This window comes from Flavihumibacter stibioxidans, assembly GCF_014332695.1.
In the GTDB taxonomy this organism is placed as follows: domain Bacteria; phylum Bacteroidota; class Bacteroidia; order Chitinophagales; family Chitinophagaceae; genus Flavihumibacter; species Flavihumibacter stibioxidans.
This window is the reverse complement of sequence record NZ_MBUA01000012.1, coordinates 807585-865255: the sequence shown is the minus strand read 5'-3', so window position 1 is coordinate 865255 and position 57671 is coordinate 807585. Positions and strand designations below refer to the sequence as shown.

Annotated in this window: 45 protein-coding genes and 1 riboswitch (1 of these 46 only partly in view); of the genes, 28 read left to right on the top strand and 17 right to left on the bottom strand. The window is 49.5% G+C overall.

Annotated features, from left to right (window positions below; translation table 11 throughout):
* The 4 genes from BC349_RS10805 to BC349_RS10790 all read left to right on the top strand — a co-directional run.
* A protein-coding gene (locus BC349_RS10805) for an L-ribulose-5-phosphate 4-epimerase (RefSeq protein WP_187256733.1) crosses the window boundary here: on the top strand, positions 1-348 show its end. It extends 348 nt beyond the left edge of the window; 348 of the gene's 696 nt are visible here — the last part of the coding sequence; its start codon lies beyond the left edge, outside the window; the stop codon is at positions 346-348.
* Between the two features lie 105 nt (positions 349-453).
* Entirely contained in the window at positions 454-1953 is a 1500-nt protein-coding gene (araA, locus tag BC349_RS10800) for an L-arabinose isomerase (protein WP_187256732.1), read from the top strand.
* Positions 1954-1977: 24 nt separating this feature from the next.
* Positions 1978-3663 (top strand): sodium:solute symporter family transporter, encoded by a 1686-nt coding sequence (locus tag BC349_RS10795; protein ID WP_187256731.1) that lies wholly within the window; start codon positions 1978-1980, stop codon positions 3661-3663.
* A 15-nt stretch (positions 3664-3678) separates the two neighbouring features.
* Positions 3679-4368, top strand: coding sequence for an NUDIX hydrolase (locus tag BC349_RS10790; protein ID WP_187256730.1), 690 nt, complete (start codon positions 3679-3681; stop codon positions 4366-4368).
* A gap of 40 nt (positions 4369-4408) precedes the next feature.
* Here BC349_RS10790 and BC349_RS10785 read toward each other — a convergent pair whose 3' ends face one another.
* Together BC349_RS10785 and BC349_RS10780 are read right to left on the bottom strand one after the other, a co-directional pair.
* Positions 4409-5233, bottom strand: coding sequence for an ion transporter (locus BC349_RS10785; protein ID WP_187256729.1), 825 nt, complete (start codon positions 5231-5233; stop codon positions 4409-4411).
* Positions 5234-5273: 40 nt separating this feature from the next.
* Complete coding sequence (locus BC349_RS10780) at positions 5274-5873, bottom strand: peptidylprolyl isomerase (RefSeq protein ID WP_187256728.1); 600 nt, start codon at positions 5871-5873, stop codon at positions 5274-5276.
* 125 nt (positions 5874-5998) lie between these two features.
* Here BC349_RS10780 and BC349_RS10775 point away from each other — a divergent pair, with 125 nt between their 5' ends.
* The 9 genes from BC349_RS10775 (at position 5999) to BC349_RS10735 (ending at position 22152) form a co-directional block, all read left to right on the top strand.
* Positions 5999-6469 carry a (2Fe-2S)-binding protein gene (locus BC349_RS10775; RefSeq protein ID WP_187256727.1) on the top strand — a complete coding sequence of 157 codons (471 nt, stop codon included), beginning with the start codon at positions 5999-6001 and terminating at the stop codon, positions 6467-6469.
* Between the two features lie 47 nt (positions 6470-6516).
* Entirely contained in the window at positions 6517-8685 is a 2169-nt protein-coding gene (locus tag BC349_RS10770) for a xanthine dehydrogenase family protein molybdopterin-binding subunit (protein WP_187256726.1), read from the top strand.
* A 35-nt stretch (positions 8686-8720) separates the two neighbouring features.
* Entirely contained in the window at positions 8721-9290 is a 570-nt protein-coding gene (locus BC349_RS10765; protein WP_187256725.1) for a helix-turn-helix domain-containing protein, read from the top strand.
* Positions 9291-9474: 184 nt separating this feature from the next.
* The gene (locus BC349_RS10760; protein ID WP_246456889.1) at positions 9475-12684 is read left to right on the top strand and encodes a SusC/RagA family TonB-linked outer membrane protein; all 3210 of its coding nucleotides are present in this window, start codon (positions 9475-9477) and stop codon (positions 12682-12684) included.
* Between the two features lie 27 nt (positions 12685-12711).
* Positions 12712-14274 (top strand): SusD/RagB family nutrient-binding outer membrane lipoprotein, encoded by a 1563-nt coding sequence (locus BC349_RS10755; RefSeq protein WP_187256724.1) that lies wholly within the window; start codon positions 12712-12714, stop codon positions 14272-14274.
* A gap of 79 nt (positions 14275-14353) precedes the next feature.
* A complete protein-coding gene (locus BC349_RS10750) occupies positions 14354-17065 on the top strand; it encodes a bifunctional YncE family protein/alkaline phosphatase family protein (protein WP_222840144.1) in 2712 nt (903 codons plus the stop codon).
* A 2-nt stretch (positions 17066-17067) separates the two neighbouring features.
* Positions 17068-19545: a bifunctional YncE family protein/alkaline phosphatase family protein gene (locus BC349_RS10745; protein ID WP_187256723.1), complete on the top strand. Its 2478-nt coding sequence runs from the start codon at positions 17068-17070 to the stop codon at positions 19543-19545.
* Positions 19545-21563: a TonB-dependent receptor plug domain-containing protein gene (locus tag BC349_RS10740; RefSeq protein ID WP_187256722.1), complete on the top strand. Its 2019-nt coding sequence runs from the start codon at positions 19545-19547 to the stop codon at positions 21561-21563. The genes BC349_RS10745 and BC349_RS10740 overlap by 1 nt, the downstream gene beginning before the upstream one ends.
* A 10-nt stretch (positions 21564-21573) precedes the next feature.
* Positions 21574-22152, top strand: coding sequence for a phosphonate degradation HD-domain oxygenase (locus BC349_RS10735; protein WP_187256721.1), 579 nt, complete (start codon positions 21574-21576; stop codon positions 22150-22152).
* Here BC349_RS10735 and BC349_RS10730 read toward each other — a convergent pair.
* From BC349_RS10730 to BC349_RS10720, 3 genes are read right to left on the bottom strand one after another with little or no spacing between them, the layout of a single operon-like run.
* A complete protein-coding gene (locus BC349_RS10730) occupies positions 22149-22865 on the bottom strand; it encodes an HAD-IA family hydrolase (RefSeq protein ID WP_222840143.1) in 717 nt (238 codons plus the stop codon). The genes BC349_RS10735 and BC349_RS10730 overlap by 4 nt on opposite strands.
* Positions 22865-24022 (bottom strand): TIGR03364 family FAD-dependent oxidoreductase, encoded by a 1158-nt coding sequence (locus BC349_RS10725; RefSeq protein WP_187256720.1) that lies wholly within the window; start codon positions 24020-24022, stop codon positions 22865-22867. Before BC349_RS10725 ends, BC349_RS10730 begins: the two co-directional genes overlap by 1 nt.
* On the bottom strand, positions 24012-25316 hold the full coding sequence (locus BC349_RS10720; protein ID WP_187256719.1) for a DUF5690 family protein: 1305 nt from the start codon (positions 25314-25316) through the stop codon (positions 24012-24014). The genes BC349_RS10725 and BC349_RS10720 overlap by 11 nt, the downstream gene beginning before the upstream one ends.
* 154 nt (positions 25317-25470) lie before the next feature.
* Positions 25471-25611, top strand: a riboswitch (cobalamin riboswitch).
* 213 nt (positions 25612-25824) lie between these two features.
* Here BC349_RS10720 and BC349_RS10715 point away from each other — a divergent pair.
* The 4 genes from BC349_RS10715 to BC349_RS10700 are packed head-to-tail and all read left to right on the top strand — an operon-like array spanning position 25825 to position 32223.
* Positions 25825-26805 carry a ribonucleoside-diphosphate reductase small subunit gene (locus tag BC349_RS10715; protein ID WP_246456888.1) on the top strand — a complete coding sequence of 327 codons (981 nt, stop codon included), beginning with the start codon at positions 25825-25827 and terminating at the stop codon, positions 26803-26805.
* A 25-nt stretch (positions 26806-26830) separates the two neighbouring features.
* The gene (locus BC349_RS10710) at positions 26831-29173 is read left to right on the top strand and encodes a ribonucleoside-diphosphate reductase subunit alpha (RefSeq protein ID WP_187256718.1); all 2343 of its coding nucleotides are present in this window, start codon (positions 26831-26833) and stop codon (positions 29171-29173) included.
* Between the two features lie 54 nt (positions 29174-29227).
* Entirely contained in the window at positions 29228-30247 is a 1020-nt protein-coding gene (locus BC349_RS10705; RefSeq protein ID WP_187256717.1) for a glycoside hydrolase family 43 protein, read from the top strand.
* Entirely contained in the window at positions 30244-32223 is a 1980-nt protein-coding gene (locus tag BC349_RS10700) for an NPCBM/NEW2 domain-containing protein (protein WP_187256716.1), read from the top strand. The genes BC349_RS10705 and BC349_RS10700 overlap by 4 nt, the downstream gene beginning before the upstream one ends.
* A gap of 93 nt (positions 32224-32316) precedes the next feature.
* On the opposite strand, the gene BC349_RS10695 is transcribed toward BC349_RS10700, so the two are convergent.
* A complete protein-coding gene (locus BC349_RS10695; RefSeq protein WP_187256715.1) occupies positions 32317-33639 on the bottom strand; it encodes a DEAD/DEAH box helicase in 1323 nt (440 codons plus the stop codon).
* A gap of 28 nt (positions 33640-33667) precedes the next feature.
* Between BC349_RS10695 and BC349_RS10690 the strand changes: the two genes are divergently transcribed.
* The 3 genes from BC349_RS10690 to BC349_RS10680 are packed head-to-tail and all read left to right on the top strand — an operon-like array spanning position 33668 to position 35079.
* Entirely contained in the window at positions 33668-34180 is a 513-nt protein-coding gene (locus tag BC349_RS10690; protein ID WP_246456887.1) for a hypothetical protein, read from the top strand.
* A gap of 17 nt (positions 34181-34197) precedes the next feature.
* Positions 34198-34677 (top strand): hypothetical protein, encoded by a 480-nt coding sequence (locus BC349_RS10685; RefSeq protein ID WP_187256714.1) that lies wholly within the window; start codon positions 34198-34200, stop codon positions 34675-34677.
* A 15-nt stretch (positions 34678-34692) separates the two neighbouring features.
* The gene (locus BC349_RS10680; protein ID WP_187256713.1) at positions 34693-35079 is read left to right on the top strand and encodes an SRPBCC domain-containing protein; all 387 of its coding nucleotides are present in this window, start codon (positions 34693-34695) and stop codon (positions 35077-35079) included.
* A 1-nt stretch (position 35080) separates the two neighbouring features.
* On the opposite strand, the gene BC349_RS10675 is transcribed toward BC349_RS10680, so the two are convergent.
* The 5 genes from BC349_RS10675 to BC349_RS10655 all read right to left on the bottom strand — a co-directional run bounded on the left by BC349_RS10675 (position 35081) and on the right by BC349_RS10655 (position 42238).
* Positions 35081-35977, bottom strand: coding sequence for an aldo/keto reductase (locus BC349_RS10675; RefSeq protein WP_187256712.1), 897 nt, complete (start codon positions 35975-35977; stop codon positions 35081-35083).
* Positions 35978-36006: 29 nt separating this feature from the next.
* Entirely contained in the window at positions 36007-36504 is a 498-nt protein-coding gene (locus tag BC349_RS10670; protein WP_187256711.1) for a DinB family protein, read from the bottom strand.
* A 53-nt stretch (positions 36505-36557) separates the two neighbouring features.
* Complete coding sequence (locus tag BC349_RS10665; protein WP_187256710.1) at positions 36558-37961, bottom strand: RtcB family protein; 1404 nt, start codon at positions 37959-37961, stop codon at positions 36558-36560.
* 3 nt (positions 37962-37964) lie between these two features.
* Entirely contained in the window at positions 37965-39092 is a 1128-nt protein-coding gene (locus BC349_RS10660) for an AAA family ATPase (RefSeq protein ID WP_222840141.1), read from the bottom strand.
* A gap of 263 nt (positions 39093-39355) precedes the next feature.
* Positions 39356-42238, bottom strand: a complete 2883-nt coding sequence (locus BC349_RS10655; RefSeq protein WP_187256709.1) for a S8/S53 family peptidase — start codon at positions 42236-42238, stop codon at positions 39356-39358.
* A gap of 124 nt (positions 42239-42362) precedes the next feature.
* Here BC349_RS10655 and BC349_RS10650 point away from each other — a divergent pair, with 124 nt between their 5' ends.
* Positions 42363-43160: a M57 family metalloprotease gene (locus BC349_RS10650; protein ID WP_187256708.1), complete on the top strand. Its 798-nt coding sequence runs from the start codon at positions 42363-42365 to the stop codon at positions 43158-43160.
* Positions 43161-43216: 56 nt separating this feature from the next.
* On the opposite strand, the gene BC349_RS10645 is transcribed toward BC349_RS10650, so the two are convergent.
* Entirely contained in the window at positions 43217-44173 is a 957-nt protein-coding gene (locus tag BC349_RS10645; protein WP_187256707.1) for a glycoside hydrolase family 5 protein, read from the bottom strand.
* 148 nt (positions 44174-44321) lie between these two features.
* Between BC349_RS10645 and BC349_RS10640 the strand changes: the two genes are divergently transcribed.
* Positions 44322-44774, top strand: coding sequence for a DoxX family protein (locus tag BC349_RS10640; RefSeq protein WP_187256706.1), 453 nt, complete (start codon positions 44322-44324; stop codon positions 44772-44774).
* 64 nt (positions 44775-44838) lie between these two features.
* The gene (locus BC349_RS10635; protein WP_187256705.1) at positions 44839-45450 is read left to right on the top strand and encodes a Crp/Fnr family transcriptional regulator; all 612 of its coding nucleotides are present in this window, start codon (positions 44839-44841) and stop codon (positions 45448-45450) included.
* Positions 45451-45455: 5 nt separating this feature from the next.
* Here the strand turns inward: BC349_RS10635 and BC349_RS10630 are convergent, their stop codons facing one another.
* On the bottom strand, positions 45456-46760 hold the full coding sequence (locus BC349_RS10630) for an O-acetylhomoserine aminocarboxypropyltransferase/cysteine synthase family protein (protein WP_187256704.1): 1305 nt from the start codon (positions 46758-46760) through the stop codon (positions 45456-45458).
* A gap of 183 nt (positions 46761-46943) precedes the next feature.
* Here BC349_RS10630 and BC349_RS10625 point away from each other — a divergent pair, with 183 nt between their 5' ends.
* From BC349_RS10625 to BC349_RS10615, 3 genes are read left to right on the top strand one after another with little or no spacing between them, the layout of a single operon-like run.
* Entirely contained in the window at positions 46944-47780 is an 837-nt protein-coding gene (locus BC349_RS10625) for an adenine nucleotide alpha hydrolase family protein (protein ID WP_187256703.1), read from the top strand.
* A 22-nt stretch (positions 47781-47802) separates the two neighbouring features.
* On the top strand, positions 47803-48651 hold the full coding sequence (locus BC349_RS10620; protein ID WP_187256702.1) for a universal stress protein: 849 nt from the start codon (positions 47803-47805) through the stop codon (positions 48649-48651).
* Position 48652: 1 nt separating this feature from the next.
* Positions 48653-49501, top strand: coding sequence for a universal stress protein (locus BC349_RS10615; RefSeq protein WP_187256701.1), 849 nt, complete (start codon positions 48653-48655; stop codon positions 49499-49501).
* A 21-nt stretch (positions 49502-49522) separates the two neighbouring features.
* Here the strand turns inward: BC349_RS10615 and BC349_RS10610 are convergent, their stop codons facing one another.
* From BC349_RS10610 to BC349_RS10595, 4 genes are all read right to left on the bottom strand, one after another.
* Positions 49523-49945: a hypothetical protein gene (locus BC349_RS10610; RefSeq protein ID WP_187256700.1), complete on the bottom strand. Its 423-nt coding sequence runs from the start codon at positions 49943-49945 to the stop codon at positions 49523-49525.
* A gap of 15 nt (positions 49946-49960) precedes the next feature.
* Positions 49961-50545 carry a hypothetical protein gene (locus tag BC349_RS10605; protein WP_187256699.1) on the bottom strand — a complete coding sequence of 195 codons (585 nt, stop codon included), beginning with the start codon at positions 50543-50545 and terminating at the stop codon, positions 49961-49963.
* A gap of 93 nt (positions 50546-50638) precedes the next feature.
* Positions 50639-51973: an RNA-binding protein gene (locus BC349_RS10600; RefSeq protein WP_187256698.1), complete on the bottom strand. Its 1335-nt coding sequence runs from the start codon at positions 51971-51973 to the stop codon at positions 50639-50641.
* A gap of 42 nt (positions 51974-52015) precedes the next feature.
* Positions 52016-52618 carry a YceI family protein gene (locus BC349_RS10595; RefSeq protein WP_187256697.1) on the bottom strand — a complete coding sequence of 201 codons (603 nt, stop codon included), beginning with the start codon at positions 52616-52618 and terminating at the stop codon, positions 52016-52018.
* A 166-nt stretch (positions 52619-52784) separates the two neighbouring features.
* Here BC349_RS10595 and BC349_RS10590 point away from each other — a divergent pair, with 166 nt between their 5' ends.
* Both BC349_RS10590 and BC349_RS10585 read left to right on the top strand, forming a co-directional pair.
* Positions 52785-55580 carry a formylglycine-generating enzyme family protein gene (locus tag BC349_RS10590; protein ID WP_222840140.1) on the top strand — a complete coding sequence of 932 codons (2796 nt, stop codon included), beginning with the start codon at positions 52785-52787 and terminating at the stop codon, positions 55578-55580.
* A 36-nt stretch (positions 55581-55616) separates the two neighbouring features.
* On the top strand, positions 55617-57575 hold the full coding sequence (locus BC349_RS10585) for a glycoside hydrolase family 127 protein (protein WP_187256695.1): 1959 nt from the start codon (positions 55617-55619) through the stop codon (positions 57573-57575).
* Positions 57576-57671 lie beyond the last annotated feature (96 nt).

Sequence of the window (57671 nt, the reverse complement as noted above, 5' to 3'; positions counted from 1 at the left end):
ACCCATGCTGACCACAACACGGTGGATATTCCCTGTGCGCCACCAATGGCTGATGCCATGATTGAAGGTGATTACGAGCATGAAACCGGTTTCCAGATCATGAATTGTTTTACTGAACGTGGTCTTGATTACAGGGAAGTGGAAATGGTGCTGGTTGGCAATCACGCACCTTTTACCTGGGGAAAGAATGCTGCCAAAGCCGTGTACAACAGTGCCGTCCTGGAAACGGTGGCACAGATGGCCATGTACACCGAGCAGATCAATCCGGCAGCACCGCGCCTGAAAGAAGCGTTGATTAAAAAACACTGGGAGCGGAAGCATGGACCCGAAGCGTATTATGGTCAATAGTGAATGGGGAATAGTGAATGGGGAATAGTGAATGGTGAATGGTGAATGGGGAATGGGGTGGCTGAAACAACAACCGGCAATCAACCAAAATAATAAACATCTTTTATGAATACATTAAAATCTTTCGAGGTATGGTTCCTCACAGGAACGCAACATCTTTACGGCGAAGAGACCCTGCAACAGGTAGCCGAACATTCGCAGCAGATAGCAATGGCACTGAATAATTCTGCACAGATTCCTGTGACGGTCGTATTCAAGCCCATCCTGAAAACTCCCGATGAAATATACGCGCTCTGCCAGGAAGTGAATAATGCCAAAAACTGCATCGGTGTGATTGCATGGATGCATACCTTTTCCCCCGCCAAAATGTGGATCCGGGGATTGAAAATTTTGCAGAAGCCTTTACTGCACCTGCATACGCAGTTCAACCGCGATATCCCCTGGAACAGTATCGACATGGATTTCATGAACCTGAACCAGAGCGCCCATGGAGACCGTGAATTCGGTTTCATGATGACCCGCATGCGTATGCGCAGGAAGGTGGTGGTTGGATACTGGGAAGATCCTGCTGTTCAGCAGCGCATCAATGTTTGGGCAAGGGCCGCGGCCGGCTGGGCCGACTGGCAGGGCGCTAAATTTGCCCGGTTCGGCGATAACATGCGCCAGGTGGCCGTTACAGAAGGCGACAAGGTCGAAGCCGAGATGAAATTCGGATATTCCGTTAATACTTATGGAATCGGCGATCTCGTAAAAGTGATCAATGAAGTGACCGATGCGGAGGTGGAAAAACTTTGCACAGAATACGAAGACAGCTACAAGCTGAGCGGTTCACTGGCCAGGGGAGGGAACCAACGTTCATCCTTAACCGATGCGGCCCGTATCGAGATCGGTATGCGTTATTTCCTGCAACAGGGCGGATTCAAGGGGTTCACGGATACTTTTGAAGACCTGCATGGAATGGTTCAGCTTCCGGGCATTGCCACGCAGCGCCTGATGGCCGAGGGTTATGGATTTGGTGGCGAGGGCGACTGGAAAACCTCGGCACTGGTTCGCGCCATGAAGGTCATGGGTACAGGCCTGAAGGGCGGTAACTCTTTCATGGAAGACTATACCTATCATTTCGACCCGTCCAACCAGATGGTACTTGGATCACATATGCTCGAGATTTGCCCTTCCATTTCACACGGCAAACCCGCCTGCGAAGTGCATCCCCTGGGCATTGGCGGAAAAGCAGATCCTGTAAGACTGGTCTTTAATGTGGATGGCGGTCCCGCACTGAATGCCTCCATTATTGATATGGGCAACCGTTTCAGGCTGCTGGTGAATGAAGTGGAGGCCGTTACCCCGGTGCATGATCTCCCCAAACTGCCCGTGGCAAGGGTATTGTGGAAACCTTATCCCGATATGCAAACCGGCTGCGCAGCCTGGATCCTGGCCGGTGGTGCACACCATACGGGATACAGCCAGAACCTGACCGCGGAACACATGGAAGACTTCGCCGACATGTCACAGATCGAATATGTTTTGATAGGAAAACAAACAAATCTGTACCAGTTCAGGAATGAATTGCGCTGGAGTGACGTATATTACCAAATCAATTCCTAATCAAAACGAACATACCTGCTTGTCATGAACAACCAACTCTCCTTAGCAGATATACTTGTATTCCTTGCGTATATCGTAATTGTAGGCTCTTATGGCTACTGGATCTATAGCAGAAAGAAAAAAGCCGTAACGGATACCAAGGACTTTTTCCTGGCAGAGGGGTCGCTGACCTGGTGGGCCATCGGTGCATCGCTCATTGCTTCCAATATTTCCGCGGAGCAATTCATCGGAATGAGTGGTAATGGTTTCTTTGTCGGAATCGCCGTAGCTGCCTATGAGTGGATCGCTGCACTGGCGCTGATCATCATCGCCGTGTGGTTTATTCCCATCTACCTGAAGAACAAGATATATACGATGCCGCAGTTTTTGAAAACGAGGTACAATGAAACCGTTGCGTTGATCATGGCGATCTTCTGGTTGTTCCTCTATGTTTTCGTAAACCTGACCTCTATCCTCTATCTCGGCGCTATCGCAATTGATGGATTGCTGGGCGGGCAATACCTGCATGTAGTAATGGTGGCGCTGGCCCTGGCCGCGGTATTCATCACGCTCGGTGGCATGAAGGTGATCGGATATACGGATGTGATCCAGGTGGCTGTCCTGATCATCGGCGGATTGGCAACCACTTATATGGCCCTGACCATCGTGAGTGAAAAATTCGGTCTGGGATCCGATGCCATCGCAGGTTTCAAGATGCTGATAAAAGATGCTCCTGACCATTTCAAAATGATACTCGATAAACCAACGGCCGAATCTCCCCAGGAACATATTGATAAATACCTGATCCTGCCGGGGATACTGATGTATGCGGCGGGACAGTGGATCGTGAACCTGAACTATTGGGGTTGTAACCAGTATATCACACAACGCGCGCTGGGAGCGGATCTGCAAACTGCCCGTACCGGTATTCTTTTTGCCGGTTTACTTAAGCTGATGATGCCCGTTATAGTGATGTTACCCGGTATCGCGGCATATGTGCTGTATAAGAATGGCCATCTCCCCCAGTTACAGGGTGGAATGGACGGAGCCTATTCCGCCATCCTGAGCTTCCTGCCCTCCGGCCTGAAAGGCTTGTCCGTAGCTGCTTTGACAGCGGCCATTGTGGCCTCGCTGGCAGGAAAGGCAAATAGTATCTCCACCATCTATACGCTGGATATCTACAAGAAATATATCAAGAAAGATGCAGATGAAACCAAGATGGTATGGACCGGCCGGTTGACGGTAATCTTTTCCATGGTGATTGCGCTGATCTTTACCTGGGAAGACCTGCTGGGCATCGGTGGTGAGGGCGGATTTACCTTTATCCAGAAATATACAGGATTTATCAGTCCGGGTGTTTTTGCCGTTTTCGTACTCGGTATGTTCTGGAAACGCACCACTGGCGCGGCTGCGGTGGCAGGTATCCTGCTGGGCTTCATCTTCTCCGTATTCTTTAACGAGATGGCTCCTGCCATGATGGGGAATGAAACCTTTTTCTACACTGCCTACCCGAACGGGAAGGGTGGATATGAGATTCCTTTCCTTATCTGTATGGGACTGAGCTTTATGTTCACCACTATTATCATGGTGCTGATGAGTATGGCCGGACCAAAAGTGAACCCGAAAGCGTTTATTCATGAGAAGGGAATGTTTAATATAAAACCCATCACTGTGGTGCAGATTGTAATAACCCTGCTAATCCTGATGGCTTTGTATATTAAATTCTGGTAATTTTGCGCTTCAATTATGGGAAGAATAGAATATAAACAGTACGACAGGTTCCTGCTCGCAGTGGATTGTATCATTTTCGGATTCGATGGTACCGGTTTGAAAGCCTTGTTGATCAAGCGTGGGCTCGAACCGGAAATCGGCAAATGGTCACTCATGGGAGGCTTTGCAAAAAAAGAAGAAAGTGTGGATGATGCGGCTGCCAGGATCCTGTTGAACCTAACCGGGTTGGACAAAATCTACATGGAGCAGCTGCATTGTTTTGGCGATGTGGGGCGTGATCCCGGTGGTCGTGTGGTTTCTATAACCTATTTTGCCCTGATTAAAATTGATGAATCGGATGGTCACAAACTTGAGTCACATAATGCCAAATGGTTCGACCTGAGGAAACTGCCTTCGCTGGTATTCGACCATAAGCAGATGGTGAAACTGGCCAAGGAGCGCCTGCAGCAGAAAGTGTCCAATCACCCTATTGGTTTTGAGTTGCTGCCGAATAAGTTTACGTTGCAGCAACTGCAGGCATTATATGAGGCCATTTTTGAAACCAGTTTTGACAAGCGCAATTTCACCCGCAAGATATTGTCCCTCGGCATCCTGCAGCGACTGGAAGAAAAGGAGAAAGAGTCCTCCAAGAAAGGCGCCTTCTATTATGTCTTCGACAAGAAAAAATACAAACAACTCGAAAGCGAGGGTATTAAGCTGATTTAACCTAACGCGTCTGACGTGCGTCTGACGTACGTCAGACGCGTTACAATTCGGAACCGCAGTATTTACAGAACCTGGCATCGGGGTCATGGCCATAGGCGGCGCAGTTGGGACAAGCCTGTGAGTGCTTGTCTTCCTTTTTGAATGTTTTTGACATTTCTACCGTAACGATACCTGTGGGTACAGCCAGAATCGCATAACCCAGCAACATAATGAGGGAGGCAACTATTTTACCTGCCGGTGTGATGGGCGAGATATCACCATATCCTACCGTTGTGATGGTAACAATTGCCCAGTAAATACTTTGCGGGATGCTGCTGAACTTATCATTTACCCTGCCTTCCACTACATACACCAACGCACCCAGAACCACACTAAGCAGCAATACAAAAGCCAGGAAGATGCCGATCCGGCGGGCACTGGCTTTCATCGCCTGAACAATGGCATTGCCTTCACGCACGAACTGACTCAGCTTCAGGATGCGGAAAATCCGCATGAGCCGCAATACCCGGATCACCAGCAGGAAATGGGATGCCGGGAAAATCAGGCTGATATAGGTGGGTAAAATGGCCAGCAGGTCCACCATCCCATAGAAGCTGGTGATATATTTCACCGGTCGCCTGACCGCTATGATCCGCAGGAGGTATTCGATTGAAAACAAAATGGTAATGATCCATTCCACCTTGTTTAAGGAAGGCCCATAGCGGTCATTCACAGATGGAATGCTTTGCAACATTACAAGCGCCAGGCTGATGAGGATAAAAACCAGGAGTGCCAGATCAAAATTTTTTCCAGCGCGCGTATCCGCTTCAAAGATGATGGTAAAGAGTTTCTTTTTCCAGTTGCGCTGTTCCTGCTGGCTGTTCATACCGTTAATTTACAAATAAAGCTGACTAAGGCCCGGGATATCAGTTGCGTTCGATATTGATAATGGTTATGGGTGGCTCGAAGTACTGGTCATTTTCCGGTTTGCGGTAAATTTTTCTCACCACATCCATACCCCGGATCACTTTACCGAAAGCCGCATAACCCTGTCCGTCTGGATTGTTAGGGCCGCCGAAATCCAGTCCCGGCTGATCATCTACGCAGATAAAGAATTCGGAACTGGCAGTTCCAGGTGCCTCGCGTGCGAAGGATATGGTGCCTGCCTGGTGAGTGAGCCCGGTTTGTTCCGTGCTTTCATGCGGCACCATTGGCAGGGTGGGTCGTTTTTTGATCCGGCTCCAGAGCCCGCCCTGGATGAACTCCGCTTTCGGGGCATTGGAAGCCTGGTTGTCGGTATTCATCACACGGTAAAACGAGCTGCGCTGATACAGGTCCTGGTCAACCACTGCCAGGAATGCCTTAACCGATTCGGGCGCTTTGTCGCCATAAAGCTCCACGATGATATCGCCTTCAATGGTTTCGATCACCACTTCCACCCGTCGGGTGCCACCCGACGGGTGAGATTGGCAACCCGAAAAAATTGCAATGAGTATCAATGAGATAGATAGATGCCGCAGTATCATAATCTCAAATTTCAGTCTTTTTTGCTGAATTCACCCGTCGGGTGGCACCCGACGGGTGGAGAAGGGCGAGGTTTTAGCCGGGACTATTGAAATAGTCGTTAAATTAGTAGTCATAAATTATTGCTATGGCTGCCATAACGCTTACGGTTAATAACCAGCAACATAAGATTGATGTAGATCCACAGATGCCTTTGCTCTGGGCCATCCGGGATTTCGTAGGCCTAAAAGGCACAAAGTACGGCTGCGGTATCGCGCAATGCGGCGCCTGTACCGTATTGCTGGATGGCAATCCGATCAGGAGCTGCAGTTTCCCTGTGTCTGCCGCCGCCGGCAAAAAAATCTCTACCGTGGAGGGACTGTCCGAGAATATTGAACACCCTGTACAGCAGGCCTGGATAGAACTCCAGGTTCCGCAGTGCGGTTATTGCCAGTCCGGACAGATCATGTCGGCCGTTGCCTTGCTGAAAAAGACACCAGAACCTACCGATGCCCAGATCGATGCCGCCATGCAGGGACATCTTTGCCGCTGTGGTACCTACCCACGCATCCGCAAAGCCATCCACCGCGCCGCTGAACTGATGAAAACAAAGGCCTAGTGATGATCCGGTAATCAAACTCTCCATTCACCATTCACCTTCACGTTATGTCTTCCAATACATCCTTTAGTCGCCGCCATTTCCTTCGCCTTTCTGGCCTGACCAGTGCAGGTTTCATCATCGGCCTGTCCGGCGTTGAAGGGAAAGCGCTGGAAACCGTTGTCAATATGAGTTTCCTGGGCGAATCATCCAGCGTCACACCATTTATCATCATTGAAAAATCCGGCAGGATCACCATCTTCAATACCAAGCCAGAGATCGGGCAGGGTACCTTCCAGGCAATTCCATCAATCTTTGCCGAGGAACTGGATCTGACCCTCGATATGGTGACAATCAAACAGTCGGGTGGCGAAAAGGAACTGGGAGCCGATCAGTTTGCAGGAGGAAGTGCGTCTATCCGTACCAGTTATAAAAAATATCGCATAGCGGGTGCGGCTGCCCGTGAGATGCTGGTGCTGGCCGCGAGCCAGGCCTGGGGTGTGCCGGTGGGAGAATGTAAAGCAGAACTCGGAAAAGTTATTCATGCAGGCAGCAATCGCTCCCTGACCTACGGCGAACTGGCTGAAGCCGCATCCAAACTCGAAGTGCCGAAAGAGCCGAAACTCAAAGATCCAAAAGACTTCAGGTTGTTGGGTAAGTCCACCCCGCGCCCTGACGTTCCGCTCAAAAGCAGTGGCCGTGCGGTTTTCGGCCTGGATGTAGAAGTGCCGGGAATGGCCTATGCCAGCATCGAACGTTGCCCGGTTTTTGGCGGTAAACTGTTGAGCTTTGATGACAGTGCAGCCAAAAAAGTAAAAGGGGTTCAGCAGGTCATCACCTGCGAACGCATCATTGGAAAATACCGTTTTGAAGGAGTGGCTGTTATAGCAGATAATTACTGGGCTGCCCTGCAGGGAAGAAAGGCCCTGAAAGTAAACTGGGATTTTCAGGGCAACGAAACCTTCAATACAAAGAACTATGAGCAGCACCTGCGCGATCTTGCCAAAAACGAGGGCGTGCTGGATCACAGCCAGGGAGATTTCGACAAGGCTTATGCCGAAGCTCCGGTAAAACTGGAAGCGTTTTATGAAACCCCCGTGGTTTCGCATTCACCTATTGAGCCAATGAATTGTGTGGCTCACTGGAAGCCCGAAGGCAAGCTGGAAATCTGGACCTCCACGCAGGTGCCATTCAGCATAAAGAATAATTTCGGCAAGGAATACGGGTTGAAAGAAGAGGACATCACAGTTAATGTAATGTTTAACGGAGGAGGCTTCGGCCGCAGACTGTACCCGGATTATGTACATGAAGCCGTGCAGTTATCGAAAAAGGCCGGCAAGCCGGTGAAAGCGATCTGGACCCGCGAAGATGATACCCAGCAGGGCCCATTCCGCCCGATGACTTTCTCGGCATTCAAAGCCGGACTGGCCGCCAACGGTGAAGCACTGGCCTTCCAGCACAAAGTGATATCCCCATCCATCAGTGCCTCAAATAGTGCGAACTATGACAAGACCAAAACAGATGGCGGCATGATGGAAGGTGTAAGCGAGCAGCAATACGAGATTCCGAATGTAAAGAATCTCTATGTTCATGCAGATCTGCACATACCTGTTGCAGCATGGCGTGCAGTTACCAGCACCACATTATCTTTTTCGCATGAGTGCTTTATTGATGAGATGGCAGTAAAAGCAAAGATGGATCCAATGGCTTTCAGGCTGTCATTGCTGAAGAAGGAAAGCGATACCAAAAAACTGCTGCTGAAACTGAAAGAAGTATCGGGCTGGGATAAACCCCTTCCTGCGGGCTGGGGACGTGGCGTTTCGCAGTGGGAATTTTTCGCCGGACTGGCCGGTATGGTGGTGGAAGTATCGAAGCAGGGTACGGGAATTAAGATCGAGCGGGTGGTTTGTGTGATTGATCTGGGCACAGTGGTGAATCCGGATACGGTTGCCGGACAGGTAGAAGGTGCAGTGGTGATGGCCATTTCCGCAGCCATAAAGGGTGGAATCACTTTTGAGAAAGGCCGTACGGTTCAATCCAATTACCATAACAACCCCATTATAAGGATCAATGAAATGCCGCCGGTAGAAACACATATACTGGCAGATGGCGGTGATAAAATCAAAGGAGTGGGTGAACCCGGATTGCCACCGCTGGCACCGGCGCTCTGCAATGCCATATACGCTGCAACGGGTAAGCGCATACGCAGATTACCCTTCGACATTAAAAAGATATAATGTTGCGGATGTCATAGCTTGCGTATTATTGTTTCATGACTGAAGAAATCTTACTGCTGATAGGAGATCGCATTCGCGCAAAGAGGCAGGAAAAGAATATTACACTTGAATTGCTGGCCAGCAAGGCCGGAGTCTCCAAGGGCTTAATATCACAGATAGAAAATAACCGCACCGTACCATCCCTTCCGGTATTGCTGAGCATCGTGTATTCACTTGATGAGGACATGCGCGGCTTTTTTGAATCACTTCAGGAAAAACTGCGGAATGAAAAATACATGCTGATCAGGAAAGACGACACAAAAAAGATCAGCAAGGAGCCGGTAAAAGGCTTTTCCTATAACCGCATATTTGCCCGTGCCATCCAGAGCTCGGCGTTTGATATGGCATTGCTGGAAATTAAACCTGGCGCTGCCCGGCGTAAAATGGTTACCACCGAAGCTTTCGAATTAAAATACCTTGTCAGGGGTACAATTGAATACCAGATCAACAAGGAAAAATTTGAAATGTCCGCGGGTGACTCGCTGGTTTTTGATGGCCGCCAGCCACATCGTATCCGTAATGCCGGCCATGAAGAGGCTTTATTGCTGATTGTTTACCTGTTTTGAAAACAGGGTTCACTCCTTATTAATATGGCAGGGCCTGATCGCCCTGCTTTTTTTATATGTATAGTATAAGTAAACATTGGTTTAATAGTTATAAACATCACATTTTGTTAAACCTGTATTAACATTCCCGTCACATTGCCCGGATAGTTTTGTATTCTCAAAATTTCCTCAAACAAAACAACATATGAGACAGCTTATGTGCATGCGTGTATTACGCCTGGGGCTACTGCTTATTTTATTCTCGCCCCTTGTGTTAATGGCACAGCAACCAATTACCGGACAAGTATTATCTGAAAAGGATCAGATGCCCATTCCGGGTGTTTCTGTTACCATCAAAGGAGTTAAAAAAGGAACTTCAACCAGTGCCGAAGGAAAGTTCATGATTGCCGCAAAACCAGGTGATGTACTGGTTATCAGCGGAGTGGGCATCAGCGACCAGGAGGTTACTGTTGGTGCTGACGGGAAAATAGTCGTGATGGTTTCACAGGCGGCCAACGCGCTGAATGAAGTGGTTGTAACCGCCCTGGGTGTTAAAAAAGAAAAGAAGAAAATCGGTTATGCGGTACAGGAAGTGAAAGGCGACGACCTGATCAAGGCCCGTGAACCGAATGCCATCAACGGACTGGTGGGTAAGGTAGCCGGACTTACAGTTGGTGCTTCACCCGAACTGCTTGGCAACCCCAATGTATTGCTTCGCGGCAGGGGTATCAATCTTTATGTGGTAGATGGAGTTCCCATCAACTCTGATACCTGGAATATTTCACCGGATGATATAGAAAGTTATACCGTGCTGAAAGGCGCAACCGCTTCCGCTTTGTATGGTTCACGCGGACAGAATGGTGCGATCATGATCACTACCAAAAGAGGTTCCCGCGACAAGCGTGGTTTTTCTATTGAGTTCAACAGCAGCACCATGATCGAAAAAGGATTCAATGCCATCCCCAAAGTGCAGGATGAATATGGTCCCGGCGATCATGGCAAGTATGCTTTCTTTGATGGTAAAGGCGGCGGTACCAATGATGGCGACTATGATATCTGGGGACCAAAGTTCGAAGGACAGCTCATTCCCCAGTATGATTCCCCCGTTGATCCGGTAACAGGTGTGCGCCAGGGAACTCCCTGGCTGGCCCGCGGTAAAAACAACCTCACCCGATTCCTGGAAGCGGGTGTATTGTCAACCAATAACATTTCCGTCTCTGCTAAGACTGAAAAAGCCGATCTGCGTTTTTCTGTTTCCAACAGTTACCAGAAGGGAATTGTACCCAATACGAAGCTGAATATTGTAAACTTCAATATGTCCGCCGGATACAATTTCAATGATAAACTCCGTCTCGAATCATATATCAATTACAACCGCCAGTCCACCCCGAATATTCCGGATGTTTCCTACGGCCCCAACAGTATCATCTATAATATTATTTTATGGAATGGTGCCGACTGGAGCATGGATGATATGCGCAATTACTGGCAGCCAGGTAAGGAGGGAGTACAATCCATCCATGCCGAATACCAGCGTTACCACAACCCGTATTTCATGTCGTATGAGTGGCTGCGCGGTCACTACAAAAATGACGTGAACGGAAACGTGAAACTTTCATACAAACTCAACCGCAATATTGACTTCCTGGTTCGTACGCAGGTTACTACCTATGACATGCTGCGGAACGAAAAAATGCCTTACAGCGCCCATCCATACGGAAGGGAGGAAGGCAAGGGCGACTACCGCGAAGACCGTCGCCAGTTGTTCGAAAACAACACCGATTTCCTGGCTACTTACCAGAATAACAGGATCATTGGTGATATCAGCCTGAGGGCTTCACTCGGGGGAAACATGCGTTCCTTCAAGTATAATTCCAATTTCACCACTACTGATTACCTCAACGTACCTGGACTGTATTCGTTTTCCAACTCACGTAATCCCATTAAAGCATCCAGCTACAGTGCCGACATGCTCGTGCTGAGCGGATATGGTTACGTGGATCTTGGTTTCAGCAAGTATGCCAACCTGTCTGTGACCGGGCGTTATGATAAACTGTCCACCCTCCCCGCAGGTAACAACCTGTATTTTTATCCCTCAGCCTCACTCAGTACAGTAGTGTCTGATTATGTAAAACTGCCGGAAGTTATTTCCTTCCTGAAATTCCGTGGTTCCTATGCCAATGTGAAAGGTGGTCTGACCATGTCTTCCATCGGAGCGACGCCCCAGGCAAGTTACCCGCTTGGTTATGGAATGCAGTACTATTCATCGTATGATGGCCCTACCTATGAGAACTCTGCATCTTACACAACTCCTCTTGTATATGATAACAAGGCAGGCGCATATTTCTCGAACGTGCTGAACAATCCGGATATTCAGCCTTCCAGCTCCGAAGTGATAGAAGCGGGTATGGATCTCCGTTTGCTGAACAACAGGATTGGCCTGGATGCAACCTATTTCGTGGCTGATGACGGTCCGGCTATTTTCAGGCTGCCCATTTCACAAACCTCCGGTTATACAGAGGCGTTAGTAAATGGTATCACCACAAGGAAAACCGGTTTTGAACTGACCCTTACAGGTTCGCCCATTCGCAATGCGAAAGGCCTGTCCTGGGATGTGATGGCCAACTGGAGCACTTTCAGGGAAAAATATACAAGTTTTTATGAAGGTGTGAATGCGCTGAACACTTTCTATAAAGTAGGTGACAGGGTTGATAAGATCTATGGTAATGCATTTGTACGCACGCCTGATGGCCAGTTGATCAATGATGCCGGTGGTCGTCCGCTGCGGGCTCCTGTTTCACAATACCTCGGAAATGCCAATCCGGACTGGGTTTGGTCCATCAACAACACATTCCGTTACAAAGGATTCAGCCTTGGATTCCAGTTTGATGGTCGTGTAGGTGGTAAAATGATCAACTACGTACAGCAGCAGACCTATCGCGGTGGCCGCCATATTAATACGGTTCTTGGTGAAATGGGTGAAGCCCGCTACCAGGATTACCTGGGGGTTAAATCATGGGTCGGAGAGGGCGTTGTTATCAATAATGGAGCAGCCATTAAATACGATGTGGATGGTAAGGTAACCAATTACAAAGAATTGTCTTTCGCCCCCAATGCCTCCAAGACCTACCTGCAGGATTATATCAGTTTCTTCTATGCTACCAATGAGGCCAACCTTATCGAAAAGACTTTTGGCAAGCTTAGGGAAGTGGTAGTTGGATATTCTGTTCCCCAGTCTGTTTTGGGTAATTCCTTTATCCGCCAGGCAAGCATTTCTTTTGTAGGCCGCAACCTCATTTATTTCTCAAAATATAAGGATGTGGATATAGACCAGTATGCAGGCAGCGAAAGGAGTTCCGCCCTTCAGAGTCCGACCACCAAGCGTTATGGTGTGAACATTAATATCACATTCTAATTGACCATCATTACAAAAAGAACGAATATGAAACTCATCAATACATTTGCACCGGCGATTATGGCATCTGCAATTATGCTTGCCGGTTGTAATAAGAAGTTTGAAGATTATGAGCGCAATCCCAACCGTGCTGAAAGTGTTAGTGCTGACCTGGTTTTCAGGGGCATTGCATCGGATATGAACGGCGATCGTCCATGGAGTAATGTGACACGCTGGAACCAGTTCGATTGCTGTAATTATAACTACTATGGAGATCAGCGTTATGACTGGACAGGCGGTTCCATGAATTATACCACGCTTAAAAATGTGGTTAAGATGGAAGAAGAGGCCGTTAAAAGGGGTCTTCCCGAAGTGAATGCCTATGCAGCGATAGGGAAATTTCAGCGCGCCTTTTTCTACTACCGCATGACCAGCCTGATGGGTGACCTCCCGCTGAAAGAGGCTTTGAAGGGTTTGGAAAATGACAAGCCGGTTTACGATAGCCAGAAGGATGTGTTCATTCAGATACTTGCCTGGCTCGAAACCGCCAATACCGAACTGACACAACTGATCGCTGCAGGCGACAGGGTGCTGGATGGTGATATCTATTTCAACAACGACCTTAAGAAATGGCAGAAGGTTGTGAATACTTTCAGGCTCAGGGTGCTCATCTCCCTGAGTAAGAAGGCTGCTGAATCCGGCCTGAACGTCAAAGCACAGTTTGCAGAGATCATTGGAAACAAGATCAAATACCCATTGATGGAAAGCATGTCTGATAACATGCAGTATATCTATTCAACTGTCAATAAGTATCCCTCAAATCCCGATAACCTTGGATTCGATGCCACCAGGTACAATATGTCGGCCACTTACCTTAACAACCTGGTCGGACTGAAGGACCCACGGGCATATATAACCGCTGAACCTGCTACAAAGCAGATCAATACCAATGGCAAGTCCCCTGCTGATATTACTGCCTATGTAGGCGCTCCTTCCGGAGAAGACCTGGCAAATATGTCCAGTAAAATGTCCAATGCGGAAGACGCAGAATATTCAGTAAGAAGCAGGTCGCGTTACTACAGCTCCTATATTGGGGAATCGGGCATTATCATCGGATATCCTGAAATGTGTTTCAACATCGCAGAAGCGATCAATCTTGGATGGATAACCGGCGATGCCGAAAGCTGGTATAAGAATGGAATCAAAGCTTCCCTTCGTTTTTATGGCATTCCCGTGGATGCTGCAGGTACAATTTCAAAAGTGTATAAGAATACCAATTATACCATCCCATTTGATTTTGATGGTGTTTATTACACCCAGGCCTCTGTGAAATACAAGGGTGATAACGCAGACGGACTGAAACAGATCCTGCTGCAGAAATACCTGGCCTTTTTCCAGAATTCAGGGTGGGAAGCATTTTTCAACTGGAGGAGAACCGGTGTGCCTGAGTTTTCTGTTGGGGTGGGAACCGGCAATAGCGGTGCAATTCCCAAACGCTTCCAGTATCCTTCCTCTGAAAGAACCACCAATGGTGACAACTGGAATGCAGCAGTTACTGCACAATTTGGCGGCGATGATTCCATTAACGGCGCCATGTGGCTGATCAAATAAAGTTCTTGAATATTTAATAATGGTTAAGCGAAACTTTCAGGAGTTTCGCTTTTCCTTTTAGCACAACCAATCGATAACCGTGAAATCAAACATCCTTCCTGTAGTGGCTTCCTTATTGGCAGCCACCGGTTTATTTGTACCAGCGAAAGCCCAGCAACAGACCATGCTGGTCGTTCCCGGATCAGAACAATACAGCAAAATAGATACGGCCGGAACCAGTGTACTGCCCAGTGGCCGCTGGATCAGGCCTGCCGGAAAAACCATCCGAATAACGCATGACCCGTTCGGACTGGTGGTTTCACCGGACGGGAAAAAAGCCGTTACCCTGCACAATGGCGTATTTACCATCATTGACCTGGCAACCCTGGGGAATTTCCGGGTGCCCGATTATGATGGAAAAATCAAGAGTCCCTTATCGAAGGGCTCTTTCCTTGGTGTGGCGTTTGGCCCCGATTCAAAGACCATCTACCTCAGCGGCGGTGACAATGGTGCGGTGATCGTATACGACACAGAACGCCTGCAGCGCCTGGATTCTATCTCTTTAAACGGTACGGTGAACGGAAAAAAATATGATGACAGTTTCACCTCCGACCTGGTGTACAATGCTGCAGGAAAGGAATTGCTGGTGCTGGACCGTGGTAATTTCCGGATGGTGCGGATCGACCTTGCCACCAAAAAGATCAAGGCCTCCATTCCTACCGGCCGGCAGCCATTTGGTATCAGCATGAGCCCGGATAATAAACTGGCTTTTGTGGCCAATGTCGGTATGTATTCATATCCGTTAATAGAAGGCGCCACGCCGGCCAACTATGACTCCCTTATGATCAACTGGCATCCTTATGGAAACGACACCAAAGAATCCATCGAAGGAACCGTGATAGACGGGAAAAAGATTCCCGGAGTCGGCAGCCCGCATTCACCCGAAGCAATGAGTGTGTACGCGATTGATCTCGCTACCAATAAAGTGGTACATCGCCTCAAGACCGGAATGCAACTCGGGCAGATGGTGGAAGATGCCGAAGTGGTGGGTGGTGCCAGTCCCAACTCCATCGCAGTAGGAAAAAAGTACGCCTATGTTACCAATGCCACCAACGATAATATTGCAGTTATTGATTATCGGTTACACAAAATCGTTACCCATATCCCCATTAAAGTGGATCAGCGGATCGATCGCTACAGGGGATCCGTTCCCTTTGGCATTACACTTAGCAAAGATGAAAAGACCCTTTATGTGGCATTGCTCGGAATGAATGCCGTAGCCGTGATCGATGCGGAGAAACATACCACCAAAGGCCTGATTCCCGCGGGCTGGGGACCGGCAAGGGTAAGGCTTTCAAAGGATGAAAAGGAATTGTATGTGATCAGTGCACGCGGATACGGCGCCGGCCCTAATGGCGGACAGGGATTTGTGCGACCCGTTCAGGGAACTTATGTGGGAGATATCCAGCTGGCTACTTTCCAGAAAATCAAAGTGCCCAATGCCCAGGAACTGGCCAATCACACGAAGGTGGTTAAGGAGAATACCTTCCGCGAAGTGGCGGCTCCCCTCACAAACAATCCCCTGCCACCCCTGCCCGGACTGTATGGATCACCCATCAAACACGTGGTGTATATCACCAAGGAGAACCGCACGTATGACGAAGTGTTGGGACAACTGAAGACTGGTAAGGGGGATCCCACCCTTGCACGGTATGGAAAGGATGTTACCGTTTATGGAAAACAGGACACCCTCCGCAACGCGGATGTAATGCCCAACCATTCCAAAATGGCCACAGAGTTTGCCTACAGCGATAACTTCTATTGTGACAGCGATGCCTCGATACATGGCCACCACTGGATGGTGGGCGTGATACCGAATGAATGGGTGGAAACCAATTCCAGTGTAAGTAAATCCGCGAAAATTTTCTCTGAGGCACCTGGCAGGCGGTTCCCGGGATCCACGGGCAGCATCGACCCCGAGGATTATGCCGAAATCGGCGGACTCTGGGAAGCACTGGAAAGGCACAAGGTTTCTTTTTATAACTTTGGACAGGCGAATGAAACGGCACATGTCAGGGAAGACTGGGATGACACCCTCACAGGTGCGGCGCACGGTGTAATGGTGCCCATGCAAAAGGCGCTCTGGAGCCGTACCAGTCATAATTTCGCCGGTTATAATACCAATATCCCCGACCAGTTCCGGATGGACCAGTTTGAAAATGAGTTCACCAGATTGTGGCTGAACGGCAAAGACAGCATGCCATCCTTCATCAGTGTGATGCTGCCGAATGACCATGGTGCCGGACCCAGGCCGGATGACGGTTATCCCTATGTGCATTCCTATATGGCCGACAATGACCTCGCCACCGGAAGGATCCTGCACTTTTTATCCCGCACACCCTATTGGAAAAATATGCTGGTGATCATTACGGAAGATGATCCCCAGGGCGGAGTGGACCATATCGATGCGCACCGCAGTGTGCTGATGATGGCGGGCCCATATGTGAAACGCGGATATGTGTCAAACCACCACGCCAATTTCGGTTCCATACTGAAAGTGATCTACAATATCCTGGGAATCCGTTATGTAAACCAATATGATATTACCGCGTCTTTGCTGCAGGATTTCTTTACCGACAAGCCGGATTTCAAACCGTATAACCTGGTACTTCCTGACAAACGCGTATTCGATCCCGCCAGGGCGATGAAGCGCTACAATAAGGAGATAGACTGGCGTAAGATCATGCAGGGACCGGAAATGGATAATGAGGAAGAACAAAGGACCGATCATTACCAACAGGAAAATAAATAGCCATGAGAACAAGTATTGGGTTGGCCATCGCCTGCCTGTCAACAGCCATTGTACCGGTTTACGGTCAGCAACCGGATGTTGCCGGCAAATCAGATGTTAAAGCAGAAGCTGCAATAGTGCAGGAACTGGATCAGAAAAGGGTCCTGCTGCCCAATGGCTGGCAGCTCTCGCCTGCGGGCAGATCGCTTCCCCTGGGTGACCTGCCACTGAACCTGGTTGTATCTTCATCGGGGCGGTATATGGCGGCCACCAACAATGGCCAGAGCGTGCAGAGCATCCAGCTCATCGACCCGGTGAACGAGCGGTTACTGCACCAGGTAATGGTTCCAAAATCCTGGTACGGACTGGCTTTCAGTGAAGATGAAAAATACCTGTATGCCAGCGGTGGCAATGACAACTGGATTCTTCAGTACGAACTGAACAACGACCGGCTGGTATTACGCGACAGCATAATACTCGGGAAAAAATGGCCGGAACAGGTTTCCCCTGCCGGCATAACGCTGAACCACAAACGTAATGAAATGTATGTGGTGACAAAGGAGAACAATAGCCTGTATTGTATTGACCTTCGAAGCAAGGAGACCAGGAAGATTATTCCCCTGGGAGCCGAGGCTTATGCCAGCGTGTTGTCGCGTGACCATCGCTCCCTGTTCATTTCCCTATGGGGAGGCGCAAAGATCCTGGAATACGATGTACGCAGGCAGCAGATTAAAAGATCACTGGAAGTGGGGAATCATCCCAATGAACTGGTACTGTCGAAAGACGGCGCAACCATGTACGTGGCCAATTCCAATGACAACAGTGTTTCCGTTGTGGATGTAAAAGGCTGGAAAGTGATCGAAGTGCTGAATGCCGCCCTGTATCCCGATGCACCCGAGGGCTCTGCTACAAATGGTGTGGCTTTATCGACTGATGAAAAGACCCTCTATGTAGCCAATGCTGAAAATAACTGTCTCGCTGTTTTTGACGTAAGCGAACCGGGTCGTTCCCGTTCCGTGGGCTTCATCCCTGTGGGCTGGTATCCTACCAATGTAAAAGTGACCGGTAACAGAATCTTTGTTGCCAATGGAAAGGGCTTCTCGTCCTTCGCCAATCCCCGCGGTCCAAATCCCATTGCGAAAAAGCAACAGGTAACCTACCAGCAGGGCGATACTTCCAAATCTGCGCAGGAGGTGCAATACATTGCCGGACTCATGAAGGGAACCTTGTCGGTAATAGACCAGCCCGATGCTATAACGCTGGGTGCCTATTCAAAAGCCGTATACACGAACACACCCTATTCAAAGGAAGGTGAACTGCTGGCTGCGGGTGAACCGGGCAATCCCATCCCGATGAAAGTCGGTGATCCTTCCCCCATTAAACATGTGTTTTACATTATCAAGGAGAACCGCACTTATGACCAGGTGTTGTCTGATATGCCGGGCGGTAATGGTGACACCAGTCTCCTGCTCTTTGGCGAGCGCATTACGCCCAACCAGCATAAGCTGGCGAAAGAGTTTGTATTGCTCGATAATTTTTATGTGGACAGTGAAGTGAGCGCCGACGGGCATAACTGGAGTCTGGCTGCCGGGGCCACGGATTACCTGGAAAAAACCTGGCCTACCAATTACGGTGGCCGCGGCGGCTTTTATGACGGCGAGGGAAATCGCGCCATCGCCAATCCCACCAAAGGATTTATCTGGGATTACTGCAAACGGGCGGGGGTGAGTTTCCGGACCTATGGCGAATTTGCGGACGACTACAAGGCAAATATCCCGGTACTGGAAGGAAATTTTTGTCCCTACTTCACCAGCTGGGATGAGCGTGTACGTGATACCACCCGTTTTTACCAGTGGCGCCGGGAGTTTGACTCACTGGTAGCAGTAAACGCTGTTCCGCAATTCAATTCACTTCGTTTCATCAATGACCATACCGAGGGGCAGCGGATCGGAAGGCCTACGCCTTTTGCCCATGTGGCAGACAACGACTGGGCGGTAGGTCTGTTCGTGGAGCATTTGTCCAAAAGCCCGATCTGGAACCAGAGTGTTGTCTTTATCGTGGAAGATGATGCACAGAACGGTCCCGACCATGTAGACGCGCACCGCACCACTGCGTATGTGGCAGGGGGTTATGTAAAGCGGAATTTTATTGACCATACCATGTACAGTACCTCTTCCATGTTGCGCACCATTGAACTGATCCTGGGCCTTCCGCCCATGAGCCAGTATGATGCGGCAGCCACACCAATGTGGCGGTGCTTCAGCAAAACCACTGACCCCACAGGGTTTGTATCAGTGCCTTCCAATGTGGACCTGAACGATAAAAATGTGGCCAATACCCCCAGCGCAGTAAAAAGCGCGGCATTCGATTTTTCAAAGGAAGATGCCATACCGGATCTCGTTTTCAGTGAAGTGATCTGGAAGGCGGTAAAAGGAGAACACAGTGAAATGCCTGCGCCAAGGCGAAGCGCATTTTTACAGATTAAAGAAGAGAAGAAATAATGAAAAGAATTGTAGTTACGGGATTAATGGGCCTGGTGATGTGGCCGGCGCTGGCACAGGAAGACAGTACAGCCAGGGAACTGAGTGAAGTGGTCATTACCTCCCAGCGGAAATCATCGGCTCTCCTGAAAGTACCTTACCTCGTGGAAACCGCCGGCAGTAAATACATCAGCGTGTACCAGCCGCGCACGACCCCCGAAGCACTGCAGGGACTCAACGGCGTATTTGTACAGAAGACCAACCATGGCGGCGGATCACCTTTCGTGAGGGGGCTCACTGGCAACCAGCTGCTGATCCTGGTGGATGGTATCCGGCTGAACAATGCCACTTTCCGGTATGGTCCCAATCAGTACCTGAATACTATTGACGCGTTCAGCATTGGCCGCATGGAAGTGGCCAAGGGAACGGGTTCCGTTCAATATGGTTCCGACGCCCTGGGCGGGGTGATCCAGGTGTTCACGAAGGAACCGGAATTTTCGGTTGATGGTAATCGTTGGAGCGGTTCAGCAATGGGCAAACTGATGAGTACCGGCATGGAGCAGACAGGAAGGGGAGAAGTTCAGTATTCCGGCAAAAATATGGCGGCGATGGTGGGTGTTACAGTCAGGCATTTCGGTGACCTGGTGGGTGGTGATACCACGGGAATGCAATCCCCCTCAGGGTATGATGAACATGCCTGGGATGCCAAACTGAAATTTAAATTATCTGATCATACAGGCTTAACCATTGCCCACCAGTTCCTACGGCAGTCGTATGTTCCGGTTTACCATAAGGTTGTGCTGGAAAACTTCCGGATCAATGAGACCGATCCCCAGCAGCGTATGCTGAACTATGCGAAACTTGAAACAGCAGGTAAACATGCGATGCTGCGACAGGTCAGCATTACAGCTTCCTGGCAAAACAGTATTGAGGGGCGGGCCAGCATAAAAAACAATGGCAGCACCATGAGGCGGGAACGCGATGAAGTGAATACCCTGGGACTGACTGCTGATATCTACAGTGTTGTCTCAAAAAGGTGGACCGCCAATTCGGGGGTGGAATTGTATCACGACAGGGTTAGCAGTTCCCGGAATGATATCAACGAGCTAACCGGATCGGTGAAATCACTTCGCGGCCTTTACCCCGATGGTGCGAAATATGGCAACTATTCGATTTACAGCCTGCATCACCTGGAATGGAACCGCTTCAGCGCTGAACTCGGCGCACGTTTGAATATTTTCAATATCAGCCTGACAGATACTTCATTGGGAGAAGTGTCCATCCAGCCTTCGGCCCTGGTGGGGAATGCAGCGCTGATGTACCATATCGATAAAAACCATAAGATTTTCACTTCGGTTAGTAACGGTTACCGTGCACCGAATGTGGATGATATGGGAACACTGGGTATTGTGGATTTCCGATATGAGGTCCCTACAGCCAGCCTTCGCCCGGAAAAATCAATGAATGCCGAGCTGGGATACAAGTTCCAGACCGCAAAACTTTCCGGCGCGGCAACATTCTTTTACATGAAACTCAATGACCTTATTACAAGGGTTCGGATGGCCGGCGATTCAATTAATGGCTATCCTGTTTACAGAAAGGAAAATACCCAGGAAGGTTATATCTGGGGTATGGAAGCAACGCTTGCTTACCGGCCTTTATCGGGTTTGCAGGTTTCCGGAAATATTGCCTACAACTATGGTGAGAATAAAACCAGTAAAGAACCCATGCGGAGGATTCCGCCGGTTCATGGAAGGGTGCTGGCCAGTTATACAAAATCGGCCTGGCATGTTTCAGGTGAATGGTTGTATGCCGGCAAACAGGATCGCCTGGCCCAGGGCGATAAGGAGGACAACCGTATTCCCGCAGGGGGTACGCCCGGATGGAAGGTGCTGAATCTTTATGCCGGACTTCAGTTTAAAAGTATCCGCCTGAATGCCGGTCTGCAAAACATTTTAAACGAGGACTACCGTACGCATGGTTCCGGTATAAATGGCGTGGGCAGGAGTGTCTGGACAAATATCCAATTCAGCTTTTAATCATATTTATATGTTATCTCCACAGGCTGTTACCAGGGAAGTGTTCTCCCTTTATGATCAATTTGGCGCCGAAGAATATGCGGGCGAAAAGGTTTCACAACTGGAGCATATGTGTCAGGCGGCGCAATTGGCCATGGATGAGGGATTTGACGATGAAGTGGTACTTGCCGCCTTCCTGCATGATGTGGGACACCTGCTCCCGGTTCATGATGAAAGTGAATCGATGGATGGCTTCGGTGTAATGGACCATGAAAAGATCGGGGCCGATTGGTTACGTCGGTTAGGCATGGGCGAAAGAATGTGCAGCCTGATCGAATCACATGTGAATGCAAAAAGATACCTGACCTTTTCTTACCCTGACTATTACGAACAACTGTCAGAAGCCAGCAAACATACTTTAGAATACCAGGGTGGAAGGATGTCGGCAGCAGAAGCTGCGGCTTTTGAGGCTGATCCCCTGTTTGACCTTTTTATCAGGATGCGCAGGTGGGACGAGGCCGCGAAAATTGAAGGTCAGCCACTGCCTGAAATTGAACTGTTCAAACAGAAGCTGACCTCCTATCTGTCAAAGAGGGCATCGGCTGATTAGGCCTGCTCTTTTACAAGGTTATTTTCCAGCCAACTTTTCATCTCATGCAAAGACGAAAAAGCATGATCCGGCCCGAAGGGTGCGAGTTGCGCTGCACTGTGAGTGCCATTGGTAACGCAACAGGAACAAAGCACACCTGCATTTTTACCTGACTGGATATCAGATGGGGTATCGCCTATATTGATGACAGCCTTACGGTCATTAACATTCAGCATTTGCATGGCTTTACGGATCATGTCGGGTTCCGGCCTTCCATGTGCCACTTCATCACTGGTAATGGACAGGTCTATGATTCCTTGTTCCACCCAGCCGAGTTTCCCCAGGATGATATCTGCTACCTTACGGTAAAACCCTGTTGTCAGCGCAATGGCAATGCCCTGGTCTTTCAGGAAAGAGAACAGTTCGAGGCAGCCTTTTGTAGGAGTTATTTCATTTGCCTGGTAGTGGTCTTCCAGGATCTCACGGAAAACAGTATACGAATAATCCACCTGTTCAGCCCATTGCTGATTCCTTTGTCCGGTCTGCCTTTCCCAGAATGTTTCAAATACATGTCTTTTTCCCCAACCCTGTACTGCCAGGATTTCTTCATCTGTCATTTTAAGTCCCGTTTGCTGCGCGGCCCGGGTAAAGCATGCTTCCACTTCATGATTGTCTGTAACGGTGGTGCCTGCCATATCAAAAACCACCAGTTTTAATCCCTGTATAACTTTCATCAGTTGAATATTTTTTGAATGTTAGATTCTGCCAGTCCCGCACTGGCTGTCATGCCTTTTCCACCGATCGCGGTAATAATATGGATATTGGTATCCACTTCTTCCATAAAAAGGTCGTGCCCTTTTCTTTGTGCGTAATATCCGTTCCATTGTTTCGCGATATTCCAGTGCGGAAGTCGGAACATGCGTTGCGCTTCCTGCAGGATGATATCGTTAACTACCTGTTTTACTTCAAACCCAAGCTGGTCAGCCTGTTTCGCGTCGGCATATTCGTGTGAATCACCGATAATGATACTGCCGTCTGTGGCCTGCTTGAACAAAATATGGATGCCCCATTTCCGGCAATTTTCATTGATGCTGGCAGCATCCGCTTTTTTGTAGGAAGGACATTCCCGGAAACTTTCATAGCGACGAATACTGAGACCGCTGAGGATTGAGCCGGGTAATGTATATCCTTCCATCAGCGAGGTGGACATCATTTGCAGCTTGGAAACTTCGATATCGCTGTTGAAAAATATTTCCGGGTAAAGGGCCTTGAAATCGCGGCCATTGCAAATGATGACCTGGTTGGAACTGAACCGTTCACTGTTACTTGTTTCCACTTCACAATGATCCTGTTTGTACAGGACCGATTTCACCATGGAAAGGGATTTGTACTGAACGCCCAGTTGCTCTTTCATGAACGCGATCAGGTGATGGATCAGTCGCGATGGTTCTACAGTTACTTCCTGCGGAAAGAATAGTCCGCCGGCACAATAAGAGGCTCTTAGTCCCGGGTATTTTTCCAGGCAGGTTTCCTTGCCGAACAGGCTTGATTGATATCCCTGTTTTTCGTTGATCGCCGCAAGCTCTTCAATGAGGGTCATTTCTGTACTGTCGGATGCGAGATAAACCGTTCCGTTCTGTCTGACGGTGATGTCGAACCGGGACTGGATATCCTTATAGATTTCAAGGCTTCTCCTGCCGAAATCCTGCCACTTGCCGGAACTCATACCCGATGGCACCACCTGGCCAAAATTGCGGACAGTGGCTTCCATGGGCTTTTCATCTTTTTCCAGCAGTAATACTTTAAGTCCCTTTTTGGCCGCGTGGTAAGCATGAAAACTGCCCAATGCACCGGCGCCGGTGACGATGAGGTCGAAATGGTTATTTGCCATATACTAGATTGTCTGTGTTCGGAACGGCCCTGAATTTCCTGCTGAAATATCGCCAGCTGAATACTGCGGCGATCATTCCGGCGAGTCCGAATAAAAGGCTTACCCGGATAAAATATGGGAGCCATTCCGTATTTGTATTGAAAAGTTCTTTATTGAGAATCAGAAAGCAGGATCCAAGATATCCTACAGAATCCATCAGGTAAAAGAAAAAGCCGATATTACCCCTAACCTTATACGCAGCAATGAATCTTTCGAAGAAGAGACACTGCAGGGTGTTGTAGCTGATATACAGACCGATGGTATAACTGATCAGCAGGGTAATGGCATTGCCCTTGTGATTGAGTAATGCAATGGAGCAAGCCAGTATGGTGAAAAACCCCAGTCCCACCACCAGGTGCTGTCTTTTTATGCTGGCGAAATGATCCCGCATATTGGACAATCCCAGCAGCATCAGGATAACGACAACAGATGCAATGGTCTCCATTCTGGTAAAGATGGCCGGTGAGGCATCGGGCTGTATGGCCCGGATGATCTCAACGGAATAGTTGTCTTTTATATCACGCAAAACTGTCAACAACAGGTTGATTAAAATTACTGCGGTGAGTCCGGGCAGGAATTGCCTCACCAGTGCCATACGTTGCGGTTTATTGAGGGATGGCCTTTCCCCCCGCTGCAATGTCTCAGCTGTTTGGGGCGGAGGTATTTTTTTAAGCAGGTAAACGGAAAGGAACAGCAGGGGCAGGAAAAGGCAGCCGGTTACGAATGGCATATACAATTCGGGTACATTCCATGATTCAATCGTGATGCGGCCAATGCTTTTTACGGCACCGGAACTGAAGATGAAATTGATGCTCAGGATCAGCGCGATGAGATCTGTGTATTTCCGGCCTTCAATAAAGCTGAATACCAGTCCCCATATCAGTCCCAGGCACATGCCATTGGTAAAAAGAAAGAATACATTGAAAGGCAAGGGAACCAGTGCCATCAGCAAAAGGCTCAGGTGGGCGCCGCCTATCAGCAGCAGGATATAACGGGCGCGATGGGCTTTATTGATTTCAGAAATGAATTTTATTCCAATGAATTTTGAAGTCATATAACCCAGTACCTGGGCAATGACCAACGCTGATTTGAGTGAAATGCCGAATACCAGGACGCCGTCAAAAGTGGCCGCACTGATGGATTTACGGAATCCATACATGCAGAAATAAGTGGTGAAGGCTGCGAAAGCGGCAAGCAATACCAGGCCTGCGTTGGCTCGTTTGTCTTTTCCGGCAATGGAATTAAGGCTGATCATTAGCTGGGCAAAATAGTCCTGCTATATGATGCCATTTTGAAGGAATTGTTATCTAATTGATAAGTATGGGTGCGGGTTCCGGCATTCTTTCCACAGGCTGTGAAAAAGTAAAACCAGGGGCGATGGGCTTATCCGATACTTTCGCTTCCAGTTCTTATCAATACATCGTTTTGGCGCGGGCCGGTTTTTTCTGGCCTGCTTAATAGGGAACCGTGTGCAAATCACGGGCTGACGGGCAACTGTATGTGACCATATTGGTTACGAGCCAGACACCTGCCAAAATGATCTGTTGTTTGGACCTTCCCGCATAAGGTACCGGCAAAGGCAGTTGGGTATTCAGGCGGTTGGTGGGATAAGGGAGGGGGGAATCAGGCGTCTGACGTTTAGTATTACTGAATTCATAAATCTCAAACGTCAGACGCCTGATTGCCGCTCCCCCCTCCCCCCATCTCCCCTGAATACCCGGGAATCATTGTCTTCGTCGTACTGCATTTTATAACGTTAAAGTATGACCGATATGAACCAGGACAATGAAATCTTACTGAAAGAGAACAAGGATCGTTTTGTAATCCTCCCCATCAATTATCCCCGCATCTGGGAAAAGTATAAACAGCATGAAGCCAGTTTCTGGACAGCCGAAGAAATTGATCTTTCTGCCGACCTGAGCGACTGGGCATCCCTGAATGACGGCGAACGCCATTTCATTGCGCATGTACTGGCATTCTTTGCCGCCAGCGACGGAATTGTGAACGAGAACCTGGCCGTGAATTTCATGAGTGAAGTGCAACTGCCCGAAGCCCGCTGCTTTTATGGCTTCCAGATCATGATGGAAAATATCCATTCCGAAACCTATGCCCTGCTCATCGATACCTACATTAAAGACCCGGTGGAAAAAGACCGGCTCTTCCATGCCATAGATACGGTTCCCGCAGTAAAGAAAAAGGCTGAATGGGCTTTACGCTGGATTGAGAATGGCAGTTTCGCACAAAGGCTGGTGGCATTTGCTGCGGTGGAAGGCATTTTCTTCAGCGGTAGCTTCTGCTCCATTTTCTGGTTGAAGAAGCGCGGGCTGATGCCCGGACTCACCTTCAGCAACGAGTTGATCAGCAGGGATGAAGGCCTGCATTGCGAATTCGCCTGCCTGCTCTACGGTATGCTTTCCCAAAAATTATCACAGGAAGAAGTGTATTCCATCATCGGGGATGCGGTGACCATTGAAAAGGAATTCATCACTGAGGCATTACCGGTAGACCTGATCGGTATGAACGCTCGACTGATGCAGCAGTATATCGAATTTGTTGCCGACCGCTGGCTGTCGGAACTGGGATACCCTAAAATGTTTAATGCCGCCAACCCATTTGATTTCATGGAGATGATCTCCCTCCAGGGCAAGACAAATTTCTTCGAAAAGCGGGTGGGCGATTACCAGAAATCGGGCGTGATGACCGGTCCCGCAGGTCAGTCATTCTCACTGGATGAAGATTTCTAAACCATTACACCTTAAAATATATTCCATGTTTGTAATTAAAAGAAACGGCAAAAAAGAGTCCGTTAAATTCGATAAAATAACAGCACGCATCCAGAAACTCTCCTATGGATTGAGCCCACTGGTGGATGTGCTGGACCTGGCCAAAAAAACCATTGAGGGGATATACGATGGCGTTAGCACCACGGAGCTGGATAACCTGGCTGCAGAAACAGCTGCTGCACTCACTACGCGGCACCCCGACTACGCCTTGCTGGCATCCCGCATAGCGGTGAGCAATCTCCACAAGAATACGCAGAAGTCTTTCTCGGCAACCATGCGCACGCTGCACCAGTACAAGGATCCGGTTACAGGAAAGGGCCTGGCACTGGTGGCGGATGACGTGATGGAGATCATCGAAGCCAATGCTGAACTGCTGGATAGTACGATTATCTATGACCGTGATTTCGGGTTTGATTATTTTGGATTCAAGACCCTGGAGAAATCCTACCTGCTGCGCATCAACGGAAAGGTAGCCGAGCGGCCGCAGCATCTTTATATGCGTGTGGCCATCGGCATTCATAAGCATGACCTTGAGCAGGCCATCAAAACATATCACCTGATGAGTGAAAGATGGTTTACACATGCCACACCAACCCTTTTCAATGCGGGCACACCGAAACCGCAATTATCCAGCTGTTTCCTGCTGACCATGAAGGACGACAGCATTGAAGGAATTTACGACACCCTCAAGCAGACTGCCCGGATCTCACAGAGTGCGGGTGGTATTGGCCTGGCCATCCATAATATCCGCGCCACCGGAAGTTATATAGGGGGCACCAACGGCACCAGTAATGGAATCATCCCAATGCTGCGGGTATTCAACGATACAGCCCGTTATGTAGACCAGGGCGGCGGCAAACGAAAGGGGGCTTTCGCTATTTATCTGGAACCCTGGCATGCGGATGTATTTGAATTCCTCGACCTGCGGAAGAACCACGGGAAAGAAGAACTGCGGGCTCGCGATCTTTTTTATGCATTGTGGATTCCCGATCTTTTTATGAAACGGGTGGAAGCAAATGGCAACTGGACGCTCTTCTGTCCTAATGAAGCACCTGGTATGCAGGATTGTTTCGGCGCAGAATTTGAGGCCTTGTACGAGCGCTACGAACAGGAAGGCCGTGGTCGCAAAACCATCAAGGCACAGGATCTGTGGTTTGCCATCCTCGATGCACAGATAGAAACAGGCACTCCTTATTTATTGTACAAGGATGCTGCGAACAGCAAGAGCAACCAGCAGAACCTGGGCACTATAAAAAGTTCCAATCTCTGCACCGAGATCATGGAATATACCGATGCCAATGAAGTGGCGGTCTGCAACCTCGCATCACTGGCATTGCCAAGGTTTGTAACAGACGGAAAATTTGATTTTGAAAAACTGTACGAGGTTACCTACCAGGTGACGTTGAACCTGAACAAGGTAATCGATGTGAATTATTACCCGGTTGAAGAGGCGCGCCGGTCAAACCTTCGCCACCGCCCGGTGGGACTGGGTGTGCAGGGACTGGCGGATGCTTTCATTCTGCTGCGTTTACCCTTTGAGTCGGAAATGGCTTCCATACTTAACAGGAATATTTTTGAGACCATTTATTTCGCAGCGATGACGGCCAGTAAGGACCTGGCAAAAACGGAAGGTGCTTATGAAACCTTTGCCGGATCTCCTTTATCCATGGGCATGTTCCAGTTTGATCTCTGGGGTGTTCAACCTTCGGACAGGCATGACTGGGAGAGCCTGCGTAAGGAGGTTATGGAGCACGGCGTTCGCAATTCCCTGCTGGTGGCGCCGATGCCAACTGCATCCACTTCGCAGATCCTGGGCAATAATGAATGTTTTGAACCATACACTTCCAATATTTACAGCCGCCGCGTGTTGAGCGGAGAGTTTGTGATCGTGAACAAACATTTACTGAAGGACCTGGTGGGCCTGGGCCTCTGGAACAATGACATGAAGAACAGGATCATTGCTGCGAATGGATCCATCCAGCAGATAACGGCCATCCCGGAAGAGATCAGGGAACTGTACAAGACCGTCTGGGAAATCAGGCAGCGCATCCTTATCGATATGGCCGCGGATCGGGGCGCTTTTATTTGCCAGAGCCAGAGTCTCAACCTGTTTGTAAGTAATCCCACTGCTTCCAAACTGACCAGCATGCATTTTTATGCCTGGAAAAAAGGGTTAAAAACGGGCATGTATTACCTGCGTACCCAGGCTGCTGCGCAGGCCGTGCAGTTTACGGTGGAGAAGCAGGGCGCGGAAACCCTTGTGGAACCGGCCATTGCAGAGGGCGCCGTTTGTACGATGCAGGATGGATGTATCAGTTGCGGGTCATAAAGCGGTAAATAATAAATGTATTTTGTACATTTATTACAAAATTGCTTGACCGATATGATAAAGAAGCACCTGTTTTTCGCATTGCTGTCTGTGGCAATGTTACACGGAAGCATGGCAAATGCTAATCCCGATACCAGTTTTCCCATCAAGGGGAACCCCATCATCACCCACAAATACACGGCCGATCCTGCTGCCATGGTGCACCAGGGAACCGTGTATTTGTATGCCGGGCATGATGAGGCTCCGCCGCGTAAGGAGGGATATGTGATGAATGAATGGTTGTGTTTTTCATCCACCGATATGGTCAACTGGAAAGAACACCCGGTACCTTTGAAGGCAAAGGATTTCAGCTGGGCAAAAGGCGATGCCTGGGCTTCGCAGGTGATTGAGCGGAACGGAAAGTTTTACTGGTATGTGGCGGTAGAGCATGGCAGTATTCCCGGTAAATCCATTGGGGTCGCCGTAGCCGACAGGCCGGAAGGCCCCTTTAAAGATGCATTGGGCCGGGCACTGGTTACCAACGACATGACCAAGGCTACGGGCATTTCCTGGGATGATATTGATCCTTCGGTGATCATCGATAAGAATGGACAGGCATACCTGTTCTGGGGTAATACCAAATGTTATTATGCCAGACTGAAACCGAATATGACGGAGCTGGATGGCCCCATCCAGACCATCGACCTTCCTTTTTTTACCGAAGCCCCCTGGATCCATTACCGCAATGGCTGGTACTATCTTTCCTATGCCTACCAGTTCCCGGAAAAGATTGCCTATGCCATGAGCCGCAGTATCCATGGCCCCTGGGAGTTCAGGGGTATCCTAAATGAAATTGCCGGTAACAGCAACACCAACCACCAGGCCATCATTGATTTCAAGGGTCATTCCTATTTCGTTTACCACAATGGCAGCATCCCCACGGAAGGGGGCAGTTTCCGCCGTTCTGTGTGCATCGACCGCCTGTACTACGAACCCGATGGCCGCATGCGCCGGGTGGTAATGACAACTGAAGGCATTTCACCCGTCGGGTCCCACCCGACGGGTGGCACCCGACGGGTGAAAAAATTAAAATGACAGCATCCCCCACGGAAGGGGGCAGTTTCCGCCGTTCTGTGTGCATCGACCGCCCGTACTACGAACCCGATGGCCGTATACGCCGGGTGGTAATGACAACTGAAGGCATTTCACCCGTCGGGTGCCACCCGACGGGTGAAAAAATAAAAGCGAATAACATGATCTTGAAAAACCTCCTGGTGGCCTCCCTGGCTGCTACCCTGCTGTCTTCTGCAAGTGCACAGGAGAAGCCCTTTCATACCTGGGCGAAAACACCCCCGATGGGTTGGAATAGCTGGGATTGCTTTGGCCCCACCGTTACCGAAGCCGAGGTGAAGGCCAACGCTGATTATATGGCCAAACACCTGAAATCGTATGGCTGGGAATATGTGGTGGTGGATATCCGCTGGTATGTCAGCAACGACAAGGCCCATGGTTACAATGAAACCGATCCCCAGTTCAACCTGGATACTTACGGAAGGCTCGTTCCGGCGTCCAACCGCTTTCCCTCTGCAGCTGATGGCAGGGGATTCAAGCCCCTGGCAGACTATATTCACCGCAAGGGGTTAAAATTCGGGATCCACATTATGCGCGGTATTCCGGTGGCTGCGGTTAAAAGGAAATTGCCGGTGAAAGGCAGCCGGGTCACGGCGGCGGATATCTACAGCGAGCGCGACCAGTGCCGCTGGCTTCGCGATATGTTTACCATCGAGGCCGACAGGGAAGGGGCGCAGGAATACTATAACTCCATCCTTGAATTGTATGCATCTTGGGGAGTTGATTTCATAAAGGTGGATGACCTGTCTTCTCCCTACCATACAGCGGAAGTGGAGATGCTGCGTAAAGCCATTGACCGGACCGGCCGCAGGATCCTGCTAAGTACTTCACCGGGAGAAACACCATTGGCAAGTGCGGCTCACGTTCAGGATCATGCGAATATGTGGCGTACGGTGGGTGATTTCTGGGACAGCTGGCAGCAGCTGAAGGAACATTTCACGGTTTTTGAAAGATGGAACCCCTACCGTAAAACCGGCGCCTGGCCCGATGGCGATATGCTGCCATTGGGGCATATAGGCATCCGGGCGGAGCGTGGAGCCAACCGGATGAGTGCTTTTACAAGGGATGAACAATACACCCTGATGACCCTCTGGTCAGTATTCAGGAGTCCACTTATGTTTGGTGGCCATCTCCCTGATAATGATTCCTTTACCCTATCGCTGATGACCAATAAAGCGGTACTGGACCTGCTGAACAACAGTACAAATAACCGGCCATTGTTCCATAAGAACGACCTGACGGCCTGGACGGCCGATAAATCCGGCAGTAAGGAGAAATGGCTGGCGGTTTTCAATGCACAGGACCAGGAGATGGCGGTTGAAGGGAAAGCAATCTGGAAAAGTCCGGTCCTGACAAGGGCAAACCAGACCAGCGAGGTTAATGTTCCAATAGCCAATGCCCGGAAATTATACCTGGTGGTAACGGATGCCAATGATAATATCGAATGGGACCATGCAGACTGGATCAATCCCATTATTTATAATGAAAAAGACAGCCTGCCTATGAGCGGGCTCAAATGGAAAAAGGCTACTGCCGGCTGGGGAAACCCTGGTGTGAACCTCTCCTGTTCCGGTGCGCCATTGATTGTCGGTGATCAGATCCATGCCAATGGCATTGGTACCCATTCCAATTCCGTGATCGAATTTGAGTTGCCGGAAGGCTACACACATTTTAAAGCGATGGTTGGACTGGATAAGGCCGGTGTGGTGCAGAATGTAGGCGCAACCGTACAGTTCATGGTCTTCACCGAAGAGCCTGCCGGACCAATGCCTGCGACGGCAACAGCCATCCCCGTGCAGTTGTCTGCACTGGGAGTCAACGGCCGGTGCAGGATTATTGATTGCTGGAGCGGGGAAGACCTGGGCATTTTCAGCGGCGAGTTCAGTCCGGTTATCAACCGCCATGGGGCAGGATTGTTCCGAATTTCACCCGCGGAGTAATTTCACCCGTCGGGTGGTACCCGTCGGGTGCCACCCGACGGGTGAAAGGTTGGCGGCGGCCAGCCGGGGGGGGCAGCCGCCCTCCCGACCGAATTATTTCGCCACTTCAATTTTAATGCGCTGGCCCTTCATTTTGTGGTTCTTGATCTGCTGCAGCATATGGCTGACCTTTGATTTGCGGACAGCCACAAAGGAGAAGAAATCCTTTACCTCGATCAGCCCGATATCTTCTTTTTTCAGTTCGCCTTTCTGGGAAAGGAAACCAACGATGTCGACTTTATTGATTTTATTCTTTTTGCCGGCCGATATGTGCAGGGTACTCCATTTGGGCTTTTCAGGCAGTTCAAGGTCTTCCGGCAGTTCAATCCAGGGTGTGGCCGGATCAATATATTTAGGTGTTTCTTCCTCAGGGGAAACAATCAGGATGGCTGTGCCGCTGGCTTCCATCCGGGCCGTGCGCCCGTTTCGATGGGTGAAGGATTCTTCGGATAAGGGTAGGTGATAGTGTATGATATAACGGATATGCGGTATATCCAGTCCGCGGGCCGCCAGGTCGGTGGTCACCAGTATACTGGAGGTTCCGTTCCGGAATTTGCACAGGGCTGCATCACGTTCAGGTTGTTCCAGTGCGCCGTGGTAGAATACATTGACAATGCCTCTTTCCTTCAGGAAATCACTGGTGCGCTGAACAGCATCGCGGTAATTACAGAAAACAATGGTGGACCGGTTGCCGAGGTGACAGATCAGGCGGAACAGTGTTTCGAGTTTGTCGTTCTCATCGCTTTTTACCCTTTGGATGGCCAGCATTTCGGGTGCTTCTCCCGTCAGGAAATTCAACCTGACAGCGTCCTTCATTTTAATAAACTTAGGGATCTCCAGGGTTTCAGTGGCCGAAACCAGGATGCGTTTTTCCACTGCGGGCAGTGATCCCACCACAAAAGACATTTCTTCTTCAAAACCAAACTCAAGCGATTTATCAAATTCATCCAGTACCAGGGTTTTGATGCCATCCACATTAATATTACCCCGGCGGATATGATCTCCCAGCCGGCCGGGGGTACCAACGATCAGTGCGGGTGCTTCCAGCAGGTTGTTCTCTTCTGTTTCCCGCAGGTGGCCTCCGTAACAACAGGTAACCTTCAAACCGGTGCTCATTTTCTTGAAAACCTGTTCTATCTGCAGGGCCAGTTCGCGGGAGGGGACAATGATCAGGGCCTGGGTGGTTTTTGGTGCGGTAGTCATCCGGTCCAGCAAAGGGAGCAGAAATGCCAGGGTTTTACCCGAGCCGGTAGCCGATAAGAGTATTACATTGGCATGTTCTTTATTGGCCTCGATGGATGCCTCCTGCATGGGGTTCAGGGCTTTGATCTTCAGGGCCTCAAGAATTGCTTCAATCGAAAAATGGTGTTTCTGCATAGGCGCAAAGGTACCGCACTTTACTTGAATGCCTCTTTTCCTTCATCTTTGCCGCAGGAAAACTGATATGAAAGCCGCTACCGTTCACGAAATCAAGGAAGCCATTTTGCACCTGCCACCCGCAAAAGTGGCGGAGATCTGCCTGCGACTGGCGAGGTTCAAAAAGGAAAACAAGGAACTGCTGACTTATATCCTGTTTGAATCCGAAAACCTTGACAATTACCTCGCCGAGGTTAAGGCCGAAATGGAGACCGAATTCAGCCAGATCAACCAGTCGCAATTGTATTTTGCAAAAAAAAGCCTGCGCCGGATTTTGCGGGATACGAATAAGCAGGTCCGTTATATCGGCTCCAAACCCGCCGAAGTGGAATTGTTGCTGGCCTATTGCCAATGCCTGAAGCAATCTGGCATTCCCATCAAAAGGCATCCGGCTATCGAAAACCTGTATCTCTCCCAGATAAAAAAGATCGGCAAACTGATAACCGGTTTGCATGAGGACCTGCAGTACGAATACCAGCGCGCGCTGGATAAATTGCAGTGAGGCGCTCAAGGCCCGGTTTGGCGAATAAAATTTGGTTACCTTTCCTGTATAAAATAATTCCTATGCCACGCAATTTAATTTTGCTTTGTTGTGGTGTTGGTTTGTTCTTTTCAACATCACATATTGTTCAGTCTCAGCCCGCGAAGCCTGTAAATCAGCGATTCATTAATTACCAGTTGGAGCAACAGAAGAATTGGCAGAATAAACAATTACCGGCGAATTCCGTATTGTACCGTCATTCCGTCAAATATCCGGCTGCAGCATTTCGCTTAAGTAGGGAGGCCGATCGTCCTGTCACGATTCGCATGCCCTCGTATATGATCCCTCTGGAGACTTCAAATTTTAATCCTTCACTGCAGCAGTATCTGCAGGACAATAAATGGCAAAATATTCAATGGGAGAAAGTCCGTTGGCGTAAGGATCCTGCAAAGGGTATTGGTGCCGACCTGATAAAAAGTTTCGCAGCCCCAGCCAGTTTTCTTCCTTCCAAAAATTGAATGGATATTTACCGTATGAAAGATTACAAAAAATATTTTACCATATCCGCAGAACCGGAAGTATTGTATGCTGCGTTGACCAATCCCGCCACCATTCAGTTGTGGAGCGGCGAACCGGCCATCATGTCGGATGAACCTGGCAGTGAATTCTCTTTATGGGAAGATAGTATCGTTGGTAAGAACCTTGAATTTGAAAAGGGAAAGATGATCGTACAACAGTGGTATTTTGGCGAGAACGAAGAAGCCCCTTCGATTGTTACCATCAAACTGCACCCGCATAAACAGGGGACTTCTGTTGAACTGCGTCACACCAATATTCCCGATGATGCGTATGATGATATTGTGGAGGGATGGAACCAGGTTTATTTTGCATCACTGGATGAATTTTACACCGGGGAATAAATCAGCGGTGATCCGTGTACAACCCTGCCGCCACAGACGCTTGAAGCCGATGGTAGTGTTCTTCGCTTAAGTTACTGTATCCTGCTCTCAACGCATCATCCAGTTGCTCTTTGGTGCGGATCCCAACGATAGCGCCGGTTACGGCCGGATGCTGCAATACAAATTGTATGGCTGTAGTGGCAGGCGGCTGACTGCTTTCCATGGCTATTTCCCGGATCATGTCTGCTGCGGCCTGCACAGCGCCCATCTCATGTCCCAGGTATGGTTTGGCTGCCTTACCCGCCAGCAATCCTCCCGCTACGGTGCCCCTTGCCACCACGCCAATATTGTTATGAAGTAACAAATCAAAACAGCTCTCTTCCGCCCTTCTGTCGAGCAGACTGTATTGCATCATTACGCTGGTGATGGAGGAACGTTTAACGTATTCACGGATCACATTGGGGCGGATGGATGAGATCCCATAATGGCGGATCATTCCGGCTTTTTTCAGCCACTCAAAGGCTTCGATGGTTTCATCCATCGGGTCGTCAATGGTGCCGCCATGTAACTGGTAGAGGTCAATATAATCTGTCTGCAACCGGCGAAGGCTGTTCTCCACTGCCTGCAGGATGTATTCCTTACGGGGATTCCAGTCCCAGCCGCTTCCATCCTCACGTAGTTGGTTGCCCGCTTTGGTGGCAATGAAAACCTTGTCCCGCTTTGCTTTCAGGGCAGCGCCGATCATGGTTTCATTGGCGCCGCCATCGTAGAGGTCGGCGGTATCAAAATAATTGATGCCACCATCAATGGCGGCATCAATTAAGGTTTGTATTCCATCCTGGCCGGGATGCAAAGACATACAACCGAATCCTATCCTGCTGATCAGCATATTGGAATGACCCAGAATTTTATACTGCATGGCCGGGAGTTTTGTTTGCAGCAAAACTCCTAAAAATTCTGCTCATCCGCACTCGGGCCATAACTGCCGGGTATCGGGATATCCAGCAGTCGCAGGTAAACGCCCAGTTGTGCGCGGTGATGCACGGTCTGGCAATAGGACATCCGGATGACATCTCCTTTGGGTTCCACCACGTGGATGGTATCGCCCGTGCGAAGTGTCCAGGGCTCATTCAACTGTTCTTCCCGGGCAGATTCCAGCGCCTGCAGGCCACTTTTGAGTGATTCTTCAAAATACTGAAGCAGCTCAGCAGTGCTGCTGAATTTTGGCGGATCATACGGGTTGGCTGCAAAGTCAAGTTCGTTTGTCTTCAGCGCCATGCTTGTCCAGGACGGCAGCTCAGCCACATGCGTGGCCAGTTGAAGCAGGCTCATGCTTTTAGGATGCGGCTTCCAGCCAAACTTATCTTCAGGTACACGTTCCAGCATTTTGCGGGTGGTTACTGCTTCCTGTTTCATTTCTTTCAGGAACATCGGGATCATAGACATAAGTGTTTATTTATTGTAACACAAAGCAACAACACTCATGTGACAACCCTATGTCAGCAGCCATCCATCCGAACAATTTTTGGTGTAAATTTTCCGGTTACTTCCACCAAAGCACGCTGGCTTTCCATGACAAGTTCAATATCCTTATAGGCATGAGGCGCTTCATCCAGTCCGCCTCCGATCAATATAACACCATGTTTCTGCAACACATCTTTCATCTCCTTTTTTGTGATGCTTGCCATGGCTTTACTGCGGCTCATCTTTCTTCCGGCACCATGTGAGGCGGAGAAAACGGCAGCGCTAACATCCTTTCCCTTTACTATAAAACCGGGAGCTGTCATCGAACCTGGAATAATTCCCAGTACATCTTTACCTGCAGGTGTGGCACCTTTCCGGTGAACGATCAGCTCACGTCCTTCATACATTTCCTTCCAGGCGAAATTGTGGTGGTTCTCCACGATCCGCATGGGCTGCCGACCCAGTGCCCGGGCTATTTTCCGGTGGATCACCTCGTGACAGGCGGCAGCATAGTCCCCCGCCAGGTTCATGGCCAGCCAGTATTCCATTCCTTCTTCTTCATCCAGGGTCAGCCAGGCGAGATTGGATGCTTCACCGGGCAGTCGCCGTTTCGATTTTGCCAGCTTCGTATAATGGTTGGCGATATTGGCGCCAAGGGAACGCGACCCCGAGTGGGAGAGCAGACCCAGCCACTGTCCGGGTTCAATACCCAGCACTGCATCCTTTTCGCCTACTTCCACCACACCAAATTCCACAAAGTGATTGCCGCTCCCTGATGTTCCCAGTTGTTTCCAGGCCCGGCCGTGGAGGGGTCGCAGCAGGGGCAGCTGTCCGAAGAGGGCATGGTCCATCACCTCATGTTCTTCTGCCTGGTCGAACTGCTTTCCGCTGCCGAACAGGGTTTCCCTTTGCAGTGTTTTGATGAAGAAGCCATCCTTTTGTGCCAGTTCCTTCGGTGCGATGTCAAACACGCTCAGGCACATACGACAACCGATATCAACGCCCACTCCATAGGGAATGACGGCATTGTCGGTGGCCAGTACACCGCCGATGGGCAGACCGTATCCTGCATGTGCATCGGGCATCAGCGCCCCGGCAACGCTGATGGGTAAACGCGCAGCCTGGTACATCTGGTGCAGGGCTCCTTCTTCAATATGTTCCCTCCCGAAAATATTGAACGGAATACCCTGGTTATTCAGTGACACCTGTGATCCTTCCGCCTTTGATGCCGGCATCAATTTGCCGGCAATGGTACCCAGGATTTTATTGTCAGCATAATTTTCCGGAGCAGATAGTATGGCCTTCAGTATTTCCAGCGCTTCGCTTTTGGAAGCATGTTTATAATGTTTCTCCATGACCTGCATCGCAATGCTGATCACCGGTGATTCAGGGTAACCAATGCCCCTCAGTTCTTTTCCGCTTAATGTTAATTTTCCCATAACTCAAATTTGATCTGCCGCCAGTTCCCTTCTGAACCCGATGGTTTGCGCCACAGGTTTTTCGAAAGAAACGGAAGCAGGGTTTGTGATTTCCGCCAGGGTCATGGCTGTTTCAATGGGTTGTGTAATGCCCAATGTTTCAGCCAGTTTCCGGGCTTTGTTTTTTTCCAGTTTGCCGAATTCATATTTCGCAATCAGCCTTCCTTTCCGCATCAATGCATTGTCTATCATGCTCAGGGAACTGTTGAACGTGCAGATGATCTGTACGTTCAGGCAGTCGCTCAATAAACCATCACTGATGTTCAACAGGTTGCTGACGCAGCTGTCGGCATTGTATTTCCGGTCCATGATCAGGTTCTCGGCATCTTCGATTACCAGGATACTGTTCGGGTTGGAGATCAGCAGTTCTATGAACTCCGGATTCACCAGGTTGCCCGCCACACCCGGGGATACGAACAATACTTTCTTTTTCAACTGGCCGATCAGGTGCCGCAGGTAGGTTGTTTTTCCTGTTCCGGGCAGCCCGTGCAGCAATACAATTCCCTTGTCTTTATCCTTCATCAACCTTTCCCTGATCATTGCATCCACGGCGGCAAAATCATCGTTGTAATACAATCCGATGTCCAGCGCCGTAGGTTGAATTTCCAGTTGTTTCAGCTCCAGTCCATAGCTTCCGTATGTGATGATATTGATTTCGTGGTCGATTTCCTTTACCGCGGCTTTGTTCCCGGAAAAAACTTTCACCAGCCTTTCCGCCAGTTCATAGTTCCGGGCATCAAACAACAACTCAGCATAATCCTCACCCAGTTCGATCATGGTTTTACCTGACAGTTTGAAAATGGTCCGGGTAAATTCCTGTTGCTGCTTTTGCCAGTTGTAGTGGCACCGCTGGTAAACGGCCTGCACTTTTCCTGCATGGCCTTCGCTGATGTATGCGAAAGCCCTGGTAACATCAATATCGTTTATTAAACTGATGCTTGGCAGCCGGCCATAGGTCTCCAGGTAAAATGCTTTTACTTCAATGAAGTTGCCATAGAACAAAGTCATTTCACGCGCTGATCCTTTCCGGAAAAAAATCCTTTCCCATAAATTTTGTATCCATGTCTGTATGGATACAGTTAACTGTACCATAAAAAACCTTCTTGATTAATTTAAAATTGGCGGGACGAAAAAGCCCCGCAAGTGCTTGCGGGGCTTGAGTTATATTGAACTGATAACTTTATTATGACCATGCATAATACGCCCCGCTTACCATGTTGTCAGCATGCTGACCAACAGGTTTGTAACTGAGTTGTTTGAAATTGCGGAGCATTGTTATTGTTTTAAAATTTTCGATTGCAAAGATGTAAATATTATTTATAACATGAAATATTTCCGGAAAAAATATTTTCTGGTTACTGGATAATGAGTTTTTTACTGCGTTCCCTCACGCCGTTTTTATAGATATTGTAAATATAAATGCCGGCTTGCAAACCGGATGTGCTGATCTCCTGGAAAGTGCTGCTGATGGCCTGTTTCAGCACCATTTTTCCCGTGGCATCGTACAACAGGAAGATGGTATTGTCAGGATCCTGCGTGAGTATCCTGATATTGCTGCCCTGCTTCACGGGGTTGGGAAAAACATAATAGGATTCATCATTGAAGAAATACACCTGCTCCTGCCTGGTATAATAAACCGAACCGTTTTCCAACTCAATTCTTCCGCGATAAATATTCAGTCCGTTGTTGGCCGGAGTGTTGACAATCTGCTGCAACTGCGTAACCGGTTCTATGCTTGCAACGGTTTCGAAACGGGTAGATAACCATTTCTCAAAGACAATCTTTTTCACCTTATACAGGGAGCCCAGCAAAAGGCTCAGCCTGGCTTCATTGGTTCCGGTTGCGTCGGCGAGGAAATTGCTGAGGTAACAACCAACGCCCTGGTTTTTGTAATTGAAAGTATAGGATTTCATGCCGTCGATTCCCGATGGCAATACAGGTGATACGGTGAAATATTCATAGGGGTTGGCGGCGGATAACTGGATCAGGGCTGTATCATTGAGCGTAACCAGATTTTCCAGGTATTGATCCCCCAGGCGATAGACCCTGTACTGGTCAACAGCTGCAGCCTTATTCCAGTAAATGAGAAAGGAATCCGGGCAGTTGAACCCGGTTTTTATATCGAGGTTGCGTGATATGCCACTTGTGTCGGAGAGATAGCTGCTAACGCCGGCGGTCATGCGCAATAGAAGGGAAGAATATACATCGGGCGTGGGCCATTTGAAGTAGCCCTGCGAAAGCTTGACATCCCCAGTTGCCACTTTCCAGGTTTGCCCGCCATCCAGACTGTAATCCAGCTGAGCCGTACCGGTTAAAGGGGTAGACCAGCGGATGGCATTGGTACTTCCTTTGAACAGTTGGTCACCTTTTACGGGGTAGGTGAAATGAAATGCCGGCAGGGTATCATATTGCCAGCTTATAAAGTAAGCCTGTCCCGCAGCCTGTTCCGCTGCCTGCAGCGCATAGCCCTGCACGTTAATGCTATACTCGCCTGCATCAGGCAGGTCGATCCTTACCTGTTCCATATTATTCAGTGAATCCCTTCCGCGCAGGGGGAGCAGGCCCAATGAATCGGGATGCGCAAAACTGTTCAGCACCCAGGGCAGCCAGCTCTTACCCGAAGCGGTATGCACGAGCGACAGGTCGAGGTCGTTGACAAGTGCGGTGGCCGTATTGGCTGTTGCTGCAGGATCATTCCAGCTGATGGTGACCTTCAGGTTGATGGCATTGGATGGAACAATAATCTGGTGTGAGCCGGTCTGTCCATTCCTGACATAACCCGAGTCGTAGCGTTTGTCCATCACTGTTTGAACCGCCCTCAAAGCATTAACGCTGCCGTATCCTGATACATAATCGATCCCTTTGCTGCCGATATCATCGGCGCTGTTCGCCAGGATGGAACGGACAAGGGCGGCGGGGGGCAAGACCCCTGATTGTTTTGTACAGGCATCCTGTACCAGCAGGGCTGTTCCCGATACGATCGCGGCAGCACCGGAACTGCCATCTTCGCCAAAAGCCACCAGTTCGGGTTTGATGCGGCCATCATAAGCCGGGCCGCGTGAGCTGAGGGCAGGTACCACTCCGAAAGAATCCACCGCCCCCACCACCAGGTTGTTCTTGGCCATTTTAAAACTGCCGGTGATATTGGCGTACCCACTGATACCGGCGTAATTCCCGCTGCTGCCGGCCTGGGTGCCGGAGTTGCCGGCGGAGAATACATGCAGCAACAATGGATTGTCATTGGATTGGCGGTCATAGGCCATGGCATCCGCACCATAATAATTTTCTATGCCCGTGCCATAGGAGTGGTTCTGCACCGACACGGACAGGGTTTTCAGGGCGGCATCGTCGTCCGGCAGCAGGGTTTCGAAATTCGCGGAGCTGATCCTGCTGCCCCAGGCGACCCCTTTGCCGGTATAAAAACTATTGCCTGCGCCGGAGGCAATGGTGGCCATGGTGGTGGCATGGGTTTCCATCAGGCTTGAAGCTCCCGGCGAAAAAACATAGCGACCCCGGAAATCAATATCCATGGTATCCGGACGCTTCTCTTTGATGGAAACCGTCAGACCACTGCCGTTGATAGTGGGCCAGTAACGGTGGGCGGTATTTACCTTGTTGGCGGAGAGGTCGAACCCGGTGAGTTCCCTTTCGGTTATTGCTCTCCGTGAACCGGCAATAAAATGGATGTTTTTGTCCTTCAGGGCCGTCCGGATCCAGCCCGCCGGAACCTTCACCTGCAAGGTGTGGCTGGCCTGATCCGCTTTTTGGATGGAAAAACCACTTAGAGGCGAGTAGGTATTTTTCAAAAGGTCGATATCCCCCACGGACAAAAGCAATTCCTCGTTTTCCCGGGCCTGTTCACCCGAAACCATCCGGCCAAGCAACACCGGCGACAGCTTCCAGTTATCGTTTACCGGCACCAGGAATTCCGCCCGCTGCGCCCATTCCTTCCACTGGGTTTCTGAGCTGATTTCGATGATGCGGATATCCCCCGACAACTGACGAAGTACCCGGGCACCGCCGGGTAAATATTTGATTTTGATGGCGTAAGCATGGGTGGCGGGATGGTATTTCCTTGCTGCCGCACCCCCTGCCGCACCCCCTGCCGCCCGCCCGGCCACCGTGTCCGCCGGTTCCAGGAGCAGGCCCTCCAGGGGGGATGCCTGACGGATTTTCACCTGGCTCATTAGGGTTAGGCTGCCGAACAGGTACAGGAATGACAGAAAATATTTCAACATAGATGTTTCGTGGTAATAAATGTAAGCAAATCGCCCGCTTCAAACACTTTGCAACGACGCTGCATATAATCGTGAACTTATCTTGAAAATTAACATTATTTTAAGGGGACAAAATCACACACCTATGTTTCAAAAATTTCGCATGACCGCTGCCGCAGCATTGCTGGCGCTTACCATTGTTTCCTGTTCCAAAGAGGCTAACACAGAACAGGCACTTGAAATCACTGATGATGTAGTAAACAGCGTGAAAGCGCTGGGTTTTTCCACCAATAACCTGATGGCCACAGAAGGCGGTTATATTGTGGAGGGCGACATCTTCATTCCTTCCAATGAGCTGAATCGTTCCGTTGATGGAAAGATTCTGCGTGTCGGACAATCGGAACAGTACCGTACCACCAACCTGGTGACTGGTTTGCCAAGGGTGATCACCATTTCGGTTGATCCCACTCTGGGTTCCTCCTATGTTGCCGCCACGGATGAGGCCATCAACCGTTACAATGCAGAAAACCTGCAGTTGACCTTCCAGCGGGTTTCTTCCGGTGCAACAATCAACATTAAGGCTGCTCCCAAGAGTGCACGCTACCTGGCTTCCGCCGGTTTCCCCACTTCTAACGGTAACCCTTATGGCCAGGTGCTGGTGGCTACCCGCCAGATCGGAACCCAGCCGCTCAATACCGTGGCTTCCATCCTGGCGCACGAGATCGGCCATTGCATTGGTTTCCGTCATACCGACTATATGGATCGCTCCTATAGCTGCGGTGGTACATATGCCAATGAGGGCGCATCAACCGTTGGCGCCGTGCATATCCCCGGCACGCCAACAACTGCCGATCCTAACTCCTGGATGCTGGCCTGTATCGGTAGCGGTATGAACCGTCCGTTCAACAACAACGACAAGACTGCTTTGAGTTATCTGTATTAATTATACCAGGTCAATTTAAAAAGGGCGCTCCGAAAGGGCGCCCTTTTTATTTCACATCACTCACCATTGTATTTCCTGATCAGCGCCCTGGACTTTTTACCGGATTCTTTCAGGTCCTTTTCAGCCCATTTCCCTTCCGATGAAGCAGAGGGCAGCAGCACCGAGCAGGTTTCATCTTTATCCGAAACCGACCAGGTGACCCAGCTGATCCCGTTTTTCTCCGACCAGTCTATCCATCTCTGCCACTCGGCTTCATTCAGCGGACCATCTCCCGTGGCTTCCATACCTGCCGACTCTGAAATGAAAAGAGGGACGCCTTTCTTCAGCGCATACTCACCCCGGTCGCGCAGGAACTGGTGGTGGGTCGCTGCATAATAATGAAGGGTGTACATGATATTGTCAAATCCCTGTATGGGGTCGTCCGCAACAATATGTACATCCTGGTCCCAATGTGGTGATCCCACCAGGATGATATTATCCGGGTCATTGGCCCTGATGGTCCGGATGAGTTCTTCCGAGTATGCTTTCACTTCCGCCCAGCTTTCCTTGTCCGGTTCGTTGAAGATCTCATAAATGACATGCGGGTATTTGCCATAACTGGCGGACATCTCAGCAAAAAATGCTTTGGCTTCCGCCAGGTTGATATTATGGCTGTGCCAGTCGATGATTACATAGATATTTTCCCTGATGGCTGCCTCCACCACGGTTTTTATTTTTTCCTCTGACCATTCCTTTCTTGCGAGGTAACTGTTATCCCCCGGTTCAATACCCATTGCCGCTCTCACCACATTTATTTTCCAGTCCCGGTGCAGCCAGCTCACCACTCCTGCCGTGTAAAACCTGGGCCAGAAATTATGCCAGCCGAAACTCATCCCTCTCAGCATGACCGGCTGACCCCGCTGGTCAACCAACCTGGTACCCTTCACTTTTAAACTTCCGTATTGCTTAACCGGCTGTCCATTTACGGAGAGGCACAGACCCATTAATGCTGCCATAATCAGCTTGTACTTCATGTGGGATTGATTTGTCTGGATAAGTTCGGATAAATTTTCTGTTGCTGGTCAAAACTTGAACTGGTTCATTTTTACTGTGCAATCAACGGCTGAGTTTTGTGCCCGTAAAATTCACAGTTCAATTACACAGTTCAATTAAATCTACATCATGAACATCTTATTTTCTTCCCTGCGAACCGGATCCCACTGGCATGGCTTACTCCTCCGCTTTACATTGGGTGCCGTTATTCTGCCCCATGGTTGCCAGCTTTTATTGGGGTGGTTTGATGGCTTTGGCTTTAACGTTTCCATGCAGTATTTCACCGGAACGGTTGGATTGCCCTGGCTGATCGGATTCCTGGTGATCCTGATCCAGTTTGTAGGTTCAATCTTTCTCCTGGCCGGATTTGCCAGCAGACTGGTGGCCCTCGCCATGACGATTTTATTTTTTGGTATGATCACTACCAGTCACCTCGATCATGGATTTTTCATGAACTGGATCGGTATCCAGAAAGGGGAGGGTGTTGAATACCATATTCTGGCGATTGGACTTGCCCTTACCATCCTGCTCACGGGTTCCGGCAGGTATTCCATTGACCAGGCAATTACCAGTGCAGATTAATCACCTCCGGCCATTATCGTAAACTTCAGGCAGAACAGCCTGACAAAAGCAAGTTGTATATTTAATGATGGATCCTCAGGCATTGATCGATAGCATCCGCAAAAACACCCGCCTCACCGATGCCGGGGAAGCTTTGATTATTTCAAAGCTCATTCCAAGGCAATTCAGGAAAAAAGAATTCATCAATTCGGAGGACGAAATCAACCGCTATACCAATTTCATTGTAAATGGAAGTGCAAGGACCTATTATATTGATCATAACGGTCAGGAACATACTATACAACTGGCGGTTGCCGGCTGGTGGATTGGTGATTATGCGAGTTTCATCCTGCAACAGCCCGGAAAGCTGATTACGGAGGCACTGGAACCTGCTTCCACTATCTCCATTTCCTACGATGATCTTCAATGGCTGTATGAAAAAGTGCCTGAATTGGAAAGGTTTTTCCGCCTGCTGACCCAGAATGCCTATGCGTCCTTCCAGCAAAGGGTGTTACATGGCATGAGCCTGGATGCCGAAAACAGGTACCTGGCTTTTCGTGAATCCTATCCCGCCATGGACCAGCTGATTTCCCAGAAACACATCGCATCTTACCTGGGCATGTCGCCGGAGTTTTTAAGTAAGATAAAAAAAAGGCTGCTCCTCAAAGAGAAGCAGCTGCGAAGAATGAGCAGGTAATTCAATCAACCCGTTACGGCCTTGAATGCTGCGGTGATATCATCCTTGATGTCTTCAATATGTTCAATGCCCAGCGAAATCCGTAGCAGTCCGGGTTCCACACCCGCGGATTTTTGCTCGGCTTCGGTGAGCTGTTCGTGTGTGGTGGTGGCGGGATGGATGATCAGGGTCTTGGCATCGCCTACATTGGCGAGATGGCTGATGAGTTCCAGGCTGTTCACGAATTTGTCGGCAGCTTCTTTTCCGCCTTTGATCTTGAATGACAATACACCGCCAAAACCATTGCGCAGGTATTTTTTTGCCAGCTCATGGTATTTGTTGCCTTTTAGTCCGGGGTAGTTCACATACTCCACCTGCGGCTGTGCTTCCAGCCATTCGGCCAGGGCCTGGGCATTGTCAACGGTGCGCTGCACGCGCAGGCTCAGCGTTTCCAGTCCCTGCAGGAAGAGGAAGGAGTTGAATGGACTTACGGCTGTACCCAGACTCCGAAGTCCGGTTACCCTTGCCCGTATGATATAGGCGATGTTTCCAAAGGGGCTGCCCGCACCGAATACCTCCCAGAACTTCATGCCATGGTAGGCTTCATCGGGTTCGCTGAAATAGGGGAATTTGCCATTACCCCAGTTGAAATTACCGGCATCCACGATGATGCCGCCGATGCTGGTGCCGTGCCCGCCAATCCATTTGGTGGCGGATTCCACCACCACATTGGCCCCGAAATCAATAGGCCGGCAGAGATAGCCGCCCGCACCGAAGGTATTGTCAACGATCAGCGGGATCTGGTTTTTCTGCGCGATCTCGGCCAGTTGTTCAAAATCGGGAATACTGAACCCCGGGTTGCCAATAGTTTCCACATAAATGGCACGGGTACGGTCATTTATTTTCGCCGCAAAATCCGCCGGGTTATCCCCGTCGGCAAATCTCACCTCAAAGCCTAAACGCTTCAGGGTAACCTTGAACTGGTTATAGGTGCCGCCATAGAGGTAGGAGGAAGACACGATATTGTCTCCCTGCTGCAGGATGTTCTGCAGGGCAATGAACTGCGCACTTTGTCCGGATGACATGGCCAGCGCCGCTACACCGCCTTCCAGGGCCGCCACCCGCTTTTCAAACACATCGGTGGTGGGGTTCATCAGCCGGGTATAGATATTCCCGAATTCGCGCAGCCCGAACAGGTTGGCCGCTTGTTCGGCACTGTCGAAAACATAGGAGCTGGTCTGGTAGATGGGCACCACGCGCGATTTGGTTACCGGATCCGGTTCCTGACCGGCATGCACCTGGAGTGTTTCGAAACGGAGATTTTTTGACATAATCAAGGTTTGAAATGGCTTGCTTTTATTATTGTTGACTTAATGTCTACGAATATAGTAGGAATTGGTCATAATCATTCCATCAAGTGAGGAGAGTCATTGCATTCCTGTGTAAACGATAATACATTTACCTGCCTGTAATACAGGTAATCCGGCATATGAAGGCTGCCAAAAATTATAGTCATGAAAAAGTACCTGGCTGTTTTTGACGGATTCAAAATGTCTAAGAGCACACTGGATTATGCCATCCAGGTTACAAAGGCAACAGATGCCCACCTGGTGGGTGTTTTTCTCGACGAGTCTGTTTACCGCAGTTATGACGTGTATAAAGTGATCATGGAATCGGGTGATGTTACCCGTACCATGAATGAACTCGATGCAAAGGACCAGCAGAAGAGAAATGAATCCGCTCTTTATTTCCAGCAGGCCTGCGAGAAGGCCGGTATCCGTTTCAACATCCACCGCGACAAAAAGATCGCGGAGCTGGAGTTGAAGCATGAAAGTATTTTCGCCGACCTGGTTATCATCAGCAAGGCGGAGACCTTCTCCCTGTTGAAGGAAAAAGCTCCCACCCGATTCGTCAGGAACCTGCTTACGGTAACCCAGTGCCCGGTACTGGTTGTTCCGCCGAAATACAAGCCGATTGATAGCATAACCCTGCTGTATGATGGTGGTCCTTCGGCCGTGTATGCCGCTAAAATGTTCAGCTACCTGATGGATGACCTGAAAGAACTCCCGATTGAAGTGTTTACTGTAAAAGACAGTACATCAACTGTGCGCCTGCCTGACAATAAGCTGATGCGCGAATTTACCAAATGGCATTTCCCGCATGCTACTTATACCGTTTTGAAGGGCGAGGCGGAGGAGCAGGTCTGCGGTCACCTTAGAAACCAGTCGGGTAATGAACTCGTTGTTCTGGGAGCCTACCGCCGGGGGGAGATTTCCCGGATGTTTAAAACCAGTATGGCTGATATCCTGATGCGTGACCTGGACCAGCCATTGTTTATAGCACACCATTGAATCATTATTAAAAACCAAGGGTATGAAAACGATATTGGTGCCAACAGATTTTTCGACTTGCGCAGGCGGTGCAATCAATTTTGCCGTAGAGCTTGCCAAACTCAGCCTGGCCGATATTGCATTGCTGCATGTCAGCGAGGTTAGTGAGTCTATGTTCAACGACCAGGTCGGTATTAACCGGCAATACAACCAGGAAATGCTGGAGGAGGCCAAACGTAAGCTGGACCTGCATAAGAAGGCCATTGAAGAGACAGAGCAGGTTGCCGTTACCACCCACCTGTTTACAGGTGCGGTGAATGCGAGTATTACCCAACTGGCCGATGACCTTCATGCAGACCTCATTGTGATGGGCACTGTTGGAACCGGCGGCCTCCGGGAGAAAATCTGGGGTAGTACGGCCACCCACCAGATCGGAAAAAACAATGTTCCGGTGATGATCATACCGTTGCAGTATGAGGCTAAAAAGATCGACAATGTGTTGCTGGCTACCAACCATTTTGAGGAGCAGCCTGCCATCCTGAACCCTGTGGTGGAGATGGCGGATCTCTTCCTCTCTACCTTGCACGTAACGGTTTTTACAGATGTCAAAAAGGATTCTGCCGGCACCTACCTGGATCAGGAAGAAAAGCTGGCAGCGTATAAAAAACTGCTGCTTGACAGATACGGCGAGGATTCATTGGTGGTCAGCCATCTCACCGGTAATGATTTTGAACAGTCCCTCCAGGATTATATTGAAAAACAGGGGGTCGACCTGCTGGTGATGATTACCTATCAACGGAATTTCATCAACCAGTTGTTTGCCGCAAGTCAGTCGCGCAGGATGGCTTTTCACACCAATATCCCTTTATTGGTAATACCAGGAGAAATATAGTATGAAAAGGATAGTAGTACCTACGGACTTTTCACCCACAGCGGAGCGGGCATTTCAGTATGCGCTGGATATTGCTGCAAAATCAGGCGCTGCCGTTATCCTGTATCATGTGTATGAACCGGTGGAGTCCGAATTTATTGACAATGTCACCAAAAGGAGATTGTACAATGAACAGATGGAGTCTGATCTCATGAAACAGCTCCAGCGCCTGACGCATAAATTTGTGCCAGCGGATTTTTCTGTTCCTGTGTCAACGATCCTGGGAAGGGCGCCTGTGGTGGATAATATTCTTGGTTTTGCCGAACACAACCAGATTGACCTGGTCGTGATGGGCACCCAGGGGGCCGGTGGATTGAAGCGGGCCCTGGTTGGTACGATCGCTTCCCGTATTATCAAACAGGCTGATTGCCCCGTTTTGCTGATTCCCGAAAAGTTTGACTGGAAACTTCCGGCACAGATTGTTTACGCAACAGATTGTATGGCCCCGGACAGAACTGCATTTAACCTGGTTCTTTCCCTGGCTAAATTGTATGAGGCGAAGATTACCGTGGTGCACATGATCCATGGTGATGCCGGCGAAACCAACCTCGATCAGGAGAGCGGTTTTTTTGAAAAGTATGCACATGCGCTGCAACAGGATTACAGCGATTTTACCATCAGTTTTGAACTGGTGAAAACAGTTTCAATGGTGGATGCCATGGAACGTTTGCACCAGGAGCTTCCCTATGACATGGTGGTGATGGTGCGACGGGAAAAACATTTCCTGCAGCGGTTCTTTGTAGAGAGTTTCACTAAAAACATGTTGTACACTACCAGTCAGCCTTTGCTGGTGATTCCGGAAGATTTCTGAAGGGATCGCCGGCAACCGTCCTCAGGGATTTAATTTGGCGAACACAATGCCTGCAGCGAATGCCTGGATAAATCCATACAATAACCAGGTGAGGATCATCTGCAGTGATACATCTATGGCGCTGAAAGTGAGCCAGAGTACCGGTATCATGGCCACAATGCCATACACCAGCGCCACTTCAAATGCGCGCAGTATGCAGGGGCCGGAAAATATTCCCTTATACCTTTCCCAGAACCAGAGCAGTGCAATACTGATGATCAGGGGGTGAACATAATAGAGCCAGTCCATCTTTCCTGCCGAACGGAATACCGGGCTGAGGTATTCCATGGTCAGTACGGGAAACAGGTAAATGGATAGTTTCAGCATCACGAAACTCATGATCAGCAATACTACTGAAGAGATGCTGAGCGACAGAAGAACTTTTTTCCAGTTGATAGCGAACATAGTAAAAGGTGTTAATTAGCCGGCGGCTTTCATGTTGATTTTAAATCTGACCATCAGGTTTTCTTCCACTTTGATTAGTCCCGCCAGTTTATTCGGTGGCTTAAGTTTGAAGTCTGCAAAGCACATTTGCCTGGTGCCTGAAAAGCTGAGCAATTTCGGTTGTCCGTTATGCACTTCAAACAGTATCTCGCATCTTTTTGTAACGCCGGCCAGCTCAATGTCCACCAGCCCCATCGCCTTCTGGCTGTGCTGGTTAAACCGGGTGATGCTGATCAGGTTGATTTTCATTTCAGGTTTTTCCTTTTCTTTCAGTGTTCGCCACATTTCCCGGGTCATCACCTGTTGTTCACAATCAAACCAGCGGATCAGGATTTTAAGGCCGCCGCTGAATGAATAAGGCGCATTGGGATTTTCATTCCTGAATAAAGTGATGGTATCGTTGTTCAGGTACTCGGTGGTCTGGCACCTGAAGGGGGCCACATTTGATTTTCCTTCGATGGTAAAGACACTGTTCCTGTCGATGATCCACTTTTCTGCCACCGGAGGTTTGCTGCCGGGATTGAAAAGGAAGTGGAACAATATCATCAGTACGGTTGTCATTACCTGGGTCTTGTAAAGTTAACTCAATTAATTAAAGGAAATGCCGGCGGTATGATCCCCCGGCATTTTCCAAACACACATCAGAAAAGAATGTTAGAATCCGATAACGGCCTGGATCACGTATCCGTTGAACTTGCCGTTATATTTGATATCAGTTTCTTTGAAGTCTTTGTAATTCTGGTTAACGATTTCGCCTTTCAGCAGGATGTTTTTGGTCAGGAACCAGCCGGCACTCAGGGCAAAACGATCAATTTTCACTTTGTCTGTGTACCCTGGCATTTCAGCGCTTACGTTGTTGTAACGGGCACCCACGAAGAGGTTTTCTTTTGCACCGATACGATACACACCATCAATCGCCAACTGGTTCATGGTACGCTTGTCGGGGTCTGATGAAGTTTCAGCGTTACCTTTTGCATTTTCAATGGTACCAAACAGTTCCAGTCCTTTGTATTTAGCAAAACCGTTCAGCATGATGGCGCGTACATTCCTGGAGAATCCGGGAGCGAAACGGCCGGAGGTGAAGTTCGCTTTCAGGTCGGCTCCTTTTGTTTCCATTACGGCAAAGTAGTTGGAACCGGTACGGTCACCTGCGTACAGTACGTTACGCTGGGACTTGTTGTTCAGGTAGTAGGAACCGGTGAAACGCAGCCTGAAATCTTCTGTGATCTGCTTGTCCACGCCTGCTTTCAGGTAAAGGGCCGGGTATTTGGAAGAGTCGCTGCTGAAGTCGGCGCCTTGTTTGTTGATAGAGGAGTTGATGGTACCGTTGGTTACACCCACCATACCGAAGAAACCATTTTTCTTCAGGTAAACCTCACCACCGATTTCTGTAGAGAACGCATCCACTATATAGTTTTCAATGAAGGGGTTGTAGATGGTGTTACCACCGTCTGACCTGCGGAAGTGCTGGTCACCGTAGTTCACTTCGAAGTGTCCGATCTTGATGGTGGCGATCTCCATCAGGTCCTGCCAGAATTTTCCTTTGAAAGGCAGTTTGTCGAACTGGATATAACCGCCTTTAACCCAGAATTCGTTGTGGTGACGGGCAGACATATAGTTCTCCAGGGAAACCCTGATACCATCCGCCAGTTGGAAATCAATGTTCAGGTTGGCTTGTGCCAGGTTGAATCCGGGGCCCATCTGGTACAGTGGTACTGCACCTTTGGTTCCGTTTTCATGGTCGAGGTTCTGGTAGGTCTGGGAGAAGCCTGCACCAAAACGGATCCTTGCGCCTTCAAATGGAGTGCTGTCCTGCTTTGAAGTTTCAAACATGTTGATACCACTCTTATCATAAGGCCTCCAGTTGGATGGACGACCATAATGTTCTTTAATCTCTTGTTTTACGTCCTGGCCAAAGCCCAGGATAGGAAATGTCAGCAATACTACAGCAGCTAATTTCCTGAGTTGTTGGTTAAATAATGTTTTCATGACTAAGTGCTTGTGATGTAAATAAATTTTGTTGGTTCAGGGTTATGGAGTTTTCACTACGAAATCATATTTTACTTCCAATGGGTCACCCACTTTGATGGTTCCCAGCATGATACTGGGCGGAGTAACTTTAAATTCTGTCATCTTGAACTTGTAGGAACCGGTGAAATGGATGCTCTTATCGGCATTTACCACTCCGTGGGCCACCAGGTCAACATCTTTGGTTACGCCTGAAATGGTCAGTTTTCCTTTTGTATTGATGAGATATCCTTTGCCATTTGGTTTCACAGTGGAAGAAGTGGCGGTAAAACTGATATTGGGATTTTTGCTGGTGTTCAATGCCTTGTAAGTATTTTTATCCATCTGTGTGTGTTCGCTCTTGAGGCTTTCTGCGGGCATGCTGAACTGAAGCGAGGATATATTGGTGATGGCGCCGTCCTGCAATACCACCACAGCGTTACAGGTGCCTTTTTGTGAAATCATCACCCAGTCGTGAATGTTTGAAGTTCCAGCCAGGGTGGTCTTGATATCAGATCCTTTATAATTCGTTTGTCCAAATACGGTAGCTGACATTCCAATAGCGGCGATGCAAAAACCCAGTAAAAGCGCAGCTTTCATTTTCCGGGTTTGTAATAAGGGCTTCATCGTAATAAGTTTTGTTCTGTAATCTTGATTGCTGGAACAAAGCTACCTAAGCGTAAATTGTACACTTATGACCGCAAGGGTAATTGATAGTGACTTTTATCACTTTGTAAACTGATTAATGTTAGTTCACTAATACGACGATAATATGGTACGGGTAACTTTTATTTTGGCAGTTCGCTTCGCCTTTCCTATGCTGGCCGCTTTCAACCTGATGGCGCAGCCGGCCTTGAAAGGAATGGGTTTGTCCGCAGATTCACTGTCTGTGTCTACCATTATAACAGCAGGAAAACAATATCCGCTGGGCAGGACAGTCCCACTGGTTAGTTTTATTGCAAACGGAAAACAGGTTGTGTCGGGACAAGAATCCGCAAACAGTTTGATAAAAACTTCCTGGATCCATACCGGCGTTCTGGCAACCGGATTGAAAGCTGAACTCCGCTTTCAAAATATTTCCCCGGATACTGTCCGCCTGAAAAACATAGTTCCATTTGGCATCGCCTCCGATCATGTGTATATAACAGGGCAGGGGGATCATGGACTGAGCCGCACCCATCTTTTTATTCCCGGCAGACAGGCCGTTAATGTGATTGTTCCCGACAACGCCTGGGATCTCGGCTATTGTAATTTTCAGCTTGAAGCCGGATTGTCAGTTGCTGGTCTCGTTCGTCGCAACAGGACCAGCATCGAAAAGGGCACCCGCACCCGCTTTGAGACCATCCTCTATCCGGGTGGTTCCGTGAAATATGATTTTTTCGCAGAAACCTCCGGTGGCAACTGGCAGGATGCACTTACCCTGATCTTTCAGCAAAGGTTCCTGTATGATCTTGACCATTTCGACAATGCACTGTTTGAAAGAAAGGACCTGCAGTGGATCCGCCACACCTATGTGATGCACCTGATGAAGGCCTGGGATAAATATTTCTACGATGGCCGCACCGGTAAATACACCCTGCCTGATTTTGTGAAAAGGGGAAAGGCTTTATATGGCGGGGATGACGTGATCGGCATCTGGCCCACCTGGCCTACGCTGGGACTCGACCAGCGCAACCAGTTTGACCTGTTTCGCGATTTGCCGGGAGGCAGCAGGCAGATCCGGGCGCTCGCAAAACAACTGCATGCTGAAAACGTAAAACTCTTTGTCTGTTACAACCCCTGGGATGAAAGCACCCGTGGCGAAAACCACCTGAGCGGGATCGCCGACCTGATCGCCGAAACAGGGGCGGATGGCGTGGTGCTGGATACAAAAGGCGAATCCAGCAGGGAATTACAGGCGGCCGCCGACAAGGTGAAAAAGGGTGTGATCATGTATAGTGAGGGGATGGCTGTTCCTAAAGACATGCCGGGCATTCCTTCGGGCCGGGTGCACAACGCCCTCTACTATCCGCCCATGCTAAACCTGAATAAACTCATCAAACCCGAATTTGCGATTTACCGCGTGGCCGAATTATACCGGGAAAGGATCCGCCGCGAATTCGCCACTTCCTTTTTCAACGGGTATGGCACCGAACTGAATATCATGGCCCCGGGTATGCCCGACTGGGTGGAGGAACAATATGGCTACCTCGGCCGGACCACCCGCATATTGCGCGAAAACACCACCAACTTCACCGCCCCCGGCTGGGTTCCCCTGCTGTCAACAAGGGCGGAAAATATATGGGTGAATAAATGGCCCGGAAAAGAAAAAACAATCTATACCATTTACAGTATCCTGCCGGAGGGATACAATGGCTTCCTGTTTGAAGTGGAACCCGAAGCGGGTTATCATTATGTGGACCTCTGGCATCACCGCCTGCTGGATCCCCAAAAGGAGAACGGTAAATGGATGATCGAAGCCAGTACCGACCCTTTTAACAGGAAATTCCTGGGTACCAATAATGAAGGCGAAGTGGACTGCATCGCAAAATTGCCGGTGCTGATCAACGCCGGTAGAAATGGCGATCTCCTGACTGTGAATACACCAGGCCGGCGCGGTGAAATCAGGATCTGGGCCGGCGCGCCTGCCTATGATAAAAAGCCGCTGGTGCTGGCATCTGGCGCACATTCCATCATGCTCAATGAACATTTTGGCCGCTTTGAGGGCGATTTTATTATTCAACTTATGGAGGATGGTTTATTGCTGGATGAAACCATTGTATCGGTAAAACCCGGTGAAGCCAGGAGAACCTCGGTGGTGCAGCAAACCACTTATGCCCTGCAGCCCCCGCCGGGAATGGTAAGCATTCCTGCCGGCAAATTTCATTTCAGGGCAAGCAGCGGCGATGAATTTATTTCCTACCCGAAGCAGGACCTTGACAGCAATTTCTCCATGCCTTCCTTTTTTATGGACCAGTACCCTGTGACCAATATCCAGTTTCAGCAATTTATACTGTCCACCCGCTATAAACCCGCCGATACCGCCAATTTCCTTAAACACTGGATAAAGGGAAAGATCCGCAGGGGAGAAGAGAATTTCCCGGTTGTGTATATCAGTTATGAAGATGCGAAAGCCTATGCCGGATGGGCCGGAAAACGCCTGCCCACTGAATTGGAATGGCAGTATGCAGCAGGGGGAGGGGAAGGCAGTGAATGGCCCTGGAAGCAGACCACACCCGTAACCCGCAAGATCCAATATGTGACCAACACCTTGTCGACTTCGGCTATTGAAGGAATCGATTCTTCCAGGTGCAACCTGGGTGATGGTAAACTGTATCCTGTCGGTACATATAAAAAAGGCGTCAATCCATTTGGCCTGTATGACCTGGTTGGCTGCGTCTGGCAATTCACCCATGATGAATACATGAGCGGAAGTTTCCGCTATATTATCCTGAAGGGTGGCAGCTATTTCAAACCTTCCAGCAGCTGGTGGTATGTGCAGGGCGGACCGCGGGAATTGCATTACCGGCAGCATCTACTGCGGGTGTCGCAGGGGTTTGAAAGAAATGCTACGGTTGGATTCCGGTGCGTGAAAGACGCCCGTAAGTAGTTTAATGGTTAACTTTTCAAAGTCTAATCTATAGTCATGGTAAAAAATATCCCGATTGCACTCGGCCTGCTGCTCCTGGCAGTCACCGCCCGCAGCCAGTCCCTCCAAAAACTATACCCTGTTTCCTTTTCACAGGTAAGCATAACCGATGACTTCTGGTCTCCGCGAATGAAATCCGTGGCAGATGTTACGATCAAAGCCTGCATAGATTACACCGAGAATAAAACCGGGCGCATCCGCAATTTTGAAAGAGCGGCCACCCACCTGCCGGGGAAATTCGAGGGCATCTATTACGACGACTCCGATGTGTACAAGGCCCTGGAAGCCATGGCTTATTCGCTGCGAAACAACCCCGATGCGGCCCTGGAGGCAAAGGCCGACGAATGGATCGCTAAAATTGCCGCCGCACAATTACCCGACGGCTACCTGAATACCTATTATACTTTAACGGGACTGGATAAGCGCTGGACTGATATGGAGAAGCACGAGGACTATTGTGCGGGTCACCTGGTCGAAGCAGCCATTGCCTACCACAACACAACCGGTAAAAGACAACTGCTGGATGTGGCCATCCGCCTTGCGGCACATATTGATTCGGTGTTTCGCCTGGCCAACCGCCCCTGGGTAAGCGGCCACCAGGAAATTGAACTGGCCCTGATGAAACTCTATCACCATACCGGCGACAACAAATACCTGGAGTTGTCCAGGTGGTTCCTGGAACAGCGTGGACATGGGTATGGCAAGGGCGTGATCTGGGACCAGTGGAAGGACCCGAAATACTGCCAGGACGAAGTGCCGGTGAAGGACCAGAAAGAAATTACCGGCCATGCCGTTCGGGCCATGTACCTCTATACCGGGGCTGCAGATGTGGCCGCCGTTACTAACGATGCCGGTTATGTGAATGCCATGAAAAAGGTTTGGGAAGATGTGGTGTACCGCAATATGTACCTCACCGGCGGCATCGGCGCCCAGGCGCGCAATGAAGGGTTTGGGGTCGACTACGACCTTCCGAATGAACTGGCTTACAGCGAAACCTGCGCTTCGGTGGGAATGGTATTCTGGAACCAGCGCATGAACATGCTCACGGGCGATGCCAAATATGTGGATGTGCTGGAACGCAGCCTCTACAATGCGGCACTGGATGGCTTGTCGCTCAGCGGGGATCATTTTTTCTACGGCAACCCGCTGGCCTCCACAGGAACGCATAACCGAAGGGAATGGTTCGGCACCGCCTGCTGTCCCTCCAATATTGCGCGACTGGTGGCTTCGCTGGGAAATTACATTTACAATACTTCAACTGACGGCATCTGGGTAAACCTGTATATCGGCAGCAGCACGAAACTGACTATCGGCGGAACCGGGGTAAACCTGCAACTGCAAACCGGTTACCCCTGGAAGGGAAATACGACACTAACGGTGCAGCCTGACCGTAAAAAATCCTTTTCCCTCCGCCTGCGGGTCCCGGGTTGGCTGAATCAGCCGGTTCCGGGTGAACTATACCGGTATGCCGACAAAAAAGATCTACGGCCATCCATCACCGTTAATGGCAAAGCGGTGGACTATTCCCTGGAGAACGGCTATGCGGTGATCACCCGCACCTGGTCAAAAGGCGACCGGGTAACGGTTGATTTTCCCCTGGAGCCCCGCCTCGTAACCAGCCGCCCCGAACTGAAGCAAAATGCCAACCGCCTTGCCCTGCAATATGGTCCCCTGGTGTACTGTGTGGAAGGTAAAGACAATAACAACGCCGCCTGGAATTTCGTGATACCCGAACAACCCGCTTTTACCGTGACCCACCGTCCCGACCTGCTGGGAGGCATCCATACCATCAGTTTTGAAGCGCCGGTTACCACCATCAGCGCCGATAAAAAATCCGTGACCACCAGCCCGCAAACCATCACCGCCATCCCTTATTTCAGTTGGAACAACCGCGGCAGCAGCCCCATGCAGGTCTGGCTGCCAAGGTATTTCGAAGAGATCAGGGTGAATTATTAAAAAAGGAAAAGTCCCACGGTCGGGAAAAATATTTTTCCCGACCGTGGGACTTTTCCGGTTTCGCCGGTCTTATGAACAGTAGGTTGCCATTTTAAA

Excerpts from the sequence above, each read along its gene's own strand:
- araA (WP_187256732.1), top strand. The coding sequence starts at position 454 with ATGAATACATTAAAATCTTTCGAGGTATGGTTCCTCACAGGAACGCAA.
- BC349_RS10795 (WP_187256731.1), top strand. The coding sequence starts at position 1,978 with ATGAACAACCAACTCTCCTTAGCAGATATACTTGTATTCCTTGCGTAT.
- BC349_RS10790 (WP_187256730.1), top strand. The coding sequence starts at position 3,679 with ATGGGAAGAATAGAATATAAACAGTACGACAGGTTCCTGCTCGCAGTG.
- BC349_RS10785 (WP_187256729.1), bottom strand. The coding sequence starts at position 5,233 with ATGAACAGCCAGCAGGAACAGCGCAACTGGAAAAAGAAACTCTTTACC.
- BC349_RS10780 (WP_187256728.1), bottom strand. The coding sequence starts at position 5,873 with ATGATACTGCGGCATCTATCTATCTCATTGATACTCATTGCAATTTTT.
- BC349_RS10775 (WP_187256727.1), top strand. The coding sequence starts at position 5,999 with ATGGCTGCCATAACGCTTACGGTTAATAACCAGCAACATAAGATTGAT.
- BC349_RS10770 (WP_187256726.1), top strand. The coding sequence starts at position 6,517 with ATGTCTTCCAATACATCCTTTAGTCGCCGCCATTTCCTTCGCCTTTCT.
- BC349_RS10765 (WP_187256725.1), top strand. The coding sequence starts at position 8,721 with ATGACTGAAGAAATCTTACTGCTGATAGGAGATCGCATTCGCGCAAAG.
- BC349_RS10760 (WP_246456889.1), top strand. The coding sequence starts at position 9,475 with ATGAGACAGCTTATGTGCATGCGTGTATTACGCCTGGGGCTACTGCTT.
- BC349_RS10755 (WP_187256724.1), top strand. The coding sequence starts at position 12,712 with ATGAAACTCATCAATACATTTGCACCGGCGATTATGGCATCTGCAATT.
- BC349_RS10745 (WP_187256723.1), top strand. The coding sequence starts at position 17,068 with ATGAGAACAAGTATTGGGTTGGCCATCGCCTGCCTGTCAACAGCCATT.
- BC349_RS10740 (WP_187256722.1), top strand. The coding sequence starts at position 19,545 with ATGAAAAGAATTGTAGTTACGGGATTAATGGGCCTGGTGATGTGGCCG.
- BC349_RS10735 (WP_187256721.1), top strand. The coding sequence starts at position 21,574 with ATGTTATCTCCACAGGCTGTTACCAGGGAAGTGTTCTCCCTTTATGAT.
- BC349_RS10730 (WP_222840143.1), bottom strand. The coding sequence starts at position 22,865 with ATGAAAGTTATACAGGGATTAAAACTGGTGGTTTTTGATATGGCAGGC.
- BC349_RS10725 (WP_187256720.1), bottom strand. The coding sequence starts at position 24,022 with ATGGCAAATAACCATTTCGACCTCATCGTCACCGGCGCCGGTGCATTG.
- BC349_RS10720 (WP_187256719.1), bottom strand. The coding sequence starts at position 25,316 with ATGATCAGCCTTAATTCCATTGCCGGAAAAGACAAACGAGCCAACGCA.
- BC349_RS10715 (WP_246456888.1), top strand. The coding sequence starts at position 25,825 with ATGACCGATATGAACCAGGACAATGAAATCTTACTGAAAGAGAACAAG.
- BC349_RS10710 (WP_187256718.1), top strand. The coding sequence starts at position 26,831 with ATGTTTGTAATTAAAAGAAACGGCAAAAAAGAGTCCGTTAAATTCGAT.
- BC349_RS10705 (WP_187256717.1), top strand. The coding sequence starts at position 29,228 with ATGATAAAGAAGCACCTGTTTTTCGCATTGCTGTCTGTGGCAATGTTA.
- BC349_RS10700 (WP_187256716.1), top strand. The coding sequence starts at position 30,244 with ATGACAGCATCCCCCACGGAAGGGGGCAGTTTCCGCCGTTCTGTGTGC.
- BC349_RS10695 (WP_187256715.1), bottom strand. The coding sequence starts at position 33,639 with ATGCAGAAACACCATTTTTCGATTGAAGCAATTCTTGAGGCCCTGAAG.
- BC349_RS10690 (WP_246456887.1), top strand. The coding sequence starts at position 33,668 with ATGCCTCTTTTCCTTCATCTTTGCCGCAGGAAAACTGATATGAAAGCC.
- BC349_RS10680 (WP_187256713.1), top strand. The coding sequence starts at position 34,693 with ATGAAAGATTACAAAAAATATTTTACCATATCCGCAGAACCGGAAGTA.
- BC349_RS10675 (WP_187256712.1), bottom strand. The coding sequence starts at position 35,977 with ATGCAGTATAAAATTCTGGGTCATTCCAATATGCTGATCAGCAGGATA.
- BC349_RS10670 (WP_187256711.1), bottom strand. The coding sequence starts at position 36,504 with ATGTCTATGATCCCGATGTTCCTGAAAGAAATGAAACAGGAAGCAGTA.
- BC349_RS10665 (WP_187256710.1), bottom strand. The coding sequence starts at position 37,961 with ATGGGAAAATTAACATTAAGCGGAAAAGAACTGAGGGGCATTGGTTAC.
- BC349_RS10660 (WP_222840141.1), bottom strand. The coding sequence starts at position 39,092 with ATGGTACAGTTAACTGTATCCATACAGACATGGATACAAAATTTATGG.
- BC349_RS10655 (WP_187256709.1), bottom strand. The coding sequence starts at position 42,238 with ATGTTGAAATATTTTCTGTCATTCCTGTACCTGTTCGGCAGCCTAACC.
- BC349_RS10650 (WP_187256708.1), top strand. The coding sequence starts at position 42,363 with ATGTTTCAAAAATTTCGCATGACCGCTGCCGCAGCATTGCTGGCGCTT.
- BC349_RS10645 (WP_187256707.1), bottom strand. The coding sequence starts at position 44,173 with ATGAAGTACAAGCTGATTATGGCAGCATTAATGGGTCTGTGCCTCTCC.
- BC349_RS10640 (WP_187256706.1), top strand. The coding sequence starts at position 44,322 with ATGAACATCTTATTTTCTTCCCTGCGAACCGGATCCCACTGGCATGGC.
- BC349_RS10635 (WP_187256705.1), top strand. The coding sequence starts at position 44,839 with ATGATGGATCCTCAGGCATTGATCGATAGCATCCGCAAAAACACCCGC.
- BC349_RS10630 (WP_187256704.1), bottom strand. The coding sequence starts at position 46,760 with ATGTCAAAAAATCTCCGTTTCGAAACACTCCAGGTGCATGCCGGTCAG.
- BC349_RS10625 (WP_187256703.1), top strand. The coding sequence starts at position 46,944 with ATGAAAAAGTACCTGGCTGTTTTTGACGGATTCAAAATGTCTAAGAGC.
- BC349_RS10620 (WP_187256702.1), top strand. The coding sequence starts at position 47,803 with ATGAAAACGATATTGGTGCCAACAGATTTTTCGACTTGCGCAGGCGGT.
- BC349_RS10615 (WP_187256701.1), top strand. The coding sequence starts at position 48,653 with ATGAAAAGGATAGTAGTACCTACGGACTTTTCACCCACAGCGGAGCGG.
- BC349_RS10610 (WP_187256700.1), bottom strand. The coding sequence starts at position 49,945 with ATGTTCGCTATCAACTGGAAAAAAGTTCTTCTGTCGCTCAGCATCTCT.
- BC349_RS10605 (WP_187256699.1), bottom strand. The coding sequence starts at position 50,545 with ATGACAACCGTACTGATGATATTGTTCCACTTCCTTTTCAATCCCGGC.
- BC349_RS10600 (WP_187256698.1), bottom strand. The coding sequence starts at position 51,973 with ATGAAAACATTATTTAACCAACAACTCAGGAAATTAGCTGCTGTAGTA.
- BC349_RS10595 (WP_187256697.1), bottom strand. The coding sequence starts at position 52,618 with ATGAAGCCCTTATTACAAACCCGGAAAATGAAAGCTGCGCTTTTACTG.
- BC349_RS10585 (WP_187256695.1), top strand. The coding sequence starts at position 55,617 with ATGGTAAAAAATATCCCGATTGCACTCGGCCTGCTGCTCCTGGCAGTC.